This window comes from Bacteroides finegoldii DSM 17565, from assembly GCF_000156195.1.
GTDB lineage: Bacteria > Bacteroidota > Bacteroidia > Bacteroidales > Bacteroidaceae > Bacteroides > Bacteroides finegoldii.
The window spans coordinates 202498-260168 of sequence record NZ_GG688322.1 but is presented as its reverse complement, the minus strand read 5'-3'; the positions used below and the strand labels follow the sequence as shown (position 1 = coordinate 260168).

Here is a 57671-nt window from a genome sequence, read left to right as displayed (position 1 = left end):
TATTAGTTCTCTTCGCAACGTTAGCAAACTTCCCCCAAAAGAACTAAGTAGTTTCAAGCAGTTTATTGAACTCTTTAAAAACAAGAATTTACAAAGAGAGCCTTCGAAATGGTCAGACATTGATGTCGAACATTTGATAGAAGTCTTTAAGGAAAAAGTAAAAAATGAAACACCTTCCAAACTATCCGCATATATTACTCGATTGACGGATTTGTTTGAAAAAATAACAGTAGATAAAAAAGAATTAGCTTTCCATCCTTTAGGTTTCGCAATTAGACCTACTTATGAGGTTTATTCTGCTAATGAAAAATTCCGACTGGAAAACCAAGTATTAGATGCTGTTATTCAAAGCTATTATTACATAGCGAAATCAACCTATGTTAAACAAGGATGGCACATAAATTTCCTTATAAGAAATATCTATGTAGCCGCAAGGTATCATATATTCTCTTCTGACTCTGACGATGATTTTAATAGTAAAAAGAAAATTGCATCCTATAATTAATTTTACTATTCAAATTATTTTTTATGAACAAAGAAGGTATTTTAAAAGAAATAAAAAACAGTAACCTCACGGAAGAGTGTAAAACAGAAGTCATTCAGATTATTGAACAATATGACAAAAATAGAGCTGAAGAAATTTTGCCTCTATTGTTCAAACTAATCGAAATTGCACCTACGCTTATAAAGCTGTTCTGTGGCCATTTATAAACAACAAAGATTATGGATATAGGAAATGCCATAAAATTACTTAGAAAGAGAAAAGATATTTCCCAAAAAGAATTGTCTAATCTGTGCGGAATTTCAGCAAATGCATTGTGTAGCATAGAATCCGGAGGTACGTTTCCTTCTAAAAGCACCATTGCTAAAATATGCAACGCGCTGAAAATTCCAGAGTCTTATCTTTTATTATTCAGCATTTCAGAAGAGGATATTCCTGAAAATAAAAGGATTTTGTATAAAACACTATGCGAATCAATAAAGGAGGACCTTATCCAGAATCTTTGATATGATGATTCTCACAATTTTGGTGGTAGAAGAGAACATACATTTAATTTGTATGTACATTACCTCTCTACCACCAATTCGCGAGACCAAAGATAACCATAAGATGCGCCGGATAAAAAGAATAGAACCCATACTTTGCTGTATTACCATGTATGAATCCTCTTGTTCCATCATATAAGCAGAGTACCATACACGCAAGCAATGCCCCAGCTATCCCGTAGTGCATTATGAGCGGAAAAGCACAGAACAACTGCGTCATTCTACCAAAGGGAGAAGCATACTTGTAACTACATCCCAACAAGTAAAAGATGACTATCATCAATATGCCTCTCCATTCGTAATCCACACCTAACCATGCGGCCAGCCACGCTATCATTAGGATTACACAACAGCAAAATACGCGGTACTCATGTAGTTTCTCAAAAGCGGCTAAAGCTGTTATTCCCAAAGCCAAAGTGAACATCACGTTATGCGTACCGTCCGCTCCATCCAGCAGATACCACGGCACTTCACTGATTACGGCGAAAAGCAGGAGCTGCAAAAAATATCTTCTTCGGTTTCGGGTGTGCCGGAAGCCCTCCGCAATCAAGAAAGCGAACACCGGAAAAGCGATACGTCCGATGCAACGCATCGTTTCATAAAGCAATGTGCCATCTTCCAGCAGGTAATAAGCCGAGTGGTCAACCACCATTGAAAGAACAGCAATGACCTTCAATGCGCTGCCACTCAGTTTCGGCAGGGCAGAGAATCCATGTAATGTACCTGACACATCCATAAGCTATCATCCCATGCCCAACAGTTCCCTGACCATATCCTCGACCTCCTGGTTGACCCGTTTGAAATTGCGGTTCAGCATGATTTCTTTCTCCCGGTCATTCTTGAACTCGTAGATTTTAGGAAGCGGAACGTAGTGGTCTTCCTCCTCCTTTATCTTCTTCATGTCGAAGTGCGTCTTGCAGAAATACTTCGTGGTCTTGAACTCTTCCGACTGCTCTATGTCGAAACGGTTGAGCATCCTTTCGTCCGTGGCCGTGAAGTCGCGTGCCGCCTGGCCTGCCAGCCAGCCGGTAGCCATGTCCGCAATCTTCGCCGCCGGGACGAGGTAGTCCATCTTCTCCGATATGGTGGTGGAGACCTTCTGGTCGTTGATGGAGATGGAGCGTGAGGTCTGCTTCGCCTTGCCGAAAACGTCATTCTGCGCCCATTCCAAGGTCTCCTTGTTGCGTGCCGCACCCATGAAGATATTGCCGCAAGTGGTGATTATCTTCTGCATCCCCACCTTGCCATAGTCCGCCTCCAGCTGTGGAAGTTCCTGAAAGCCCAGCGTCACGGCCACCTTGTTGGAGCGTGCCGTACCGATAAGACGGTCTATCTTGTGGAAGTACAGGGTGGGCAGCTCGTCCACGATGATGCTCACCGGGATGTTTCCTTTGGAGTTGACCCGTGTTATCAGGCGGTTGAGCACGAGGGCGTTCAGCGAACCGATGACCTGCTCCTTTTCCGGGTCGTTGGCAATCACGAGGTAGCTCGGATGCTCCCTGTCTGAAATCTTCAAGTCAAAATCATCCCCGGTAAACACCCAGTAGGCTTCCGGTGACACCAGCCGGGCGGCATTCACGCGGAGCGTGCCCACCATGCCTTCCAGCTGGTCGTTCGCTTTATTCTCGTAGGCACTCTTGAACGGCGCCATCAGAGAAGCTATCTTGTCATCCTGCATCAGAATGTTGAAAACCTGGTCGTAGGGTCTGCCAAGGAACGACAGCACATGTGGCATGTCCGAATACTCGCCCGTAACGGTGTCAGGCTCCACCTCGTTGCCCTCCTCGTCCTCATACCAGCAGCGGTCAATGACAATCCGTTTCCCTGTCCGGTCTTTATAGGAAAAACCGTTCAGCTCCACAAACATACGGTCTTCATCGGTAGAAACATCATTCCCGTTTTCATCCACGAAGTCCAGCACCACGTTCCCTTCCTCGTTGACGGCATTGAAATCATCCCAGTTCCGTATCACCAGTTCCAGTTTCTTTCCCTCCAGTGAGACAAACCGTTTCAGCCGCTTCCCGTTCCTGAACCCGACCGGGTGGAAGTTCACGAAGAAATAGATGATGGCCGCCAGAAAGTTCTCCGCTGAGTTGGTGAAGAACGCTTCCGATCCGCCTTTCTTCTCGCCGCCGCCCTTATTCAGGGATGCCAGCAAAGTAGCGGCCGTTTCCGAAGCCGCCGCCAAGTCGGGAATGTACTTCCGCTGTATCGGGTTGATGCGGTTGGAATACTCCACATCAGTAAAGTTGACGATACGGAATCCGCAATTATCAGGCAGTTTCCCTGCCTTGCGGTTCTTGCAGAACTGGTAGAACAGCGTCTTGGCCAGTGTCGGGAACTTGAAATCGTAGCACATCATGGCAAAACCCTTGGCGGCGTGCTGCCGGATGAACGGGTCGATGATGCCGAAGGACTTACCCGAACCCGGCGTCCCCAATACAATCGTCCCACGGAAGGGATTGATGATATTGATCCAGCCCCTGTGCATCTTCCGCTTCCAGTAGTATATCATCGGAATGTTCACCGAATAGTCGTTGCTGACCAAAGCCTCCGACTGTTGGAAGGATTCGTTCTCGAAGTTGAAGCGGTCTTCACCCACCTTGTAGTTGTAATACTTGGCGATGCCGTCCAGCCCCTGATGCACCAGCATTGTCCCCACCACCGAACAGACGGCATAGAGGATGCGGTTCGCAGGGAAACCCATCCAACTGATGCCGAAATCCATCCCGTGGAAGACGAAGCACAACCCTACAAAAGTCAGTCCTGCCAGTACGGGATAGACGACCATCGTCCTCACGTTGAACTTCAAGGCCTTCTTAGCCTTCGTGCCGATGCAGACCACACAGATGCAGACCAGCTCCGTCACCTTACAGCCCGATACCGAGTTGAAAATCTTGAAACGTCCCAGCAGGTCGAGGAGGAACTGCGTGATGCGGTTGTCCGCCGTCACCGGCAGGTTCATGACAATCTCTATGATGAGAAAGATGTAAATGCAGCTGCGGAAGTAGTTGTACATCTGCTGCTGTTCCCGTGTTTCCTCAAATGCCATATCCGTGTTCCTTTCTGTTGATGGTTAAAACGGTATCTTGAATCCGAGCAGCATACCGTTTCGGAACGTGTCTCCGTGTATGAAGTTCACATTGTTCTTTTGGGTAAGGGAGAACTCCCATCCGTTACGGAACACATAACTGTATTCAAAGCCTCCCTCCAGTCCGAGGAAGAACTTCCTTTCCACCGCCCCGAACTGCGGCCCGAAGCGAAAGCGCAACATTCCGTTCTTGTAACGGGCAAGGCGGTGCTTGTACACGATGCCGCCGTCCCAATAGTAACCTTTCCAAAAATCTGGCTTCCGCCAGTGGTTGCCGACCTCACCGAATACCTCCAAGGCATTGCCGTAGGCCAACGGATGCTCATAACCGACAGTCGCGTTGAGCGTGGAGGGGAACAGGAAGCCGGCATTGACCGTCAGTTTGCCGTCCTGTGCGGACGCACCAATCGTTACCACCGCACACAATAAAGCGAATATCAATTTTTTCATGGCTGTGAGGGATAAGTGATGTAATAATAGGGATAGTAGGCCGCGTTTTTCAGGATGTCCGAATCAAAGCCGTCGGCATGTAGGATGTCCTCGTATTCGATGGTCAGCGTGATGACACGTCCGCTGATCTGGTTCTCAGAAATCTCCAGCCGCAAGACCTTCTCGTCCGGGAACGTCAGCTTGGGTAGCACCAGCACGTTGCGGTAGCTCTTCTTGAACTTTCTGACATGGTTCAGGGAGAATACGGGAGACAGCTCGATGGTCTGCGAGTTGGTCGCCTTGGTCTCCTTCTTGTCGGTCAGCTTCACCCTCAGTTCCTCAATATCGTATGCGATCTTCGTTTTGTTCTGCAGGGAGTAGTCGATGAAGAAGTAGTCCCCAACGGCGTAAATGTTGTTGACGACGGCCTTCATGCCGTGCGCTCTTGACACAATCTGGTTGTATTTCCGTCCGCTGCCATAGACCGCCCACGCATACCGCGCCATTTCCGCCATCGGCATGGTGACCTCCGGGTTGATGTAGGACTGCGTATGGCTGTAAGGCACCTCGAAGATGGAAGCGGCCATTTGGGGCGACTGCGTATAGAGGATGTCGTACTGTGCGATGTGCCGCTCACCGATAAGCGTCAGCGTGCCCAGTAGCTCGTTGTCCCTGTAGCCTGCCTCCGGTATGGAGTCGCTTCCACAGGACGGTTTTATACGGACAATGTTGTCGGTACACTGGTTGCCGGCAATCTTCGTGGTGGAAATATCCACCATCTTGATGTTCTCCGGCATGACGATGTGCGTGGTCACTTCCCGGTTGACATAAATCCTTTCGTTGGCCGATGCGCCGGCAGCCGCCATAAAGAGGGAAAGGAAGCATAAAAGCATTTTTGATTTCATAGTGCGTATATTTATTATTTTACGGATTATGTTGCCTATCTCGCGTCATCCGAGTTGATTAGATAGACGATGGTGTTGTATTTGATTTTCGCCTTGTTCTTCCGGATATTGGAAGAGATGGCGGACGTGGCGGAGTTGTACATATTTTGTAGGGCTTGCAGGGCGATGGCCTCGCCTGAAATGCCCGAGCCGTAGCCGTCCTCCGACTCCAAGTTGATATTCTGCTGCACGGTGCTGGCACCAGCGTCCTTCACGAAATCCCTGAAAGCCGATTCGGGGACGTAGAAGCCTTCCATGCCGTCGTTGTCAAAGACCGAGAGTTTCACTTTGATGAACTTGCCACCCACAAGGATGCTGGTGACCGCCGCGCGGACACGCTGCCCTCCGAAGCCTGTCACCGTCCCGTACAGATAGGTGCCCTTCCGCAGTTTCGTGCCGCTGACCGTCACGTCATCCAGCAGCTTGAAGCGTAGCCGGGTGCCCTCGCGCGCCTTGGTGGTCTGGTCAATCATCGCCCGTATCAGGTTGGCTTCCGCCGCTTCATCGGGTGCCGATACCGTATGGAACTTTCCGGCACCGGCATCGGATGATTTGACGACAAGGTTCGGCCGGTTGCGTTCTTTTTCCTCCATGCGTACCTTGGCGATGGAATCCGCCCGTTGTTTTCGGGCCGCTTCTTCCGCTTCGGGATTGCCGAAACCCAATCCGCTCTCGATGGCTTTCTGCCGTTGGTAACTTCGCCGCTGGATTTCTTCAAGGTCACGGGCGAAATCGTCCTGTGAGACATTGCCCGAAGAACTGCTACCGTAGGCGTATGAATTGATGTGCTTCCTTGATTCGGCAAGGGAACGCTCCAGTTCCTCCATTTCCTGCTGCTGGCGGATACGCTCCGCTTCGGCGGCGTCGAGCCTGTTCAGCTCCTCCTCGCTGTAGCCGTGTTCCAGCTCCTCCTTGTCCTTTTCCTCCTCGCCGATGGCACCGACGGCGGTAAAAGCGTCCTCGTCACCGAAACGCCGGGACATCTCGGTCATCTTGTCGCCGGCTTCCTCCGCATTGGCCTCCGGCAGTTCCATGTTGATGCGGTCGGTGGCCACTGTCTGCCGCGTGTCACCGCCTCCCCCAAAAGTCTGCATCACGAAGTACACTAACGCGCAAAGCGGCACGAAGACCACCAGCGGAAAGATGTACTTGGGTTGTTTGAAGTTGATTTTCATCATGGGTTATCGTTGTTTTTGAGTGATTTGACAATGCTTTCCAGTTTCCCGTACTGCCGGACGATGCGGACGGAATCCGCACGGCTCTTGTGGGGCAGGGCTATCATGGAGTCCAGTTCCTCGCGGAGTGCCTGCCCTTCGGCGGCCAGTTCCAGCAACGTCTGCCGCTGTACGCCCTTGTTCGCCTGTATGGTACGGAAACCGCTGAAAAGCGGTTCCATGCTGGCGATGGCACTGATGTCTGGTTCCTGCCCATCGTTCGGACGCATACCGTCCAACGTGACGGTGACTGCCAACAGGAAGGACAAAGTGCCCACCACACAGGCACAGGTGCGCTTGGGATGTTTCCTTGCCCAAGCGTTTGCCAGCCTGATTCTTGCGGCCAGCCGGTATTTCGTGCCAATGCTGCCCAGCTTGGGCTGCAACCATGCCTTTATCTGGTCATGCGTCTTCAAGCGGTGGGCACGCCCTATTTTTCTGAGTGATTTCATATTTTCTTTGATAAGGTGTTACACGTCAATAATCCAAATCCTTGTTCTCTATCGTCCTCCAGTTCGTGATCATCAGCCCGTGCGGATTGTTCCTTGTCCTCGGCACGTTCTCGATGTAGCCGGTCGTGACCATCGAACGCTTCAAGTCCTTGGTGCGCCGCTTGATAAGCTGCGTGCCGTAATAGGTGAACTTCCGTTCATGCTCGTCCAGCAGGATGGAGTCGCACATGATGGTGCAGACCGCCGACGAGGATATGATGTCCGAATAGAAGCCGTTCTCGTCCAACGCCTGTTTCTGTTTGAGTGCCGTACCGTCCGCCATGTACATCGCCTTGCCGAGCGTCCACTTGATATAGTCGTTGTCGGGCGGCAGGTTGAAGAAGTACTGATGGAAGAGCTGGATGTGTGCTTTTGCCTCCATGGTGAAGTTGGCCTCTAACTGGGCGCGTTCCGCAAGGAACGGGATGTCGCCGTCAAGGACGTATATCTGCTGCCTCTCCTTGTTGACCAGCGAGATGCAGCACCAGACGGTGAAGCCGCAGATGACGGCGCAACCGGCGATGGTTGCCACTACCGTCATCATGGCGAGCCTTGTTTTCTGTGCCAATGATTCTATGAGCATATTCTTTCTTGTTTGATGTTGTTACTACCTATGATTTGAGGGACTTGCCCACAGAACCTGCGCCGCCCACCGCCGCGCCTACGGCACCTCCCGCCGCCGATCCTGCCGTGCTCGTGATGCCCATTGCCGCCGAACCTGCCACAGAACCTGCTCCGGAGCTTACGCCGCCGGGAATCAGCCATGAGGCCACTTCGGGAACAAAACGGATGATGTACGCCCCCACGAGCATACCCATGGCGTACATGCAGTTGGATCCGATGCCCTGCAAGCCGAGTGCGCCGATTTGCGACCATGAGTTGACGGAGCCGTGCAGGAGGTGGTTGTAGGCCACCAAGTCCTGCTGCAGGTTGTATAGGAGGATAAAGTCGATATAATAGAGGCACATGTAGGTCACGAAACCCCAAAGCGAGAGGGAGAGGTATTTCGACATCCACTGGCTCCATGCCGAGTTCCACGGCGGGGCGAGGGAGAGGGCGAACATGATGGGGCAGAATATCACCATGATGGCCATGAAGATGCGCTGCGCCACGAGGATGCCGTAATAGGACATCTGGAAGATCAGCTCGCCCACGAAGCGTATGACGTCGTTTATCCACTCGCTCATTTTCGTCTCTGCCGCCACCGCCGCACGCTGGGCGTAGTTGTTGATGGTGGTGCCGAGGTTCTGCACGTTGTAGATGAGCTTGTCCCACCATGCCGCGTCCTGGCCGATGGCGGCCACCTGCTGGGCGGTGGCGATGGAATCCTGCACCGTCCTGAGCCGGTCAAGGTACTCGCCCTGCTTCTGCGCCACTTTCAGCTCGAAAGCGGCCACTTCCTTGTTCTTTGCCTGCGCCATCGCTTTAGTAGCGGATTCCAGTCCCTTGCCGGGCACCTGCAGGGCCGAGCATATCCACGAAGAGGAGGAGATGCAGATGGAGATTCCCACGATACGGAACAGCTTCATCACGTCCATGCCGCGCCGTCCGAGCATCATCATCCAGCACTCGTAAGAGCCGACACAGAGCGCGAGGCACAGCCCGATCACCCGTGCCATCCCGACCGCATCGCCCAGCACCGCCACGTTGGGAAATGTTTCCATGGCGACCAGCAGCTTATCAAGGCTCTCGTCGATGGCCGGCAGGCCTATAGTCAGAAGTGTACATAATAGATTCATATTCTGTCTTTGTTTGTAAGTGTCCTAATAATGCGTAGCTGCCACCGCGCACAGACGGGCGGTACGGTCCACCAGTTCCTCCATCTTCGCCTTGACTTCCTCGTATGCCTGCTGCCGCTTGGCGTTCTCCAGCCCGTAGCCGACTCCCGTCTTGTGGATATAGGCGATGTCCGCACAAAGGATCTCGTTCTGACGGCTCAGCTCGTCCACCTGATGTTTGAGTTTGCCGTCGCTTTTCTTCATGCAATAGAGCAGTCCGTCCGTGATGCAGCCCTGCATACGGTTGAACTCGTCCTTGTAAGAGGCGTAGGTCAGATCCACGTTGCGGTCCGCCTCCCTCAGCAACTCTTCCTTGTAAAGTTCCTCTATGTGCGTCCGTTCCTCTTCCACCTTTTTCACTTTCTGGCGTTGGGTCTCTTCCGAGGTCACACGTACCGGCATGATGCGCTTTACACTGGACTTCGGTTCTTTGAAACGTACCCGGAAGCCCGACTTGAAACCGGCCCACTTCCAGTACATTTCCGCACCGGAATATTTATTATGGAGGAAGTAATAGTACCAGTCAGGTGCAAAGTCCCAAGGGCCGTTCTCCATTGACTGCCATTGTTTCGCCTTCTCGTTGTCACGGGACGGCCTTTGGGCATAGCCTGCAAGAGGAAGTCCTATAAGCATTATTCCGATAATGATTTGTCTAACTTGCATATCCTTGTTTCCATTTGTTGATGACTTTGTCCGCTATCTCGTCCTTGACGCTGGAGTTCAGGATTTCCCAGATGTAGTCCGGCTTCCAGCCGCAATCGGTTATGAGAAAACAGTACAGGTTCGCGTTGTCGATGATGTACCTCGCCTTGTCGATGGTGGTTTTGAGCGTCATCACCAGATTCAGCTTCTCGTCCATGGAGGCTTTCATCAGGTTGATGCCGGAGGCGGCCACGGAAGCATATAGTTTGTAGCAGTGTTTGACTTCACGGGAAATGGCTACGTTGGCATCCGCATAGTACCATGCCACGAATGGTTTCTTGGATACGTGGCTGAACGTATTGGATGTAAAGTCCTTGTAGTCCCTGACCAGTTGGTACAGCGAGTTGGCAGTGGAGGATATGGCACCGGCCAGCACCAGATAGGAATGGGCGTTACTCAGCTTGGTGTCGAGCGTGGTGCGGACATCGTTGAACTTGACTGCCCCTTTGGTGAGCAGCGACTGTTCGCCAAAACTGGTTGCCACACGCTGCAAGGCCTGGTCTTCGTCCTTCTTCACGGCTTTGTGCAGGGCAATCAATGCCTCGATGGTCGGCAAGTCCTTCGGCAGGACATAGGCGGAGACCTTCACCGGCTGCAAAAAAGCCAAAGCCAGCACAAGGGTAAAGAGTACCATTCTTATCTTCCAATGTTTCATAGCTGTATCATCAAAGGGTTAATAATTTGCCGCTACCAGTCCGTTCCAGTCCTGAATCAGGCCGCCGACTTGGTTTTTCATGGTCACTACGTTGGCCCAGCCTTCCGGGTCTATGGCGAAGAATAGGTCGTTAGCTGTCGCGAACTGCGCCATCAGCATCATGCCCTCCACCTTGTAGCGTATTTCCATCAGGTCGGTATAGATTCGGTTGGCCAGTGACAGCCGTTCATAACGGTCAAGCAGGTTGTAGCCGTCGCTCTTCTTTTCCGCCGTGCCTTGTCCTTTGAGGGGATTTTGCACCTTGGCGTTGTTCACGATGTTCACGAAGTTACCTACCAGTTGCTGTGTCTCCATCACGAGGCCGCCCAGCTCCGTCAGGCAGGCGAGCTTGTTCTTGAACTTGGCCTTATTCACCGTGTTTATCAGTTCCGGCACGTCTTTGAGTATGTCAAAGGCGCACGTGCCGATTTCCTTGTAGTACAGGCTCTCCGTCCCGAAACCCGAAATGTTCTCCATCGTGAGCTTGTAGAGTTCCTTGATGGTGGCCATGCTCACCGAATAGAGTTCCACCTTCTGCTTCTTGGAGGCGATGGAATCCAGACGCTGGTTATGCTGGTCTTCTATCAGTTTCTGTGAGGCGGTATTGGCAGCCACCACCTTGATGCAGTTCTTGTCAATGACAACCTTCCATCCGGCAAACACCGGGGTTGATGCGGTTGCCATTAAAACCATTACCAGTATGTATCGTAACTTTACCATTGTGACATTACCTTTTGATGTTCATTTACTTTCCTTGCAAATTCCAGATATTTCGGACTTCCTGCACGTTTGCGGTCGGCTTCGATACGGGTTATCGCCTCCTGCATCGTGCCGTAATGGGCGAGGTATACCTTCAGGGCTTCCTTTTCGCTCCGTTCGGTCGTGTATGCCCAGTAACATTCCGGGGCTTCCTCCACACCATACACGTCCGAGTTTTGCCCACGGCATATCCACACCTCTTTGAAGTAGCTGCGCCCCTCGCGGTTGTTCAGGGCGTTGATGGTGAATATCTGCTGCCGCTGGATGGGCGTGAGACCCAAGATGGCGGCTATCTGCTCATACCTGTCCTTGAACTTTGTCTGGTCCAGCAGTATCTTCACGTCGGAGTTGTTGATGATGGCCTCCTTGACGATGGGCGAGTCAATCACGTCGTTCAGTTCCTGTGTGACCACCCCGGCGATGCCGTGGAATTTCCTGACCGTTTTGTACAAATATTTTATGTATTCCGCCATGGTGGGTGAGGCGATGGCTTTCCATGCCTCTTCGATTATCAGGGCTTTGCGCCCTTTCTTGATGCGCATCTTTTGCAGGAACACGTCCATGATGATCAGCACCACGATGGGGAAAAGCACGGGGTCATCTTTTATCTTGTCAATTTCAAAGACAATGAAACGCTCGTCGAAGAGGTTCACGTCAAGGTCGGAGTTCAGCGTCACTTCCAGCTCGCCGCCCCGGTAGAACTGTTTCAGGATGGCGGCGAAGTCCCGGATGTTGAACTGGATCTTCTCCTGCGAAACGATTTGCGGAATGCGCTCCAGTGCGAACTCATAGTAGGAGTTGAAGGACAATTCCGTTACTTTCAGCCTGCGCTTCTGCTCCTCGATATGGTCAATCTGCTTGTCTATCTTGATAAGTATGGAGTTGTTGTACAGTTCCTTCTTGTAATTCTCGATAATCAGCAGGGCGCGTTCCTTTTCCCCTTTGCTGGCCGCCTCGTCCCGGGCAAGTGCCAAGAGGGAACGGCACTGTCGGAGCAGTTTGAGCCGCCGGGCTTCTGTCGGAAGCATCAGTGCCTTGCTTTCCGATTGCTTGTCGGTTTCCGCATCCTGAATTTGGGCGTCAATGTCCTCCATGCTGTGGGAAAACTTGTCATAGTCCTCTTCCATCTTGGAGGCGACCAGCAGTTTCTGCCTCAGTCCTTCGCGCTCTTTCTCTGTGAACTTGGTAAAGGGATGGAAGTAGGCTTCGTAGTATTCCACGATGGTCTGGTTAATGAGCATGTCCTCAATCTTGGTCGGAAACTCATTGCCCTTGTATATCAGGAATATCAACGATTTGAGGAAGTTTTTCTTCTCCCCGAAATTTTGGTCATACTCTTCCTTTGTCACCTTGAACGGGTTCATGGAGATGGGCTTCTCTTTGGAGTAAGAGATGTATGTGCCCTTGTAGTAGCCGCAGATACCCTCGTAGGAATCTCCCGTATCGACCATGACCACATCGGTCTGCTGCTCCAGCAGCTGGCGGACGACACTGTTCATGTGGAAGCTCTTGCCGCTTCCGCTCGGCCCGATGCAGAAGAAGTTGGCGTTGTCGGTCATCTTGACCTTGCCTTCCTTGCCGGTGATGTCGATGCAGACCGGTAGTCCCTGACGGTCGGTGTAATAGGTGGTCAGCGGTGTCTCCTCCGATCCTTTCAGGTGTTCTTTGAAGAAGAAGCACAGAGCAGCGTCAGAGAGTGTGAGAAACAGGTCATAGTCCGGATTGAAGGCGTAGGCGTTGCCGGGGAAGCTGTCCGTGAACAGCTCCAGCTGGTTGTAGGCAGTCCGTGAGGGCATGATGCCGCACTCGTACAGCTTGGTTTCCAGATAGGAGGTGACGGGTGTCACCTTGTCAGCCGGGCAGCTCACCAGTATGTTGAAGTTGCAATAGACCAGCTGCGTGCTGTCTATTGCCAGCCGGTTCAGCACCTCCTCGATGTCCGCCTTGGCAATCTTGTTGCTCGGGTCAGGCATGGAGCCGTGGCGTTTCGCCTTGGCCTGCAGCTTCCGTAGTAGTTTCCGTTGTTCGGGAATCTGCACCACTTGGTTGAACACCACACAGTCCGAAAAAGGAATTTGGGTCAAAAAGGACAGCAGGTCGGTGGCGATGCCGTAGCCGTTGATGCTCATTTGCGTATAGGGCTTGATGACGGACGGCAGGTTAATCTCGTCTATATCCACTAACGGGTAAGAACGGATGACCCGGCCACCGGTTTTCAGGTACTCGTCCGATGCCTTGAAATTGGTCATGGAGAAAGGGCCGTGACGGAAACGGAACGCCATGAAGCGGTGGCAGTACTCATTGACCTCCGCCTTGCTGAGTTTGCGGTGCTTTATGCCCTTCTCCTTCAGGATGTCATCCACTTTGGCCACTTTGGAATGGAAGTCCAGCCACCTCTTCGGGTCGTACTGCACGAACTGGCCGCGCCGTGCCTCCTGCGTTATGATAAGGAAGGTGCGTATCTCGGTGAATTCCCTTCCCTCGAAGTACCTGAAATAGCTTTTCGTAAGGAACTCCGCATTTTCGGGCACCTCGTGGCGGTAGCTTTGCTTGCAGAGGATGTCCTGCTTCTGCAAGGCATAGCCCTCCCCAAGCGTCTGCACCACGCCCGAAAGCACGTCCTGAAAACGCAGGTACTGCTCCGCGTCCGTACACAGCTGCTGCACGGGGTTGGTCATCTCGAATATGACCGACGGCTCGCCCTTGGCCGAGAAGAGGACGACATTGCCGTCCGTCTCCTCCAGCTGCGCATAAAGTCCGTCAAACGCTCTTTTCCGTTTTTGTGCCATGCTTTTTGTTTTTATGGGTTACGCATCAGGTGCCTGTAGATGAATATGCCTTTGGAACGCCGCTTGTTGTGCAGGCCGCCACGCTGCTTGACATAAATGACAACCAATCCAGCTACAGCCATCACCAGCATGGCGATGAACCCGGCGAGTTTTCCCAAAATAATGGAGAACACGATAAAGCCGACGAACGACACGCCGACCGCCGCTGCCGCCAGTGTGAGGAAGCGGCCACGGATGCCCATGAACTCCAGCGGCTTTTGCAAGCCCTTGAAAACGGGATAACCCTCCTGATTCATCGTCATGCAAGTGTTTGCGGTTATTACTTGAAGAACAAGGGCAGGGCTTCTGACAGCGCGATGAACGCGATACATCCGCCGATGGTCAGCATGATGGTCTTCTTCACGTCCTGGTCACCGTTCTGCATCTTGAAATAGACGTTGAACGCGCCGACAAGCACGATGACCGCGGCAATGGCCTTCATGAGGTTGGATACGGGTGTCTGGTAGGAGCTGACCTCCTGCGTGGCCTTGGTAAAGCCTGCCGCACCCTTGCTGGCGGCCATGGCCTCGCCGACCGATACCGTGAGGCAGACGAGTGCCAGCACGCCTTTCTGTGCGAACTTCGATGCCATGAAACGGTCTGCCGCACGTTGCAATTTCTTCTTTAACTGTTGCATTTTTCAGAAAATGTTTATGGGTTCTATCGCCAAAGGAACAGGTGTCGCCAAAGGAACGGTGGCTTCTTAAAGCCATATAGCTATTACATTGCGTTCTCGCAGTTGAAGATGACCGTGCCGAGGTCACTGGTGCCGGTCTCCGCCAGCCGGTTTATCTCGTGGATGATGTCCTCGACAAGGATGCCGTCAGTCATGATGGCTTCCCGGTAGCCGGGGCGGTGGAACGGTTTTTCGGTATCAAGTGGCTCTTGTGCATCGGGTTCTTCCGCTTCGTCTTTTCTTGACGCTTCTTCTTTTTCGGAAGCCTCTTGCTTCTTGACTGGTTCATCCCGGCTAATCTTCACGGGCTTGAAGGTCTGCGCTTCATCCGATATGTCTATCTCCTCCTCGGTCTGGCCGTCCTGCTCCGCCGCCTGTGCCGCCTTGGTCTTCTGTATGTCAAGGACTATCAGCACTGCATAATAGAGCAGGAGAACAATGAAAAGGAGGAATACGATTTGTCCGTACTGCATGGGGGTGTTCAAATTATGGCTGTGAATAATGTTGTCGTGTCTTGGGGAAAGGGCAGGAATCGGAGTCCCAACTTGGTGCCACGGTGTTCCAGATGTTCCTTGCGCACCAGACTGACGGTATAGTAGAGGATGTTACGCTCTTCGCTTACGATATAGCCGATGCCTTTCAGCCGTGAGCGCAGGCGTACCCTCGCCCTGTTCGACACCACCTTGATCCGTGTCACCGGGTCAAGCCCGAATATCACGCGCCGCCGCTCGCGCCGTATCATTTCGCATCGGATTCGGGAAGACACTTTGTAAACCTGTTCCTTGGTGCGTCTCAGCCCTAATTTGGCGGCTATGCGGCTGACGCTCATCTTGCTTATGCCCAGTTCCCTGCCCATTTCGGAGAATGACTTTTCATGAAAGTGGCTTTTGATATGCTCGGCACGTTCCAGCCAGCCGGACTTGGCCACTTTGACAATGCCCATCTTGCGAGCCTTGTTCTTGACTGCCGTCTCGCTCATGCCGACCACTCCGGCAGTATAGGCCGTGGTCTCCACCGGGTAGGTCTCGGCGAGCAGGGCAGTCTTCCGTTCGTCCCATCTGTTCTTTCCCATGGTCATGCTTCCTTGTAATTCGTGAAAAGTGATTTCTTCTCCCGGCGGTACCGGGCAAGCTGTGGCAGGAACGCCCCGAAGAAGGCACGGACGATGGCGTTCACGAGGTCGGAACGGCAGCGGCCCTGAATGTCGCAGTCGTCCAGCGAATCGGCAAGGTCGCGGTCCAGTTTGCAGACCAGACGCTCGTTCTTGTCATCCCTTTGGTCGGCGGTGTCAAGATAGGACAGGAAGTCCTGCCAGCAATTTTCGATATTGCCCGAAAGGGAAACGGATAGCTCGGACTGTTCCTTGGCCGCTTCCAGACTATCCTGTGCATCGGATGTTTCCTGATGGCTGTTGGAAAGCATGATGTCGGGGTCGTTGATGCCTTTGGTCAGGTCATCTATTTCCGGAATGTCTTTTGTCATTGCGCTATGGTTGTTGATGTTACTGTTCATTTTCATTCTCTGTTGTCGGTCTCGCTTCGGATTTCTCCTTGTCATTCTTCTCCGTCTGCTGTATGCTGGGTAGGACAACTTCACGGATGGGCATGGCCGTATCGAAGATGTCGGTATAGATTCGCTCAAAGACCGGCGCGACGATGCCGCCCTGCATGTCGAGGGCGGCCATGGTGCTGAAACGCTCCATGTCGGCACGCTTGGGTATCCTTGCGGTCACGTGCCCGTAGTTGGAGAACGTCTCCCTCGCGTTGTCCCAGATGACCAGCTCGGAGCGTTTGCCGACCCTGCCGTCATGCAGGTTGGGGACGATGAAGAGCCTCGCCTTCATCCGTCCGCCGACGGCTTTGCGCAGGCGGTCTATGAACATGAGGAAACTGGCTGTGGAGGGCACTGTCACCAGATCGTAATGGAACGGTACGATGATGATGTCCGAATTGACGAACATGGGGATCAGACCGTTCGCTTTCAAGCTTCCGGGGGAATCCATGAGCACCACGTCTATGCTGGGGTCGTTGTGCAGCTTTTCCATCAGGTCGGTCATGGCCTTCTTGTCGTTGGCCTCGTATGACAGCACATCGTAGGGCGTATGCTCCTCGCCGTATTTGCGGATGTCCGCCTTGCGGCACTTGACGATGGAGTGCTGGAAGTCGCAGTCGATGACGGCCACACGCACGCCCTTCGTCACCAGATAATTGGCGAAGGTTACGCAGAGCGTCGTCTTGCCGACGCCGCCTTTTTGGTTGGCAAATGTCACTATGACCGGTGTCTGTATCATGTCCGTGCGATAATTGATTACGGCTCAAAATTACCGTCCGAAGCACCGGAAAAACGAAATGTGCAACACTTATGTGCTTTGAGTCAGCCAAACCTGAATATATGACAAATGGGATACTTGGCTATCAGGGTTGACTGAAACCGAAAAGGTTACGGCAGAAAGTCCGCAGGGGAACTTTAATGCCGTAACCTTTCTGTCCTGTGTGCCGTGATTATGTGAAGTCACCTTTTCAGTGATCGTCCATCATCAATCTCATCGTAGTTACCCTTGTGTCCGACTTCCCACTCACGCTTCTCGCTTTGACTGCCGCCTCCTGCATCACGCAACTTGACATGATGTGAATGCGGCCGAGCGGCATTCCGGACTGGAACTTTGTTCGTCTGTTTTTTGGAAGATTTTCGTTTCAGACGGTCGAGGTCGAAGCCTTCCTCCGTCAGGTTGATAAGGATGTGACGTTTGAAATTGATGGCGTAGGTTGATCCGCCATTCTCCCGAATGATGAAACCCTCCGCATAGAGACGGCTCCTGACGGACGTGTCCGCCTCCTCATTGAAGATTTCCTGCAAACGTAGGACGGCATCCATACGGGATGTCGGCTTCTCCGATGAGAGGGCAACCAAATCCGGACGGTTGACCTTGAAGATTTGACAGAGCAGATCTCTTTCCGCTTCGGAGACGGGGCTGAACTTCTCCACCCATGCGATGCGGTTGTTCCGGTCGATGGCTTCCGCCATGAACGGTTTCAACGGACGTGTCTGACCGTCAAAATAGATGACACCTTTCTTTATATAGGCACGCTGTTTACGAATTTTATCGTAAATCTCGCCTTGGGTAATCTTGGGGTTGAGTGTGAGCAGGCGGTCTATGAAGTCCTCGATGCGGTCAAGACGCTCTTCGGGGGTGGCGAAGTCCAGCAGCTCGTCCATGGCCAGCACCCTTGCGCCGTTGATTACCGTCTTGTTCGCATGGTCAACCAGCATGTAGCCATAAGGCTTGTCCTTCTTGCCGAAAAATACGAGGTCGATACCGAACTTGGCTTTCAGTTCCTTTTGCAGCTCTTCCTTGTTCGTGCTCACGTCCCGGTACTTTTTGAGGATGTTCCTTAACTGGCGGCAGCGTGCCCTGTCACGGTAGCCGTTCCTGTACAAGGCTTCTATCTCTGAGAGCGGAAGTTTCTGCTGCACTTTTCCTCCATGCTTGATGAATACAATACCGTCCTTTTGATAGGTTTCATATCCCATGGAGGTCATGACGGACTTGAACTGGGCGAATGAAGAAAAGGTGTACTGTTTGGCATCATTTATGTCCTTTCCGGTTTTCTGTTTCCGGTTCGTTCCAAGGATACGGTCAATGACTTCCTGCGAACGCCTGCGCTCATGATCATGGGCAATCTTCTTTCCGTCCGGCGCAATTCGCGAGGTGACGATATGCAGGTGGGTGTTGTCCGTGTCATGGTGTGAATAGACCAGCAGCGGTTGCCCGGCTTCGCCATATCCCATTTCCTTAAGATATTGGTGTGCGAACTCAAGCAACTCGGATTCCGACTGCTCATGGCCTTTGCAGGATATGGCCACATGGAACTGCGCTTTCTGAATCCGGCTGTTCCGGGAGCTGTATTCTTGAAGGTATCTGACCAGTTCTTCTGAGGTAGGCTTACCGAACGTGCCGAGTGCTCCGAAATTCTGGATTTCGAGCAGCCGGGCGACACCTTTCGACACTTTCCGTTCGTTGTAACCGACTGCATGGAAGTTCGTACTTCCGGGTAATATGGTGGCTATCATCTTGCGTGCTGTTTATCGGGTGATTGAAATAACGGGGTAAATGATTTCCTGAAACTGAGGTATGATTGTATCTGGGTTTAAGGCTTTCAGAGTTTGACGGCCTTTTGAGTGACGGCATCCAGTTCCCTTTTTATCCCGTTCAAAGTGCGCTGTGTTTCGAGGATGGTAGGAAGCAGGACTTCACGGACATAGCTTGGTGGCAGCAGTCCTGCCACCGAAAGCTCGTTGGCACGCTTGACCGACTGGTTCAGGTTGCCGCCTGCCCAGGACAATTCGTTTTGGAACTTTCGGTAGAACGCACCGAGTTCCTTAATGAGTTCGAGCCTTTGCTTCACATGGACGTTGGAATACTCCACCACGGCACAGCGTATATAGTGGCTTATGGAGCCGTATGGTTCTGATTTCTCTTTGAACAGGGCGGCTTCCTCCGGGGTGAGCCGCAACTGGAATACTTTGGTTCTCTGTCTCGTCATACTTTGATAAACTTGTTTATGGGTTTTCCCGAAAACATTTCGCAAGGCGAAACAGCGATGCAATCGCCCCGATGCGGCAGCAGTCGGCAAGTCACCTTTGGCAGGACGAAACGGAGTTTTGTAATGACAAAGGTACAACTTGCTTGACAAAACCTGCAACGCAGTCCGATATGCTCCCGGACACTTTTTGCACCAAAATTATCGTAGGGAAACGTATTGCAAAGAAATGGGCAACACAATTCTTTGATAAGGCGGTTTGTACCAACCGAAGTCCCGAAAGTCCGATGTGCTTAGGATACTTAGTCGGTTGGTTTACAGGTCAGATGTAACACGCTACTGTATTTCTATATGCCTTTTGGAGCACGGACGTAGGAACGTTGGTTTGCTCAGTTGTCCCTACCATAATTTGCAAATTTGCATTGTTTTGGATTCTTGATAATCCGAAATCTCGTGATTGCAGTCTGACGGTGCAGGAATGCGGTTGTATCAAAATCCATGTTTCCATGGCATCAAAGTACAACGGTAAACGGTACATTACCATACAAGAACCTGAAATCAGACTTTTGGAAGTCTGCGTTCTCTTGGACTGGCGGTTATAACAACCCGAATGTTCCAGTATTCAAGATGCACAAATACTGATATTCAATGTATGGGGAATAAGAGGGAAAAGAAGTTTTGGGATATAGAAAGCCGGGAATGTCGGTAACACATTCCGAGAATTTGCTGGGTGAAAATGTTACGTGAAAAATGTTGAGAAACCGCTTAAAATAGTGATGATTTTATTTCTCTAATTCACAGATTATTAGTATATTTACATAAGGAATGCCTATATAAGGTTACGCCTTCTGACAATAAAATTGCATACCATGTTCGAGTTATTGCTTCTTATATATCTGCTGCCGCTCATCGCAATCGTTGCGCTGCTTTTGAAGCTGGCCATTGGGCTGGTCAGGGCGGTGTTTCGACTGGCTCTATGGCTGGTCAGGAAGTCATTTGTTCTTTTAGGAAAGGGGCTGCTGCTGGCTTTCGTTTTCATTGTGGGAAGTAGGAGGACATCTGCCGGGAATTATACTGACGGGCAGCAACGATAAAAGCCGTACCAACACAATGACTGATACGGCCTCTATGGAGCATGGACTAAGTTTTTCCCTCTACGTTGAAAGGTTATTTTTGTTCCGATTAAAAGCCTTTACCTTTGCTTCTCTCATATACCACCTCTCTTCCCGAATCGCAATTTGTAATACGGAACTGGACGGTACAACCGATAGGGATGTCTTTGGGCAGTTGCTTGACAAGTCTTGATATTACTTCTTCTACGTTGCTGAAACCTATGTCGGTAAATTCTCCAACAACCTTACCCTTGAAATACGCCCGTCCGTAAATCATCTTCTTTTTTGTAATGCGGAACAGTTTGTCCGCCGGTGCCTCAAAATCAAGTGCCTTTCCCTGCTTGCTCTGCGCATCGCTGAAAAAGATGAAATCTATGACCTTGGCGTTAAGGTTCCATGCAGGAGTGAAGTCGAGCTTTACATAGCCTCTTGTCACGTTCAGCCCATGGCTGTGGTTCATGCCGAATGCCACTTCAAAAAGATTGGCGTCGCAGTCATTTTGGGCGATGGTAGCCCACGTATGCCGGAATGTATAGAAACAATAGCAGTCTTCTTTTTCCATGCCCATATCCCTGCAAATTTTGCGGATACCGTGGTTCACGTTCGCATTGAAACTGTCGAAATCACAGTATCGCTTATGGAAGTTAAACAGGTATTCGTCTTCTTCGTCCGAAAGATACTTGTCAAAGGTTGATTGGATAAACGGTTCTATCCGCATCTCCATATAGGCTTCATCCCTTCTGCTGTGCCTGGTCTTCGCCCTCTTGTAACCTATTACGCCGTTATTGTAGTCTTTCTTTTTCAGACTATACAGGTCTACCGTATTGATGCCACCGATACAGAGTGAGAGAAGTGCAACATCCCTGCCAAGTTCGGGTAAGGAGGAAATCATCTTGGTTTGAGGCAAAGGACGGTTGAAGAACTCCCGGCAGGCTTCTGCGCTTATGGCACGTTTCAACGTGGTGTCAGACTTCGGAATTTGAATCTTTAACCAAGGATTGAATTTGATGCGTATGACACCACGTTCCTCGTCATTCAACTCGATGATAGCCTTCTTGAAGATTTGACGGATACAAGTGGGGTACATTTCCTTTGCACGATTCGTTTGAGATAGATGCTCTATCCATTTTCTCAATACAGATGATGTAAGATGGTTAAACATAATTTTGTTCGTTCCCAGATAGCGTTCCAAATGATTAACCGAGAGTTGATAGTTCTTTGCTGTACGCTGACGACCTTGGGACTCCATTTTCCCAATAAATGATTTCGCATATTCGCTAAAACAAACTTCCTCGTCTGCCTTTAACAAATACTCTAAAACTTCTTTTATACCCCAAAGAGACACGTCTGTTCGGTTTAACCGATCCGTGTATTGTCTAATTAGCATAGCACAATACTCATTGACGACCGGATCTGTCAGTTCGCCATTACTTGTGATATGTTCCGCATCAACGATTTTATTCGTTTTGATGTACCCCGGTTTTCGATTGTGCACAATTCTGATGTACACAGAGTAGAAGCCATCTGTTCTCGGCTTTCTTACCATTGCTTTTAGTGTTGTCATATCCTATCAGTTTATTACAGTGAAATTATTGGTGTAAGCAGGTGTAAGCAGGGGCTATTTTAGTGTAAGCAGAGAGTAATCAAATACGTTCATTTCGCTCATTTTTTGCGGTCAAGTGAACGAACCGTCCAAACGCAACTCAGGCTGTAATTACCGCTAATGCAGTGAATTACAGCCTGATATTAATATTTATATGTATCGGACTTTAGTCCTCTATTGCAGCCTGCGCCGCTGCCAATCTTGCAATAGGCACTCGGAACGGCGAACAACTTACGTAGTTCAATCCTACTCTGTGGCAGAACTTCACAGAAGAAGGTTCACCACCATGTTCACCACAAATACCGCATTTCAAATCCGGACGGATGGCACGGCCTTTTTCCGTTGCCATACGAACCAACTGTCCTACCCCATTCTGGTCGAGAACCTGGAACGGGTCTACTTTCAAAATCTTCTTTTCCAAATATACAGGGAGGAAAGAAGCAATATCATCACGAGAGTAACCGAAAGTCATCTGCGTCAAGTCATTTGTACCGAATGAGAAGAATTCCGCAGAAGAAGCAATACGGTCGGCAGTCAAGGCTGCACGAGGTATTTCGATCATAGTACCAACTTTGAAATCAATGCTGTCTCCCATTTCCTCAAACAATTTCTTAGCTTCGGCACGGATCACCTTTTCCTGTTCTTTGAATTCATACAGAATACCGGTCAACGGAACCATAATTTCCGGATGAGTCTCCACTCCTTCTTTCTTCAATTCCAAAGCAGCACCCAAGATAGCGCGTGTCTGCATCTGTGTAATCTCCGGATATGTATTTCCCAAACGACAGCCACGGTGTCCCAACATCGGATTGTGTTCACACAATGATTCCACACGCTGTTGGATATATTGCAGGCTCACTCCCATAGTATCTGCCATTTCCCGCTGTCCTTTCAGATCGTGAGGAACGAACTCATGCAAAGGAGGATCGAGCAGACGTACAGTCACAGGACAACCCGCCATTGCCTTAAAGATACCTTTAAAGTCGGCTTGTTGATATGGAAGAATCTTAGCCAATGCTTTACGACGGCCTTCTGCATTTTCAGCCAGAATCATTTCACGCATAGCCTTAATCTTCTCACCCTCAAAGAACATATGTTCCGTACGGCAAAGACCAATACCTACCGCACCGAAATTACGGGCTACCGTCGCATCATGAGGCGTATCCGCATTGGTACGTACCTGAAGACGAGTATATTTATCGGCAAGCGCCATCAGTTCGGCGAAGTCACCGGAGAGTTCGGCAGCCTTCGTTTCCACCTTACCATTATATACTATACCTGTACTTCCGTTCAATGAGATATAATCTCCTTCTTTCAATACCACACCGTCAATTTCTACAGTACGAGCTTTATAATCGATATTCAAAGCACCTGCACCCGACACACAGCATTTGCCCATACCACGTGCAACCACAGCAGCATGAGAAGTCATACCACCGCGAGCTGTAAGAATACCTTCGGCAACTGCCATACCGGCCAGGTCCTCAGGAGAAGTCTCGATACGAACCATCACTACACGCTTACCGGCAGCACGCCATTCGGCTGCATCATCAGCAAAGAATACAATCTGACCGGCAGCAGCACCCGGAGAAGCAGGAAGACCGCGAGTCAGAATTTTAGCTTTCTTCAAAGCGTCCTTATCGAATACAGGGTGAAGCAACTCATCCAACTTATTCGGTTCCACACGCATCAAGGCAGTCTTTTCGTCAATCATGCCTTGACGGAGCAAATCCATAGCAATCTTCACCATAGCAGCACCCGTACGCTTTCCGTTACGTGTCTGGAGGAACCAAAGTTTACCTTCTTGTACGGTGAACTCCATATCCTGCATATCCTTATAGTGATTTTCCAGTTTGGTTTGAAGCGCATCCAGTTCTTTATAGATTTCGGGCATGGCTTCTTCCATAGAAGGATATTTGGCAGCGCGTTCCTCTTCACTGACTCCTGCCAGTTGAGCCCAACGCTGAGAACCTATCTTAGTAATCTGTTGCGGAGTACGGATACCGGCTACCACATCCTCGCCCTGCGCGTTAATCAGGTACTCACCATTGAAAAGGTCTTCGCCTGTGGCAGCGTCACGGGAGAAACAAACACCTGTTGCCGAAGTTTCACCCATATTACCGAATACCATAGCCTGTACACTGACTGCCGTTCCCCATTCGTCAGGAATTCCTTCCATCTTACGATAAAGAATAGCACGTTCATTCATCCATGAGTTGAATACGGCACAGATAGCTCCCCAAAGCTGTTCGTAAGCTGATTTCGGGAAATCCTGTCCGGTCTGTCCTTTTACGGCGGCCTTGAATCGTTTTACCAATTCCTTCAAGTCTTCCACTTCCAGCTCATTATCCAGTTTCACACCTTTCTGATGTTTCACTTCTTCGATGATTTCTTCAAACGGGTCCACATCTTCCTTATTCACCGGCTTCATGCCCAATACCACGTCACCGTACATCTGTACAAAACGACGGTAAGAATCCCATGCAAAACGCGCATTTCCTGTTTTGCGGATCAATCCTTCCACTACTTCGTCATTCAGTCCCAGATTCAGAATCGTATCCATCATGCCCGGCATGGAAGCACGCGCACCGGAACGAACAGAAACCAACAACGGATTCTCAACGTCACCGAATTTTGATTTCATCAAAGTTTCTATATTGGCGATTGCTCTTTCTACTTCACTTTTCAAAAGAGATACGACTTTATCTTTTCCTAATTCGTAATATTCTGTACAAACATCTGTGGTGATTGTAAATCCCGGAGGAACAGGGACACCGATAAGATTCATTTCGGCAAGGTTGGCGCCTTTACCACCTAACAAGTTTCTCATGTCAGCCTTCCCTTCTGCCTGACCATTTCCAAAGGTATAAACTCTTTTTTTATCCATAATATTGTGTTTAAAGTTACATTATGACTTTTTTCTGTTCGCAAATCTAAGGATATTTCGCAAACCAGAAAACTTTTTGCGAAAAAACTTTCTATCAAAATGCAATTTCGACATTACAATCTGGAATATTTCCGTAGACACAGAAGATTTCCAAAAAAAATACCTACTTTTGCAAAGTAATTATTAGATTGGTGTAAAAGTGGCAAGAAAGAAAAAAGAGCTTCCCCTATTGGAGAAGGTAACAATCATGGATGTGGCTGCCGAAGGGAAAGCCATCGCAAAAGTAAATGACCTGGTAATTTTTGTACCATACGTAGTACCGGGCGATGTAGTAGACCTTCAGATCAAGCGTAAAAAGAACAAATATGCCGAAGCAGAAGCGGTGAAGTTTCATGAACTGTCGCCCAACCGCGCTGTTCCTTTCTGCCAACATTACGGTGTATGCGGCGGTTGCAAATGGCAAGTGCTCCCCTATTCGGAACAAATCAGATATAAACAGAAACAAGTAGAAGATAACCTGAAACGTATCGGAAAGATCGAGCTTCCCGAGATTTCTCCTATTCTTGGTTCGGCAAAGACCGAATTCTATCGGAATAAATTGGAATTTACATTCTCAAACAAACGCTGGCTGACTAGTGAGGAAGTCCGTCAAGACGTGAAGTATGACCAGATGAATGCAGTAGGTTTCCACATTCCGGGAGCATTCGATAAAGTGCTGGCCATTGAGAAATGCTGGTTGCAAGATGATATTTCCAACCGCATCCGTAATGCGATACGCGACTATGCATACGAACATGATTATTCCTTTATCAATCTGCGCACACAGGAAGGTATGTTGCGTAACATGATTGTCCGCACGTCTTCAACCGGTGAGCTGATGGTAATTGTGATTTGTAAAATTACGGAAGAGCATGAGATGGAGTTGTTCAAGCAGTTATTGCAGTTTGTCGCCGACTCATTCCCGGAGATCACCTCCTTGCTATACATTATTAATAATAAATGCAACGACACTATCAATGATCTGGATGTACACGTATTCAAAGGCAAGGACCACATCTTTGAAGAAATGGAAGGATTGCGCTTCAAAGTAGGTCCGAAATCTTTCTATCAGACAAATTCGGAACAAGCGTACAACCTATATAAGGTGGCCCGTGAATTTGCCGGTCTGACCGGAAATGAGCTGGTATATGACCTTTATACGGGAACAGGAACAATTGCGAATTTCGTATCACGCCAGGCACGTCAAGTAATAGGTATCGAATATGTGCCGGAAGCCATCGAGGATGCAAAAGTCAATGCAGAAATCAATGATATCAAGAACGCATTATTCTATGCAGGTGATATGAAAGACATGCTGACTCAGGACTTCATCAATCAGCACGGACGTCCGGATGTGATTATTACAGATCCTCCCCGTGCCGGTATGCATCAGGATGTGATCGACGTTATCCTGTTTGCCGAACCCAAACGGATTGTTTACGTAAGTTGTAATCCTGCTACTCAAGCACGCGATTTGCAACTGCTCGATAAGAAATATAAGGTGAAAGCCGTTCAACCGGTAGATATGTTCCCTCATACTCATCATGTGGAAAATGTAGTGTTATTGGAACTCCGATAAAGAATTCGGTTCACCACAGATTACACGGATTAACACAGATTTTTTATTGTTGGATTTTATAATCCGTGTTAATCCGTGTAATCTGTGGTGAGTATTAAATCAAAAGAAAAAAGATATGGAAAAAAGACCGAGAAGAACTCCCGCTGAAAAGGCACGTGCTCAATATACCAACTATGCAGTCAAGGAACCGATGGAACTTATGGAGTTTCTAGCTGCCAAAATGCCGGATGCAAGTCGTACCAAACTGAAATCATTACTCAGTAAAAGGGTCGTATTCGTTGATAATGTAATCACTACGCAGTTCAACTTCCCGTTACAGCCGGGTATGAAGGTGCAGATCAGCAAAGAAAAAGGAAAGAAAGAGTTTAATAACAGACTGCTGAAAATTGTATATGAGGACGCTTACATTATTGTGGTCGAGAAGATGCAAGGACTTCTATCCGTCAATACAGAACGTCAGAAAGAACGTACCGCATATACAATACTGAATGAGTATGTACAACGTTCCGGACGCCAGTTCCGCGTGTATATCGTTCATCGTCTGGATAGGGATACTTCCGGCTTAATGATGTTCGCTAAAGATGAAAAGACGCAACGTACACTACGCGACAATTGGCATGATATAGTGACCGATCGCCGATATGTAGCTGTAGTAGAGGGAAGTATGGAAAAGGATTATGGAACTGTAGAATCGTTTCTTACAGACAGAACTCTCTATGTCAGTTCAAGTCAACAAGATGATGGCGGTGCGTTATCCATCACTCACTATCGCACTATCAAGCGTGCCAATGGGTATTCTTTGATAGAATTGGACTTAGAGACAGGCCGTAAGAATCAAATCCGTGTACATATGCAGGATCTGGGGCATCCGATTATCGGAGACGGAAGATATGGTGGTGAAAATACTCCTAACCCTATCGGTCGAATGGCACTTCACGCTTTCAAGCTGTGCTTCTATCATCCCATAACAGGAGATTTGATGGAGTTTGAGACTCCTTATCCGGCAGACTTCAAGAAGTTGTTTCTGAAAAAGTAAGAAAGTTTTCACCACAGATTACACAGATTCGCACAGATTATTGCTATTAAAAATACACCATTTAATTTTTAATCTGTGTCAATCCATATAATCTGTGGTGAGTATAACTGCTTTATTTTAGGTATTTAATTTATATCTCATTGCATTTCCAGCGCAAATGGAAATCCCTCCGAGTCTCCAGTCAAATAAAAGATTCCGGTCATCACCCCCCGATAGATATCCACATTGTCCATATAAGAGGTTCCATTTCTACCATAATCCAGTACTAAGTTATTGCTATAGCGATCTTCCCAATACCACTGAAAGCGGAAATGGTCGTATAACTCTCCATTACGAAAAAATTGATACTCTTCACCAAAACCGTCTGGATCAAAAGTAAACTCACGATATAAAATTCGACCGTTAACAGCATTCATACCAACGTCACCTACCCATACCCGGCCAAACATTCGCTCTTCCAAGTCTTCATCATCTTCACACGAAGTAAAGCCGACCAATAAAGTCAGCATAAGTAGAAGCCCCGCATATTTCTTAATCTGTTTCATATCTTTTCTAGTTTATTTCGTTTACAAATACAAAATTAGCATTTTTATTTTACTATACACCACAAGCCATAAGTTTTTCGTACCTTTGCCAAATAATTTAAAATTCTCACATGAAACTTCTTTGGCTTGATTTAAATAGTTCATACGCCCATTCATCTTTGGCATTGCCTGCCTTGCACGCGCAAATAGCAGATGACACCACAGTCGAATGGTGTATGGTCTCCGCAACAATTAATGAAAACACCGGTAACATCGTCAAACAGATCTATCAACACCAACCGGATATTATTGCAGCTACCAATTGGCTATTTAATCATGAGCAACTGTTACACATTGTCTCACGCTCCAAAGCACTGCTTCCACAATGCTGTATCATACTCGGGGGTCCCGAATTTTTAGGAGACAACAAAGACTTTCTATTCAAGAACAAATTTGTCAACGGAGTGTTTCGGGGAGAGGGAGAAGAAGTATTTCCATTATGGTTAAAGGTGTGGAATCGATCAAGAAAAGAATGGAAATCAATCACAGGACTCTGTTATCTTGACGAATCGGAAGAATATCAAGACAATGGTATTGCCCGCGTCATGAACTTTTCCGCATTGGTTTCTCCGGAGAGAAGCCGTTTCTTTAATTGGAGCAAACCCTTTGTCCAACTGGAAACGACACGAGGTTGCTTCAATACCTGCGCATTCTGTGTCAGTGGTGGCGAAAAGCCTGTCCGTACCATCCCATTGGAAGCCATTCGCGAACGTTTGGATAATATTCATCAGCATGGTATTAAAAATGTGCGTGTACTCGACCGTACGTTTAATTATAACAACAAAAGAGCCAAAGACCTCTTGAATCTTTTCCGCGAATATCCGGATATCCGTTTCCACCTGGAAATTCACCCGGCACTCCTTTCCGAAGAGTTAAAGAATGAACTGGCTGCTTTACCCGATGGTTTATTGCATTTGGAAGCCGGCATTCAAAGTTTGCGGGAACCTGTTTTGGAACAAAGCCACCGTATCGGAAAACTATCCGATGCCCTCGAAGGATTGAAATACCTCTGTTCATTAAAGAACATGGAAACCCATGCCGATCTGATAGCAGGTCTCCCCCTCTATCATCTGACAGAAATATTTGAAGATGTCCGTACACTTGCAGAATATGGTGCAGGGGAAATACAACTGGAATCATTAAAGTTACTTCCGGGCACAGAAATGCGAAGAAGAGCAGAAGAATTGGGTATTCAATATTCTCCGCTTCCCCCATACGAAGTATTGCAAACCCGTGAAATCTCAGTAGAAGAATTACAAACAGCCCACTATCTGTCCCGTCTTTTGGATGGATTCTATAATACTCCCACCTGGCGGACGATCACACGGACATTAATTCTGGAGAATCCTCATTTCCTACATGAGCTACTTGATCATTTGGTTCGGACAGACGTCATAGACACCCCTCTAAGTTTGGAAAGAAGAGGATTAATCTTATATGATTTCTGTAAAAAGCATTATCCCGGTTATCTGACGCAAGTCAGTATCGCATGGATAGAGGCCGGTATGTCATTAAAGAAAGCTCCGGCGGAAAAAGTAAGGACCAAACGCCAAGTCCCACCCGAGAAATGGGAAATAGTATACGGAACTTATCGTGAGAATTTACGGCTATATTTCCTCCCCACTGATGAAGCAGAACATGGCTATTGGTTTGGATTCGAATCGGAGATTCAGAAGATACAACCCGTATTTAAGGCAAAAAATTAATAACAACGGGCAACCGGATAATCGGCTCTGTAAACTCGATCGAAGAAAGGAATCCATTCATTCTCAGCAATGCCAAGCTGCAAGCCATAAAAATGTGTATCCGCCTTTCTATATTCCAATATCCGGTCAGTCAACTTCGGTGAGGGAAGCGGTATTTTAAAATCAGTAATCCATAAAACATCCGCATTCATATACTCTTTCTTCGATTGAAGTAAGTCGAAAGTAGCTTTCAGCATCCGGGTGGCATCCGTGTCCCCGCAAGAGGTGGTAGAAAAGAAATCAAGCAAACGGGCCCGTTCCTTGCGGACATCAATCGGACATATCGAAACAGAAAAAGCGATCAGGAAACAAGGACGGCGTTGCCTGTCGGCTATTTCCAATAGTTTCACCAACAAAGAATAAGCTATTTTCTCCGGAATGCCTACCATGCTTCCGGAAGTATCCAGACAAACAATCATCGGCCCTTTATGAACAGCCGGTTTGGTTTCCAACGAACGGGCAGGCTGCATAATCTCGGACTTATAGCGGAACGTCTGGAGCTTTCGGGTGACATATTTATAAATAAACAAACTCTCCAAATCATCATCAGCACAATGCACCATCTCCGTAGGCAATAAAGCATTCAAGTCATTACCGACAGTAACTCCTTGAATATCATTTTTAGAGGAATGTTCCAACCGATACACATCCTCTTGTCCCACGTGCAGTCGTTCCCTTCCCTCATCATCGGCAGTACGCCCCATCAAGTTTGCTATTTTAATGATCTCCGGATATTCCTTCTGCATACGCACCACTTTACGGATCCGCTCAAAGTCAACCGTATTCCACATCCCGCTCATCAGTCCCCATGCCTGAAAGAATTCATCTTTTTCCACCTCATGCCGTCTAAGATATTCAGGAATATTCTTGAGATTGGCGTGCAACCTATTTTCCAGACTCTCTTTCCTCCGGTCTATCTCCTTCTTTTTCTGTTCCTGCAGATTACGTTTGAAAGCCTCCTCCCAATCTTCCACCATCCGTTCCCAAAGTTCATCATCGCCATACTTTTCCTCCTCATTCCCGAACTGGCTTTTATAAAAGGAACTACCAAAACCCATTGTCTCGTATTTATCCGATACTTGCTGAAGCAAAGCCTGCCATCCGTCTTTCCGCCTGGCTATCGACCATTCCAGCGTTTGCTTCATTCCATTCTGCTCCGATTGGCTTTTTTGCAGGTTATACTTTTCCTTTTCCAGATTCAAATGAATGAACTGGCTCATCATGTCATAAAAAATACGGGCACACACTTCATCAGTCAGCACTTGTATCTTTATCATCGGATCATTCATGATAGACAACAAATACGCATACAAAGGTTCATCATCCGTATCACTGCACTCACCGGTTGCCACATATTGATCCAGCACCCGGATATAAAAGGAAGCGTCATATTTAGGATTCATCGCCGTACCGCAATTTACGTACATCCACACGTGCCCAAGCTATCTCCTTACGCACCAGAGCCACATACTTCCCCACCTCTGTTTTATCCTCTTCGGATATAAACATATTTCCCTGCAATTCTCTAAACAGTTTTTCGACGGCAGCATTCACCGTTTCCAACTCCTGCTCATAATCACGGTCGGTAAGTGTTACATTCCCCAGCCAGAGTTGCTGTTGCTCTCCTCTTTGCAGCCGACGCATCGGGAAACGTACCCCGTTAATATACAGATTCCTGTCATCCCGATACAGCGTCACCCTTTCAGCTCCTTGCTCTCCCAGCTTGGCAGTACCCGAAAAGACACGTATAATCGTCTGCTTCGGATTCTGAGGATCGGCATACATCATCCCTGTCGCCGGTGCATTTTTCGGATTATATTCCTTCAGATTCCGATAATCCACAATGAAGATATAAGTATTTCCCGTACCATGATTTTCAACCTGGTAATAGAAATGATCGACAATCAACAGGTCATCATCCCTGCGGTCGCCTTGTTTTCGTGCCTTCTCCAACGCTTCACGCACACGACTCACTTTCAAATCCGATTTTAAAGCCCGGCTAATCGATGAAATTTCCTTAACATAAGAGGCAAACAAACTACGGATTACTATCTGACGTATGTCCGTACGCTCATCCGGCTCACTCCACAAGCAATGATAAACAGGCAACAAATCCGACAAAGTGACTTCCGTACGCCCATGTACAAAAGCCGAAGCCTTCAGAAGCCGTACTATATTCTTCCAACGGCGGTCGCTCACATAGACATTACGATGAACTTCCGAACCTTGTACTTCCACTTTTCCCAATCCCTGACGAATCTCCGTTATACACGCCAGAATTGTCATAGGTACTGTCACCCGGACTATTTCTTCCTGCCACAAGCGATATTCTTCATCCGTTATCTGCCATTTCCCGACTTCATCGTCTTCTTCCACTTCTTCATCCAGCAACATCTGATAAAATGTCTCTTCCCGCTTCACACAAGTACTGATGACGCGAATCAGAAAACGATCCCACAAAGCATCGAGCCCTTCTCCCTGAGCAGGAAGCTCATTACTGGCGGCAACGAGCAGTTTCAACGGCAACTTGATTTCCGTATTTCCATTTCTAAAAAGTTTCTCATTAATAACCGTTAGCAGTGTATTCTGTATCGCCGGTCCCGCTTTCCATATCTCATCCAGAAATACAACATCCGCTGTCGGCAGATAACCGTCAACCACGCGTTCGTACGTATCCGATTCTTTCAGACGGCTAATGCTTACCGGACCAAAGATCTCATCAGGAGTACTGAACCGTGACATCAGATATTCAAACGCCCGGGTATTTACAAAAGCTTTCTTCAACCGCCGAGCCACCATAGATTTGGCTACTCCGGGAGGGCCCAACAGTAAGATACTCTCTCCCGCCAAAGCGGCAAGCAAAGACAACCCTACTTCCACTTCCTTCTCATATACACCCCGATTCATCTCTTCCAGCAAAAGACTGATGCGTTCCTTTATTTCCATCCTTTTATCTTTCATTCCGATTCTATTTTCCAATCAAACTCCAAAAGTAGTACTTATTCGCCAAAGAAAAACAGATTGCAGATAAAATAAGTATACCCAACTAATGCCAAAGATCCAATCTCCATACCTTATCCAACAATTCTTCATATACATTAACCCCGTTTCCTATCTGTAATCCATAGAAACGAACCCCTCTTTCCTGTTCTTTACGAATCCTGCTTTCAGTAGGCTTACAACAGAAGTCAAACTCAAAATCACTTATTATCAGTACATCCGCCATCAAATAATTCTCCTGAGTCAACGTATGAAGAGCTGTTTTCAACATTTCTTCCCCATCCGTACCACCAGAGAAATGTGAAACCATGAATTCCCTTACCTTTTTCCAATTTCCCGAATGTGCCGTATCCAACGCTTGAGCCCGTACTGAGAAAGACAGCAAAAAGCATTTCCTGTGTTGTTTTTTCGCCATTTGAGTGATTTCCAGAAGCAAAGCTTTAGCAATACTTTCTGCCTTTCCACTCATCGAGCCGCTCGTGTCAATCGCTACAATCATCGGTCCTTTTATTTGGCGAGGCTCTCTCCGTTTTGTTTGACTTTCCTGCTTCTTCCGCACACTATCCGAACGATTGGAAAACAACTGCAATTGCCTCATAGCATATTTCATAAAAAACAAATCTTCTGTAGCAAACTCCGCCAACAGTGCGACTTCTGTCGGCATTAATGCCTGCAAGTCATTCCCTTCCTCCACCCCATGTATGTCCGAGTGTGCTACAGATGCAGAAAGAGTTTCCGGTATGTATTGCTTAATTAGCGTATCCAACTCCTCAGCCTGTTCTTTTTCCCTCCCCATGCAACTCACTATCTCTTTCAACTCCTTATATTTTACACTTATCGTACGATACCGACTCACCATACGATAATCTTTCATATTCGATCTCCCTACAGAATTTTCAAATTGTATCTTACTGCTATTCAAATATCTTTGTTTTTCTTCCAATATTTTCTCCCTATATGCCAAACTCCATTCATCACAAATCTTTTGAAACAAAATATCCTTGTCAAACTCATCTAATTTCAGCAAGCTGTTATATCCGTCTACATTCAATTCATACTGAGAATACTGTCCCTTCAGATAATCCGAAACCTTCCCCCATAACCCTTCCTTCCTCTCTATGTCCTGAGCATTCAATATTGCATACATATATTGCCGTTCTATTTCCCTTCTCTGTTCTATCTGCTGAAAACAAGAGAGAAGTATTGAGAAAAACTCCAATACTGAATTCTTTAATAAATCACGCAATATCTCATCACTCCACCACTGTGTTCCCAAACAATCCTCAAATACAGTAACCAAATACGCCATCAATACATCTTCTTCGTCATGCACAGGATATTTACCTGTATCCACGAATTCATCAAAAGCAGACGCGTATACCGACAGTTGCGATTCAATATCATTCTTCATAATATCTGCTGATTGCAAATAGTTATAAGCAGTGATTCTATTCGCTTCTCACATTGCACGGCATATTTTTTTATATATTGCCTATCATTAACAGAGATAAATAAATTTTCAGTCCATTGCGCATCTGCCATTTTTTCAGCCAGACGTACCTTGAGCTCCTCACATTCTCTCATCCACACATCCAACATCTGCTTCCTACCATTGGAGGGAGATTCTTCTCGCATTTCTTCCGGGTCATTCCTTTCTTCGGAACAACACAACGGATATTCCTTACCGTCAACAATCAGCGTACCTCTTCCTCTCCTGACTTTTATCCGACAGATATTATGCCTTTGCCCGGAAGAGGAAAAAGGTACATCCATGTCAATAAGACGAATAAAATGAGTACGCGATTGTGCATCCGAGTAACAGATTCCATCTCTGTCTTTCGTCCGGTCAAGATGCCGGTAATCTGTAGAAAACACGTAACAGGGAGTTGTTTTGTAACGTTCTACCTTATAATAGAAATAATTGAAAATTTTCGGTTTCATATTATCTTCCGGTATTTCTCCCCGTACAGATTCCTTCTGTATCCTTTCCAATTGCTTCTTTATCTCTTCTATCCTCTCTATATAATCAGTAAATAATGATGCCGATACCACATCCAATATCACAGGAATAGCCTCCGTTGTATTCCAAAGGCAATAAAACAAAAGTAATACATCCGACTCTACAATTTCCCTTCTTCCATTCAAAAATGCTGATGCCTGCATGAGATGCACAATCTTTTTCCAGCGACGATCGGATATATAAAACTTTTCTCCATCCGCCTCATCTGTATTCTGTACATATTTCCTCAGCCCCATCCGTACACGGGTTATCAGTTTCAATATCTCATCCGATATCTCAATTTGTTCCATCTCATCCTGCCATTGCTTGTAACACTCATCCGTAATAAGCATTACTTTAGGAATTGGTTGCCGTATCGTAGTTTTAGTTCCTTGCCGCAACATTTTATAAAAAGAACGTTCGTTAGAGATACAGTTGGAAACAACACGTACCAAAAAGCGATCCCATAAAGCCTCCAACCCTTCCCCTTCTACCGGTAATTCGTTGGATGCAGCAATCAACCCTTTCAAAGGTAAAGCGATCTCTTTACGTCCATTTTTGTAAATCTTTTCATTGAGTACAGTGAGTAACGAGTTCTGTATAGAAGGCCCCGCTTTCCATATTTCGTCAAGAAAAACAATTGTGGAAGTAGGCAGATAGTCATCTACAATTCGTTCATAAATGTCTTGTTCTTTCAATTTAGAAATAGAAACAGGACCGAATATTTCATCGGGCGTACTGAAACGTGACATTAAATACTCAAACGAACTACCCTGTCTGAATATCATTTTCAGTCGGCGAGCTATCATACTCTTTGCCGTTCCCGGCGGTCCCAACAAAAATATACTTTCACCCGCCAAAGTACTCAGTAAGGCCAAAGACATTATATGTTCTTTTTCAAAAAGTCCTTCACTTATATATTTTAATAAAGCCGATACTTGTAGCCGCACCGGTTTCATCACCTCCGATTTTTCCATTTTTCTCAATAACCCTTTTTCTTGTGATGCAAAGAAAAACAATATTTGTTTCAGACAATCTCAAATAAAATAAAAAGCTATCCCTAACTTCAATGAATAGAGTACAATTAGTATATTTATACTAGATTATTAATCTTCATCATTCTATCCAAACCACTAGCTAACCTACTTCGAATATACTTTTTCCGTGCAACAAAATTGTATCTATTTTAAGTTTTATACGGGGGGAAAAAATGTCACACCGCTTATAATCAACTAATTAACGAATAAAAATTCCCTGATTTTAAATAAGTTTACAAAAAACATACGGTCGTTTTTACTCTTTTCGGAAATAAAATTGCACTTTTCCGATAACACACTGTTCATCAGACCATTATCTCCATTTCAATCTATTTCTTTATGACTCATCTGCTACTGTCGAATAACTACGACAATGCACAAGTGTAATCGATTGATTGCTCTTGTGCATTACATGAGTTGTTCAACTGCAACTGATTAATTCTATTAGATAACTTCATTAATATCACTGTATAAAATGCTTAGCTTGTGTAGAAGAATCGCTTACTTCGTCTATATATTTTCGGCAAAGCATACGGACAGAAGATTCCAATATATTACAAATATAGACAACCGTTTCGGCTTCTTGGTTGAATACGGTAAATTTGATTCGGTATTGATCGTTCACCCTGATTGATGAAATACCCGCCTTGTCGCCTTCCAACACCTCGTAATGCAAAGAATGGATGGAAAACAATTCTTCAATATTCAAAGCCCCAACAGTTTCCTCATTATCTTGCTCGGCAGACTTACGATACCAATCTATTGCCAATTTTAAAGCTTTCTTTTTCATCCTCTCATCTTCACTCTTTTCTTCATCCTCAATCGTCATTGCATCAAAGCGTATCATCAGTTAATCCAAATCCAATTAAAAAGACGCTAACGAAAACTGAGTTAAAAGGAAGCTCCTACACCTCTCACTTTCGAGCTTTCAATTAGCATCTCATAAGTTTCTATTTCCGTACACAGCACGTTCTTCAGATATACCTAATTATTCATCTATTTTTTCAAAGCCTCAACAGCTTCCTCAAAATTTTGTTCGGCAGACTTACGATACCAATCTATTGCCAATTCTAGATTCCGCTCCACTCCAAGACCTTTTTCACACATAGATCCCAAATTAAATTGAGCTTCCGGATCACCTTGTTCAGCAGATAACTGATACCATTTGAAAGCAGCGGAATAATCCTGCTCCACACCATCACCTAAACGATAGCAATCACCCAAACAACATTGAGCTTCTTCATGACCTTATTCGGCAGACTTACGATACCAATCTGCTGCCAATTCTAGATTTTGCTCTACTCCGAGACCTTCTGCATACAAAACTCCTAGACGGAGCTGAGCGTCCGAATAATCCTGCTCGGCAGATAACCGATACCATTTGAAGGCTACGGAATAATCCTGCTCCACACCTTGACCTAAACGATAGCAATCACCCAAACAACATTGAGCTCCGGCATTACCCTGATCAGCAGACCTACGATACCAATCGACTGCTAATTCTAAATTTTGCTCTACTCCGACACCTTCATCATATAAAACTCCTAAATAAAGTTGAGCGACCGAGTTCCCTTGTCTGGCTGATAACTGATACCATTTGAAAGATTCAGAATAATTCTGCTCCACACCTTGACCTAAACGATAGCAATCACCCAAGCAACATTGAGCGTCTGCATTACCCTGATCAGCAGATTTACGATACCAATCGACTGCCAATTCTAAATTTTGCTCTACTCCGACACCCTCTCTATACAAAAAACCTAAACAATATTGAGCGATAGAATTTCCCTGTTCGGCTGATAACTGATACCATTTGATAGATTCAGAATAATCCTGCTCCACACCTTGGCCTAAACGATAATAATCCCCCAAAGCGCATTGAGCATCTGCATTACCTTGTTCGGCAGACTTACGACACCAATCGACTGCTAATTCTAAATTCTGCTCTACTCCAGCACCTTCTCCATATAAAAGCCCTAAATAATATTGAGCGTCCAGATCTCCCTGTTCAGCTGATAACTGATACCATTTGAAGGCTGCGGAATAATCCTGATCCACACCATCACCTAAACGATAGTAATCACCCAAACAACATTGAGCGACAGAATTTCCCTGTTCGGCAGATAACTGATACCATCTGAAAGCCATAAAATCATCTTGCTCCACTCCATCACCTAGACCATAACAAGCTCCTAAAAGACATTGAGCATCTGCATTTCCTTGTTCAGCAGACTTACGATACCAATCGACAGCCAATTCTGAGTTTCGCTCTACTCCAGCACCTTCTCCATATAAAAGTCCTAAACAATATTGAGCGTCCGAATATCCCTGCTCAGCAGATAACTGATACCATTTAAAGGCTGCGGAATAATCCTGATCCACGCCTTGACCTGAGCGATAACAATCACCTAAACTACACTGAGCTTCTGCATTACCTTGTTCGGCAGACTTACGACACCAATCGACTGCTAATTCTAAATTCTGCTCTACTCCAGCACCTTCTCCATATAAAAGTCCTAAATAATATTGAGCGTCCAGATCTCCCTGTTCAGCTGATAACTGATACCATTTGAAGGCTGCGGAATAATTCTGCTCCACGCCTAGACCTACACGATAGCAATCACCCAAGAGATATTGAGCTTCTGCATTACCTTGCTCGGCAGACTTACGATACCAATCGACAGCTAATTCTAAATTTTGCTCTACGTCGAGACCTTCTTCATATAAAGTTCCCAAACAAAATTGAGCGTCCGAATATCCTTGTTCGGCAGATAACTGATACCATTTGAAGGCTGCGGAATAATCCTGCTCCACGCCCAGACCTAAACGATAGCAATCACCCAAACTACACTGAGCTTCCGCATCACCTTGCTCAGCCTTTTTTTTATATTCATCTATTTCTTTACTCATAATTCTTACACTTATAGTTCATATTTAAATACAATAGCCAATGAAGCTGAATTAGAAGAAAGCAATAACTATTTATTTCCTTTCTCACAATCGGGATTCCACTCCATGTACTGATCCAACTCTTTAGATGTAACATTTAAAGCCCAAATAATTATTGCCGTATCATCCACAAACCCCATTGGTAGAAAATCAGGAATTAAATCTATAGGAGAAAGTAAATAAAGGGTGGCTGCTATGATATAAATCAAACAACCAACATCATAATCCTTATATTTTCCCGTTGCAATATCTCGCAAATAACAATACATCAGCCTAATCTGCTTTCGAAGATTAGCTAAACCTTTTCTCGACAAAAATAATCCTAACTGAAAGACTAACGCTTTCAATCTCCTCGGATTATAAGCATACTTTGTTGCTTTGACTGTCCAATCTGATTGTAAAAAGCTAGAGACGAAAGACATAAACTAAAATTTTTTAACTTCAAAATAGTTAGTACCTAATATATTCTCATGCCCTTTTATATTGAAATTTCTAAGTTCCAATTGTTTAATTACAGCTTCTTTACTATTAATAGAATCAAATGGCAAACGTCCAAAAGGAAGATTTACAAAAAAAGTTTGTCCTTTATCAATCTTCATTCCTCCACTAAGTTGTATATTCACTTTTGCCATTAATTGAAATTGTGACATATTATCTTTATTATTTAATTCCACGATTAATACTTCTCATAGCTCTTTCAGGCTCCTTGATTAACCAATCTATCGTCAACAAAGCAGCTGGATAAGTCATATCAAATTTTTGTTTCAGCTCCGACAACTTAAAACCTTCGACAGTATAATCCATTTCTTCTTCATTGCCCAACCAACATTGAAGCCCTTGTTGCAAGCTATCATCCATTTTAAGTAATTCAGGAATAACAGCAAGAGCCTGCTTCTCCGTATATCCTCTTGAAATCAATATATTCTTTATTTGGTCCATATCATTATGCTTTTTTATCCATATAACTTTTAAATACATCTTCTGAAAAAGCCCGTGCATCCGCTTCTACAGGTTGCATCTCGTAAATTTTAAATCCGAAATGTTTCACGTCTTGATACCCATATTCAATTTCGTTCATACGCCAATTAGAGATCTCTCCTTGACGCGGATGCACCTCTCTCTCATATAAATTATAACATTGATACGCATGACGTCCTTCATGGACTAATGTTTCTAAAACGTTATTGTATGCCTTTTCGGAATTAGAACTAATGAAGTCACTATTTATTACAATCTTATTAGAATCTTGCGAATAATAACCCATATGACCATCACCAAGTTTTTTAGCACAAACTTCGCAAGACGGACGATGAGCAATCTCAGCAATATTATTTTCTAATTCCTGTAATACCTCCATCCGCTTATCAAAAGATATTTCTTTCCATTCATTATAATTCAGTTCTTTCATGCAGCTCATTGTTTCTGATATTTCTTCTATCTGAACAGCGTCTTGCGGTGCCTCCAAATACAAAGGATTGATATCGTGCTGTATTGATTCTAATAACTTTGCCACCCCTTCATCCGAATCAATTGCCTTGGGAGGAAAACCTTCCATATCATTTAATTCATCAATTCTGTCAATCAACAAATCTGCATCTTTTAATGGCAATATTTCGCTAATATACTCCAACTGAGAAGAAGATAAGTTACTACGAATCTGTTCCGTATCATGACATTCAAATCCTTTAAAGTAATTTTTCTCATTCATTAGCCAACTGCCTCCTAAATGATTGACAGCCTTATGCAAATCCGTAGGTACATATTGCATTTCCGCATTGCCTGAATGATGAGGGGTTAAACCGAGTATTGTTTCAGCCACTTTACCATTGGCTATTTCCCGCAAAGCCAATTCTTGCTGTTCGGTAAATGTCCCCGGAAAATGTTTGCCCTCGATAAAATTTTGAGCCAATATCCGTGTAGCTTCTTTTTTATGAGAAGAAGCGTCTCTTATCACAGCATCCTCTTTTATCGAAATAGTGGCAACCGCATATTTTTTAAAATCCGGAGTACCATAAGTACGCACTAACATACCATGATATTGTCTTTCTTCCTTGACTATGGGAATTTCGTATTTTGTCCCATTCACTTCAACCACCTTTATACTTCCTGTCAAACTGCTGTTAGGACCGTACACGTTATAAGTATCTTTAATTTCATACCCAGGCAAACGAAATTCTCCTCTTTGCACATTCGTGTAATAGTTTTCCGTACGACGATAATAATGCTCCCCTATCAGTACTTCTCCTGTTTTTTGAACAGAATCCAGACTTACTACTACAACCTTGTCTTCATTTATCAAATCAAGAGAACCGCTATTTACCTTTATATCCAAATTATGGTCCAACGAAAAATCCTTAATCTTTTGGTAATCTTCCCGCTCTAAACTTACTTGTTTACATAATTCTTCATACTCCTGAGAAAAATATTGTTCTCTCTCCAGGGAATCCAACAAACTAAGTATTTGCTTCTCATTTACACAAGACAATTCTTTTATTTCATTCAAACGATTCTGATACGTCTCAAAATCATTCATGACATCCACTTCTCTCAAATAATCTATCTCATTGGGAGATAGTACAGACTGCTTCAAGTTTTCACTTGAAACAGTCAAAACGTCCATGTTTTGCTTGCAGAACAACATCATTACTATTTTACCTTATTTACTTGAACCCAATATGTATCTGTAGATAATGAATTAGAAACCACGCATTGTCCTGTCAGCAATTTTGCTATTATCTTACGTTGCTCATCATTCAGCCCCATTGATTCACCGATTGCTTTACAATCATCTTCAGCGACCAGACGATGCGTTATTTTCAGGTTCGTGTTCTTAATTGCGTCCGGAATCAGACGTGTCGGCACTTGGTCTACCAAGAGCATACCTTCGCCATACGCCCGAATTTCCGACAACATATTACTGAACATCATTGCCGATTTATATTGGGGAAGTTCTTGATTCTCACATCTCGGCATCACTCGATGTGCTTCTTCAATAACCGTTAAATGCCGACACGTATTGTCATTGAAATCAATTTCCCCCACTTCGGCTTGCGCCGTGCGATACTCATATAAGAATTGAAGAATCAAAGCCATGAAGAACGACTTGTCAATATCATCTCCCACATACGAAAGATTGATGACACACCGTTTGCCAAATAAATCTAACCAAGGAGTAGAATGCAAAGTATTCAGCATTTCTCCTTTCCATCCCCTTTTCAAGCTATCAATACGAGTATTCAGACACGCTTTCATATTGCGTTCTATCCGTTCCTCATACTGACGGTTGGAAATAACCTTATCCACACAAACGCTCATACTGTTTAGTGTAGGAGGTAGAGTAGCCCCAAATACAGGTTCTTTTCCTAACCAGTCTGTAGACTTATTCTGATAAACCGTATAAATCAAATCTTCCATCAGAACAGGAAGAATATCATACATAGGAAACGCGGCTGCAAAAGTCGACTTCAAGCGGTCGATATGCGTCAGCACATTCGGTTCTAATTCTTCTTTCAACCAAACCAACTCAAAAGGATTCAACTTCAGTGTTTTAGGTTCATAACCTGTCTTGTACTTCTTACAGCCGGGAATATAAATATCAATAGGATGCTCTGGATGCAATTCATTATAATGCAATGCCCAATCTATGTATTCCGTCTTTGCCGGTTCAATTACCAAAAACGGGCAATCCATATCCAAACCGTTCAATATTGCTTGAACCGTATTCGTCTTACCGCTACCATTGATTCCGGAAAGCAAAGTGTGGCGAGATAATACATCTATAGGAATATGGTAATTGAGCTTTGTCTCAGTTCCGCCATATAATAATTTTCCAAATGCAATATCCTTTTCTTTCTCTTCGTCCTGCTGGTTCAGACTAAATTCAGGTGAACTGTCTATTACGCTAATTCCCGGAACAGCACGTAACGGAAAATTAATCAGATAAGAAAGCTCCTTGGTAGTAAGAAGAGTTTTCAATTCCTTGAACTGCTCACCTAACGGATGCTCGAAATATTCACCAGAAGGTGTTTTAATACGTATCGTCGGTGGTGCCATTAATGCCAACGTATTGTTCTTATCTCGGTCAACCAATGAAGATATATCATGGATACGTATCGGTTCAAATATAGATTCCTGGCCACTTAATATTGACCTTAATTGCAACGAACCACTTTGAATATCCGCTTCCTTTTCTGCCATTAGATAAACACCTACGTTCCAACAGCCGATAGCCTTTCCCGTCTCAAACCGTTTAGAATGATAAAACAAATGTTCTGAAACAGATTCGATATGCTTATTAACCAAATTCTGACTAATAGTTTTACTTTGACTTTGGCTAAATCCTGTAGTTTCCGATTCTGTCGTTCCTTCTGAATACCCCTTTGTTTTTCGAGGAGAAAAAGCCGTCAACAAATTTACCCCTGCTATATTTTGGGATGCTCTCAAGAAAGAAGTACCTAAAGCCAAAGCTGTTGTAACAGCTCCTGCAGGTGGAAAAAATGCAGAAGCTAACATTAATCCGACACCTGCTAATTGCCATCCTTTATTTGTACTTTCTTGAGAAATTGATTTTGACATACTTTTTCCATAAGAATAAGAACTACTGCTTCCTTTAGAATCACTTTCCGAAAAATTAAACGACTTCAAAGACTCTGCCTGTCCATTAAAATCCCTGCATTTATACAATATTTCATCAATCTCTTGTTCGAGAACTGGATCTGCAACGACTAAATATGAAAAGTTCTTCTTCCTCATTCCCGCAATCAATTTATCTATCGTTGCCGGATAAATTGACTTATACTGGCTCTCCATAGAAGGAATACCGGTTATGGAATAAATATAATCGTATCCTTTTTCTTCGTCTTTAATCTTGTCAGATATAAAATTTAAACGATTTCTACCCTTAACGACCACACATTTCACTCCCGGCCAGATGCCTTCTATGAAATCAGCTAAACTATCCACGAAAGATGATTTCACCTCTTTACCTGCAACTGGGCGGATACCTATATAAAGATGGCAAACACCATCTTCACTATGTACAAGAAAAAGCAATTGGATTTTCTTTGGTAAAGAACACGTGGAAAGAATCTTTTGTATAGCAGAAAAACAATTTTCCACATTATTATCAAGCGGCTTTCCGATACGTTCTATCTCTATCCAATATGGAGCCAATGGAGAATCAAACCGATGAACAGATTCCAATCTAAATCCATCATAAATCTGACCTTCTTTATTTATCTCATTCAAGTATTTCCGTTCCATCGTAAAAGACAAAGACTTGGCAACGGCATTAGCCGCCAATATCTTAGCTATTGGTTCGAAACGATCTTCACTTTTTCCCTCATTTTGAGGCATTATTTCATTACCTTTTTCCATCTCGATCTGTTTTTTATTCAATTGCAATTTTTACTCTGTCTATATTACTTTGAATCAACTTTGAAAGATAAGTCTCCAACTCTTTCGACACGACATTGACAAACGAAGCATCTTGCGAAAACTGTTTAACTAGTTCCGTTTTAATACCAGCTTTTATCTTCGACTCATTCTTTTCAAGTTCATGACAGATATCTTTGCGCCTACTCTCCTCCGACTTAAATCTATATATCAAATATTTGATTGTCTGGTATATAATCGAAAAGATTCCAAACAAGAATATGCCAAGAGCCGCCCACAACATTTTACTGATAATGCCCGATGTGTGTTTCATACATATATCGGAGATGTTTTGTGTATCCAAACTTATATTCGAAACCGCATTATGCACATTCTTTATTTCTTGTCCAGGGGCATACTTACAAATAATTTTATTCAACTCTTTCCTGACATTTTCACCCTCACGTTGAAAAAACTGATTAAAGACTCCGGAAATAACAGACAACACCCCGCTCTCAGAAAACTTCTCCAATTTCGAACGGATATCACCTTCCAAGTCTTTTACGCCTAATTTCTTATCCAAGTCTTTTCTTTTAAAATCCAAACAAGCTTCATGTACCACACTCCACGAAGTCTCCGAAATAACACCTGCCATATTTTCAATCAGTATATCCATGCTCTCGCGCAGTCTTTGAGGTTCGACCAACTTCATCTTTTCTTTTTCCAAATCTTTCCTCAATACATCAACTATCGCATCGACTGTTCCTAAAAGCGCAATTCCTCTTGATACTACCAACGAAGAGTCAGCTCCGCCGCTTTTCACTTGCTCATCCGAAAGCTGGAACATCTCTGCGACAAGCGGCTTTAAAAAGTTCATTCTTGTCGCTCCGCCGGCAAGATAAACTCCATAAACCTCTTTACCTCGGAGATGTTTAGTTTGAAAATTCTTTATAGCCTCTTTGATACGTGTCTTATAATGACATGTTTGTTCCAACCAATCATTGAAAGCATTTACGCTTGAAAACTTTAATTTCAATGCAACATCCTCATATTTAGCAGCGTCCTTTTCTTCCAAGTAACTTGATAATTGCTCCAAGTCTATTTTCACACGGACACTCGTATCCATATCTATTCTATTATAAACTGCTTCCTTCTCCTCTCTCACTTTAAAAAGAAGCGCATCTTTACATGCAGGATATTTTTTTTAGAAAATCCGAGAACCTATCATCCTTTAGCAACAATTGCTCAAAAATCGTCTGTTCAATCAGAGATGCCCCACAGGGTTCTCCATCATCTATTATGCTGGAAGGGTCATCCAAAGTCAAATAGGTGAAGTCTAATGTACTTGAACCTAAATCAAAAACAATCCCTCCTCTCGATATATTCTTGCGGAATTCATCTTTGTTCATTGCATAAAAAATGGCAGCACGTGATTCTGAAGTCAAACCTCCCAATGGTATGTCGGCTGCTATTGCCATCCTTTTATACAAATCTTTCACTTCGTCATCCTTCCATCCCGACGGTCGAGCAATATATACAATATGGTTACCTTTTTTCAACTTATCTGTTTTTTCAAGAATCTTTGCATATACCGCGCGCATATAGGCAATCATCAGCTGCTCCGGTTCACCCTTAATATCTTCAGGGCATTGTTTAAAACAGACTCTCGTTTTAGTATTGGAGGTCATTGAATCCAATCGGAAAGCGTCACTTCCGATATGTTCTCTTCCATCCAGAGTGATACTAATCGCCGATGGAAGCACTCTCAGACTACCTGCAAATTCTATGTCAGAAACGGCAGATTCTCTCTGTCCGGCATCCTTATCCCATTCCAATTTACAATAGGCTGCTGATGTCTCTCCGTGTCCAAAATCTATTCCGACTACGTATTCATGCCGACTTTTATCGGGCTTTACCAATGGTATTTTACTCATAATGTTACAATTTCTGTGATTTTTCCGTCTACAACGGACAAACCATAATTTTCCAATGTTTCAGAAAGATCGGCGATCTTTTTCTCTACTTTTTTCATTCTCTTATCCGGCTCACCGGTGTTCTGCTCTATAGCCACCAATGCTTGAATAGCTTGAAGCAACAAAGGATAATCTCTTTGCAAAGAGGGCTTTTCTCTTTGTTTGTACATATTTTTTACCCGAGTTACTTGCACACGATATGTTTCTATCAAACCATCAATCTTTTCACACACCGTTTTCACAATATTCACAAATACCTGAGTATCTATGGGACAAGATACGCTCTCTTTTTCCGTTGATTTCGTTTTATGCAAAGAAGTAACACCATATATCACAACGGCAGAACCTGCAATGGCACAGAAAACAGCCTTCCAAGTATCTAAGAAGATGCCGGACATTGTACCCACAACTGCTCCTGTAACAGTTCCCATCCACAGATAGGAGTTCTTCTCCTTTTGTCTACATTGATTATTGGCTTTGTTCAAAGAGACATAAGTTCCTCCTTCCATTCCTGCTACAATTTCGCGTACTATGTTTTGTTGCGCATTAAGTAGTTCTATAGCTGCAATCAGAATATAATCTTCTGATTGAGTTAAGCCTTGTCGATACTCACCATCATTCTCAAACATGGTATTCAATGCACCCATAACTATTCTTTGAACCTTACTTGCATCTTTGGGCAAAACCAAATCTTTAAGTTTATTCTCCAACTCCTTTTTGTTTGATTCAAACATAGAGGATAATGTATAATCTACTTCCATTTTTTTATTTATTATATGAATCAATTATTGATTTACCGATTTGTATGGTTTCTATTCATTCCCACACCCCACTATTTTACTTTTTGGAAATTTTAGAGAACAATAACCCTAAAAGTCCGAGCGATACTTTACCAACCGTAGTTATAGATTTCTTAATTAATGATATACTCATAATAACCTTTAGTTAAAAAATATGTATTCTTACACTCCTATTTTGCAAAATTATATCTTCTATTCTGCTTTTAAGTCATACTTCATTGTCAACGCTTTCATATAAGCGATACCTGACAACATGATTTGAACAAACGCAAGTAGCGAATCTCCCAATGGTATAAAACTCAAAACCATACTTGCAACAAATGCAAATGCAAAGTTGACAAGAATAGCAATCAAACATGTTGATACAAAATGTTCCCAAAATGGGATATTCACCAAATCACAAATTTTGCTATACATATGCCATAGCACACCAATGAAAAGAAATGAATCTAAGCCAAATGTAGGTAATATCATCACTAAGGAAGCACACCAAGCATGCCTTTTGACTGTACGAGCAATCTTGTCTGATAACACTTGATTGGCAGCAGATTTTAATGTTGCTTTTACAAACCGCCCCGCAACAAACTCTAATCCAAACATAATTTTATAATATTAGTTATTTCCATTTCCACATAGAAAATTCTATGTTCCTTCTGTTACTTCTTTTTCTTATCCATAAACATTTTCACTAATTTACCAGTTCCTTTCAATGCTCCACCTACTATAACTTGAGTAGTAGCTGTCGCAACTCCCAAACCAACAGATATAGGGTCCTTACCTAACAGTAATGCCCTACCACTATTCTCCAAAAGGAAATCTCCTCCCTTTTCCAATAAATTTTTATCTTCCATAATTTCAGTATATTAAATTAATATTCTATCTCCACAAAACCTCTTCCTCCCACATCCTTTACAATACTTCCCCATCCAGACTTCATCAAATTGTTTCACCGCATTTGTCACCACTTCCGGTATCTCCGTGAAGATACCGGCTTCAAAATTCCGATTTCTTTCACCTTTCATACCGAAAGCCGCACCTGTCATGTTGGCTGAGCCAATATAAACAGAGCACATATCAAAAATAAGAAGTTTAAAATGTACACGAGGACAAAGGACACGCTCCATCCCCGCCCAAAGAAGAGGATATTTATCAAAATCAGCACGGAAATTCGTACCGGGTTCTTTCGCATGAATCAGACGTATCGCCACTTTCTGCTTCACTTTCGTTTCCAAAAGTTGAAGTAATGGAACAACTGTTGAAGAGGGCTTCACATAAAGATCCTTCAAATCAGCGGTGCCGATCCAAAGAGTATGCTTTACTTTGTCGATTTGCTCCATCAGTAAAGCGTAGTGTTCTTCGTTATTTATATATTTTACCAATCCACAATACATTATACTGTTTTATTCCAAATCAACAATCTCATATTTTTATTCCATCTCTTTCTATTGCATTTCTTCCGCCTTGACACCCAACTACAAAAAAGAGTCACCACACAGATATTCAAAATTATAAAGGAAACAAGATCCCAACCTGTGAAAAAAGATAATAGCAATAATAGGTCTACAGCCAAAAAGGAAATTATCAGTTCCCAAGATATAGGTTCTATGAATGTGTCTAGCCTCTGAACCGTAAACGGATGTTTCTGTTTTGCAGCTTGCTGATACCATTTTCGTGCCTTTTTCATATCCTTACTGATTCCTAAGCCACCTTCATATAACCAAGCTGTTAGGAACTGAGCATCTGCATCACCATCTTCTGCCGCATCTTGGAGATAATTCAACGCCTTGTCATATTGATGAGTTATATGTTCACCAAAAGCATATAAATAACCAACATAAAATTTGGCTGCCTTTTCTCCTTGATTAGCAGCACGCCGAAACCAGACCTGCGCAGAATGTTCGTCCCCCAATTTTAACAAAGAGAGTCCTACTAGAAATGTGCCACCTTGTCTTTGTTTTTAGCTAATGGCATAAGCTGATGTACAGCCTGATTATATCGCTTTTCATTATAATACCCCCATCCAATTTCATAAACGTCACAATATTCTTCCAACGGTTTACTTTGATTTTCACCATCATCTGTCAAAATATCTACACTGGAAATCTTAGTATCTGTTGGAAAAATCGTATTTCCATACGCAAGTTCTTCTACATATTTTCGGATTGACTGCGCTTTAGAAACCGCCACATCCCGATATGCCTCTATATATTCTATCTGTTCATCTAAAGATTGAGAATCCGATTCATTCGTATTACCACAGATACCTTCAAGAAGAGTAATTATATCCTCACCCACTTTTTCTAGAATTTCTCCAAAGGGAAGTGAATCCAAATCGCGCCCTTCCAAGAACCTCTCTCCTATACTAAGCCGTAATATAATGGGAAAGGTTCTCATTTTCTTTATAACCGAAAGTGATTCAGTAATCCGCTCCTTCCCTTCAAAAGCAAAAGGAAGCGTAGCAACTAAAATAACCTTCTTCTTTTGAAAACTAAAGAAATGAGCTAGTCTGATTGTCAACTCGGCATTAACAGGTCTTCCAAGACAAGAAAGAAGAATGATTTCTTCAAACCTATCCATGTAACTCAATAAACGTTTTTCGATGTCCGGAAAATCGCCAAAAGTTGTGAATACTAAACTATCAAAAGTAAAATCATTATGAGAAAGAAATGAAACTGAACCTTCCTGCTTTTCAATGGCAAGATAAGTAAACCGGTCCTTAAAATGAGGATAGATGGTCATTGACATCAGATTAGTAGCCCCACTGGTTATGGCAACTAAGAGTGTTTTTCGTATGTGTTGTTTTTCATTTTCCATAATATGTTACTTTTCCCTTTACTTTTCCCGATTCATCCGATACTATGCAATCTAATCTTAAATGGAAAAGAAAAAGCACGGTACCATCATTTTATCGTCCTAAAGGCACCGCCAAGTAACCTACCCCGAATAAAACAACAGTCCGTGCCCATATATGGAACACGGACGTCTGTCGTTCTTTGTTCGGGGTTTCGTATAAAAATTGGCGGTATTTATAGGACCCTAAAGAAAACAAACGTCTTTTTACAATCTAATATGTCATTCGCACCGTAAACAATGCACGGCAAATATATAGATTATAATTGATAATCCTAATATAGGACGAACTGTTTTTTACATTTATTTTTCTCCTTTGACAGCAAAGAAAGCTAATATTTGCTTGCAACGCTTTCAATAAAAGTATATTTTTGTCTCCCAAATGGGAAATAAGGGTATAATTAGTATATACATACTAAATATTAGCAGATATGAGAAATGAAGATAAAGAAAATATACAACTGCGCAACCGCCTAAATGATCTCTGCTTACTGAGATTATTTCGGAACACCAAAAAAGAGTTTGGTGAATACATTGAATATAATCTGACTACCAACAACAGCATACTCAAAATAAAACCTTTCACAGCACGATGCTTATACAGAGAATTGAGTAGCCAAATATTCAGTGATACTTATTCAACCTTTGAAATAGATAAAGAATTGGAAGAATACCAAAAGGCTTCCGATATCTATCTAAATAAAATCAAGAAAAAAAGAATAGACTTACAGGAACCCAAATTATTATATTCATTCCTCCGCTATTATTACACTGATGGCCTGCAGGAACCGGATTGCAAGAACAAAGACCTTGATAAACTGATTCATATCGTCAATAAGAATAACGAAGTAGATGTCCCATTCTTATTGTTACTTATATTAAAGATACTTCCACCCTATAATTCCAAACAAGGAGACGTAAAGGATATTAATGCAGACTTCGCACGAGTTTATCATTTCTTTGAAGGATTCGTAAAAGATTCACCAAATTTGACGGAGCTTCCCGTACTGGAAATCATGAAGCATACATTCAATCAGTGTACACACAAAAACCGGATATTTTTAATAGATATGACCAAACGGATTCTTGGATGTTTTTGTGCGCTTACAAATCCCGGAGATGCATACGATTCAAATGCAGTTTCGGACAAAAAAGTACCAAACATCGATGAATGTTATTGGTATGACACGGATACTTCCTCTGACACTACTACCTTTTGGCAATTCGAGCAGATGGCGACATTCGATTATTTCCTCTATCGCTACAAAATTAAAATAGACCGGAAGGAAGTGGAATACAATAAATTTGAAGTTTCATTCTTCAATAATCTGAATTATCTAACTTTATATGCAGCCAAAAGTTCCTCGATTTTGGAGTTTATCATAGAAAAGAAGATAATACAAATGGACAAACAAGCATGGTATAAATGCAAGCTAGATAACGAAACCTTTCCTAACAAAATTGAATTGTGCGAAATACTTGCCGGAGAACCATTTCTGGGATTCAAGACTCTTTCGAGACTGACAGACAGTAAAAAAGAGGAACAAATAACCAATCGGATAAAAGAGTATAAATCAATCAATGCCAAAGATAATCCAGAAGAGAATGAATATACTTTTCTTTCTGCCCCAATCGCCATCACTGAAAAATTCATCTATATACAAATGGACAATTCTGAAGAAGAAGAGAATGAGAATAACAACCAACATTACTATCGCATCTCTAAAGAGAACAACGAAGGGTTAAAGAAAATCATGCTCAATGACTTTGTTGGAATATTGACGATACAGAACCGAAAATATATAGGCTTCTCTCCTCTCTCTTTATTCTTGGAAGTAACTGATGAAAAGGCATTGATAGAAAATAAAGTTGAAGTTGTAGACAGAATTATATTGTAATAGCAAAATGATATCACATTTCAGACTTTTATTTCCTTTTTCACCGTTGCCCAACAGTGAATTCATCGTTGTCCAATGCAAAATTCGCCGTTAGGCAACGATGAAAATACAAAAAGCAACCAATATTTTAAGTAATTTTTGGAATAAAATGTCAATCAAGTGGCAGGAAAAGAATATCACTTTCTTTTAATCTTTGAAATATCTGGCGATAACCATCACCGGCTTCTTCCAAAATCTCATCAATTGTTTGTCTCAATATATCTATTGTACATACACCGCCAACTGAAGTATTTATAAAAGCTTCATGAAAAGTCTTCTGCATATAATAAGGTTCCCGCCAAACAGTCCGTATATCCTCAATACATCCTTCTCATGGATATCCCGTTCATACGCCCTGAACCATTTGCAGACAAAAGGTATATATTCTTCTGTCGAAATAGGATGTAACTCCATTATCGACGTACTATTATAAAAAGGTCTGGCTGAAGAAAGAAACATCTCCGTAACAAGATGGCGTTCGCTACCGGCAAAGATAAAAGGGTTTTCCATTATTCATGTATTTAATGAACACAAATATAATTATTACATTCGTATAATACAAATTCAATAAAATCGACTCTCACCACCGAGCCTGAAAAGTTTTAAAAGCCCAAAAGCTACATCTTCCATTAAATCTCGTACCTTTGCTGTCGATTTTAAATATCATATAATAATGAAGAACTTTATCAAGGGATTCCGGTTTACTCCCTCCAATTATCCGGCTGCAGTAGAAGAGAAAATACAGAAATACAGAAAACAAGGATACAAACTTCCGCCACGTAAGGTACTCCGTACCCCCGAGCAACTGGAAGGGATTCGTGAAAGCGCAAAAATCAATACAGCGTTGCTGGACTATATTTCGGAGAATATCCGTGAAGGGATGTCCACAGAAGAGATCGATGTGATGGTGTATGATTTCACAACCGCCCACGGAGCTATTCCCGCACCGCTCAACTATGAAGGATTTCCCAAAAGCGTCTGCACAAGTATCAATGATGTAGTGTGTCATGGGATACCCAACAAGCACGAGATTCTCAGAAGCGGTGATATTATCAACGTAGACGTTTCTACCATTTACAAAGGATATTTCTCCGATGCATCCCGGATGTTTATGATTGGAGAGGTCAGCCCTGAAATGCGCAAATTGGTTCAAGTGACCAAAGAATGTATGGAAATAGGTATTGCAGCCGCACAACCCTGGAAGCAATTGGGAGATGTAGGCGCAGCTATCCAAGCGCATGCCGAGAAGAACGGATTCAGTGTGGTACGTGATCTTTGCGGACATGGCGTAGGGATGAAGTTCCATGAAGAGCCGGATGTAGAACATTTCGGACGGCGAAGCACTGGCATGATGATCGTGCCGGGAATGACTTTTACCATCGAACCGATGATCAACATGGGAACTTACGAAGTATTCGTAGACGAAGCCGACGGATGGACAGTCTGCACGGACGACGGACTGCCTTCCGCCCAATGGGAAAACATGATTCTGATTACTGAAACCGGAAACGAAATTCTTACATATTGATGGAACTGATTCTACTCATTGCGATTGCCATATTAGTGACAGTCCTGCTGGTATTGGCTCTGACGAAAGGCAACAATCAAACGCAAGCGGAACAATTACAAATAGCCCTGCGCCAACAAATGCAAGAGAACCGGGAGGAACTGAACCGCAGTATCCGGGAACTCCGCATGGAAATGACGCAGACGCTCAACCAGAATATGCAGCAACTTCAAGACGTTCTGCACAAAAACATGATGACTACCGGAGAACTGCAACGGCAAAAGTTCGACATGATGGCCCGCCAGCAGGAAACGTTAATAAAATCCACCGAGAAACGTTTGGATGATATGCGTCTGATGGTGGAGGAGAAACTGCAAAAAACACTGAACGAACGAATTGGGCAATCCTTCGAGATAGTCCGTTCGCAACTGGAAAATGTGCAGAAAGGGCTGGGAGAAATGAAATCTCTCGCCCAAGATGTCGGCGGACTGAAAAAGGTATTGAGTAATGTGAAAATGCGGGGCACATTCGGAGAAGTCCAACTGGGTGCTTTATTGGAACAGATGATGAGTCCGGAACAGTACGATGCCAATGTCAAAACAAAAAAGAGCGGAACAGAATTCGTCGAGTTTGCCATTAAACTTCCGGGAAAAGATGACGCCAACAGCACTGTTTACCTCCCGATTGACGCTAAATTCCCCAAAGATATTTACGAACAGTATTATGATGCATTCGAGGCCGGAGATACCGCACTGATGGAGTCATCCGGCAAGCAACTGGAAAATACGATCAAGAAGATGGCAAAAGATATTCATGACAAATATGTGGACCCACCTTTCACTACGGACTTTGCCATCATGTTTTTGCCATTCGAAAGTATCTACGCTGAAGTTATCCGCCGTACCAGCCTCGTAGAGACACTCCAAAAAGAATATAAAATTGTAGTGACCGGACCGACGACATTAGGCGCTATCCTCAACAGTCTGCAAATGGGCTTCCGCACCCTGGCGATCCAAAAGCGTACCGGAGAAGTGTGGACTGTATTGGGAGCTGTCAAGACAGAATTCGGCAAGTTCGGAGGACTGCTTGAAAAGGTACAAAAGAACCTCCAAAGTGCCGGCGACCAACTGGAAGAAGTGATGGGGAAACGGACACGTGCCATTGAACGCAAACTACGGCAAGTGGAACAGTTACCCCATGAAGAAAGCCGGAAAATTCTACCTATTGACGGAATAGAAGAAGAGGAAGAATAGTCTCACAGGCTATCAGAGTTGCATTACGGATATAATCATCAGAATATGTTTGTCAAGAACGAATCGTTGTGCCCTTTGTCGTAACGGAACGCAGCGCCAGTTTTTTCACCCAAAGCACAAAGATTCCTGTCAAAATAAGGTTCAAGACCAAAGTCAATACTGAAATCACCAATGCCGGACCTCCCAGATTATATCCTAATGCTATGAAAATAATCCCCGCTCCCACTTCGCCACGGGTAAACATACCGATCGAAAGAGCCAAGCGCTCACTCAACTTCCGGTCGCGATAGAAGAACATCGGACAAAGTTTTCCTAGATTTGACAGTAAAGAAACAATCACGACATGGAATAGAATCATTCCCCACGACATCATTTCCTGCGAACCGGTCACCGAATGTGTACCGGCATGAGTCTCCGCAAAGTTCACTCCGATAAAATGAGGCATACTCATCCCCACCAGGAACATAAACAGAAAGGAGATTCCCGTAGCAACCGACCGTTCAACCGGTGTATCATGCTCTTTATGCTTCATGATCATTCCCAGAACAAATGCCGGTAAAAGCACTTCGATATGAATGCTTCCCGCTTCTCCGTATAGTTCCTTGCTGCCAAGATAAAGTATCTGAGTAGCCAGAAATATAATAACAGAATAAAAGAGGATAGCCTTCCAATCCTGCCGCCAATCATATTTATTCAATCGCTGCCAGCCGATAGACAGCAATAGAAACACAATCACCACTACAATAATCAACTGCCAGCGCAAACCGATCATCATAATCTGAAGAGGAATCATCAGGATAATCGTGTCCAGATCATCGAAGATAGCCAACACCTGTATTTTCTTATAAATCCAACTGGATTTCAATCCGATAGCAGCCAGCATTGTAAATAAGATACCCGCAGAGGTAGGGGCGGCAAAACGGCTTAGCAACAGATTCTCTCTTTCCATGCCTCCCAGCTATTCCAGTAATCGGGCGGAAGTAATATGAACACATAATAAATAGCAATCATAAACCAAGGGAGAGCAGCCGTTGCCATCGCTATAAAATAATCTTCGGCATAACTTTTCCAGCGGGACTTGTCAAGAACAAATTCCCGGCCCACGTTAATCATTATAAAACTAAGACATACATAAAGCAATACGTTAGAAATGGACTTGACAACTCCATACCCCTCTCCTGCTATCATTGGCAGGAATTGTGAAATGACGAGCCCCAACATCAGGAAGCCCGAAAAAGACAGTACTTTTCTCATATTTATAGTTGTTGCTGGTATATTAAAAACTAACCGCAAGTCAATTTGTTCAGCGCATATCTCTGAAAAATTGCTTGCGGCAATGTTTTAATCCAATTTCAGTACGGCAAGGAAGGCTTTCTGAGGAACCTCCACGTTGCCAATCTGCTTCATCCGTTTCTTACCCCTCTTCTGCTTTTCAAGCAGTTTTCGTTTACGGCTTACGTCGCCACCGTAACATTTGGCTGTTACGTCTTTACGGACTGCCTTGATGGTTTCACGCGCTATAATCTTAGCTCCAATAGCCGCCTGGATAGCAATCTCAAACTGTTGGCGGGGAATCAGTTCTTTCAATTTCTCACACATCCGACGTCCCATATCATAGGCATTGTCGAAATGGATCAGCGTAGACAGAGCGTCCACCGGCTCGCCGTTCAGCATAATATCCAGTTTCACCAGCTTGGAAGGTCTGAAACCGTTGGGATGATAGTCAAACGATGCATACCCTTTCGAAATACTCTTCAAACGGTCATAGAAGTCGATCACAATTTCCCCCAAAGGCATATTATAAAAGATCTCCACACGATTGCCGGAAATATATTCCTGTTTAAGAAGTTCTCCGCGTTTCCCCAGACAAAGCGTCATAATGGGGCCGATATAATCGGTAGTGGTGATGATGGAAGCCTTGATATAGGGTTCCTCGATATGATCGATCAATGTCGGGTCGGGCATACCACCGGGATTATGCACCTCCTTCATCTCTCCCTGTTTGTCATATATATTATAAGATACGTTGGGCACGGTAGTGATCACATTCATGTCGAATTCGCGATCAAGCCGTTCCTGCACGATCTCCATGTGGAGCAATCCCAGAAAACCGCAACGGAAACCAAAACCCAATGCCAATGAAGACTCCGGCTGGAAAGTCAAAGAAGCGTCGTTCAACTGCAATTTTTCCAACGAAGCGCGCAAATCTTCAAAATCTTCCGCCTCAATCGGATAAACTCCCGCAAATACCATCGGCTTCACTTCCTCAAATCCGGCGATAGCCTGCGCGCACGGACGGCCCACATGAGTGATGGTATCTCCCACTTTCACCTCTTTTGAAGTTTTAATACCGGAAATAATATACCCAACATCTCCCGTACGAAGCTCATTGCGAGGAACCAGCTCCATCTTCAATACCCCGACCTCGTCAGCGTCATATTCTTTACCCGTATTGAAGAACTTCACCTTATCCCCTTTCCGAATCACTCCGTTCTCAATCTTGAAATAGGCGATAATACCACGGAAAGAGTTGAATACGGAATCGAAGATCAATGCTTGCAGCGGCGCTTCCTCATCTCCTACCGGATGGGGAATACGTTCGATTACGGCTGCGAGAATCTCTTCCACCCCCATACCCGTCTTACCGGAAGCACGTATTATTTCCTCACGCTTGCAGCCCAGCAGTTCGACAATTTCATCTTCCACCTCTTCCGGCATGGCGCTTGCCATATCGCATTTATTGATTACAGGAATAATTTCAAGATCATGCTCGATAGCCATATACAGATTGGAAATGGTCTGTGCCTGTACTCCTTGAGATGCATCGACAATCAGCAACGCACCTTCACAGGCTGCGATAGAACGGGACACCTCATAGGAAAAGTCCACGTGTCCCGGAGTATCAATCAAGTTCAGGATATACTTCTCACCCTTATAATTATACTCCATCTGGATGGCATGGCTCTTGATTGTGATACCTCTCTCCTTCTCCAAGTCCATGTCGTCAAGCATCTGCCCTGAAGTCACCTGAATAGTGTTGGTATACTCCAACAAACGGTCGGCCAGAGTTGACTTACCATGATCAATGTGGGCTATAATGCAGAAATTTCGAATATTCTTCATTCTGAATTCTTATTATTTTGTCTTTTTCGGTGTGCAAAGATACGTAAATGGCGGAATATAAAAAAATGCGTTGATAACATTATGATAATGT

Annotated in this window: 54 protein-coding genes and 2 pseudogenes (1 of these 56 running past the window's edge); 10 read left to right on the top strand and 46 right to left on the bottom strand. The window is 44.5% G+C overall.

Annotated features, from left to right (window positions below):
- The 3 genes in view from BACFIN_RS10900 to BACFIN_RS10910 are tightly spaced (at most 23 nt apart) and all read left to right on the top strand, a layout consistent with a single transcriptional unit that may run on beyond the window.
- Positions 1–505 carry the 3' portion of a hypothetical protein gene (locus tag BACFIN_RS10900; protein ID WP_004295657.1) on the top strand. Its footprint begins 239 nt before the window's first position, so the window shows 505 of its 744 coding nt (coding positions 240–744); its start codon lies beyond the left edge, outside the window; its stop codon occupies positions 503–505.
- A gap of 23 nt (positions 506–528) precedes the next feature.
- Positions 529–711, top strand: a complete 183-nt coding sequence (locus BACFIN_RS10905; RefSeq protein WP_004295656.1) for a hypothetical protein — start codon at positions 529–531, stop codon at positions 709–711.
- Positions 712–723: 12 nt separating this feature from the next.
- Positions 724–1008, top strand: coding sequence for a helix-turn-helix domain-containing protein (locus BACFIN_RS10910; protein WP_004295655.1), 285 nt, complete (start codon positions 724–726; stop codon positions 1006–1008).
- A gap of 67 nt (positions 1009–1075) precedes the next feature.
- On the opposite strand, the gene BACFIN_RS10915 is transcribed toward BACFIN_RS10910, so the two are convergent.
- The 20 genes from BACFIN_RS10915 to BACFIN_RS11010 all read right to left on the bottom strand — a co-directional run bounded on the left by BACFIN_RS10915 (position 1076) and on the right by BACFIN_RS11010 (position 19197).
- Positions 1076–1783, bottom strand: a complete 708-nt coding sequence (locus BACFIN_RS10915) for a TraX family protein (protein WP_004295654.1) — start codon at positions 1781–1783, stop codon at positions 1076–1078.
- Positions 1784–1789: 6 nt separating this feature from the next.
- Complete coding sequence (locus BACFIN_RS10920; RefSeq protein ID WP_004295653.1) at positions 1790–4099, bottom strand: type IV secretory system conjugative DNA transfer family protein; 2310 nt, start codon at positions 4097–4099, stop codon at positions 1790–1792.
- Positions 4100–4123: 24 nt separating this feature from the next.
- Positions 4124–4588: a hypothetical protein gene (locus BACFIN_RS10925; protein ID WP_004303552.1), complete on the bottom strand. Its 465-nt coding sequence runs from the start codon at positions 4586–4588 to the stop codon at positions 4124–4126.
- Positions 4585–5472 (bottom strand): conjugative transposon protein TraN, encoded by an 888-nt coding sequence (gene traN, locus BACFIN_RS10930; RefSeq protein ID WP_004303553.1) that lies wholly within the window; start codon positions 5470–5472, stop codon positions 4585–4587. Before traN ends, BACFIN_RS10925 begins: the two co-directional genes overlap by 4 nt.
- 35 nt (positions 5473–5507) lie before the next feature.
- Positions 5508–6689: a conjugative transposon protein TraM gene (traM, locus tag BACFIN_RS10935; RefSeq protein WP_004295649.1), complete on the bottom strand. Its 1182-nt coding sequence runs from the start codon at positions 6687–6689 to the stop codon at positions 5508–5510.
- Positions 6686–7177 (bottom strand): hypothetical protein, encoded by a 492-nt coding sequence (locus tag BACFIN_RS10940; RefSeq protein WP_004295648.1) that lies wholly within the window; start codon positions 7175–7177, stop codon positions 6686–6688. Before BACFIN_RS10940 ends, traM begins: the two co-directional genes overlap by 4 nt.
- A gap of 25 nt (positions 7178–7202) precedes the next feature.
- On the bottom strand, positions 7203–7799 hold the full coding sequence (gene traK, locus BACFIN_RS10945; protein WP_004295647.1) for a conjugative transposon protein TraK: 597 nt from the start codon (positions 7797–7799) through the stop codon (positions 7203–7205).
- 28 nt (positions 7800–7827) lie between these two features.
- Positions 7828–8955: a hypothetical protein gene (locus tag BACFIN_RS10950; RefSeq protein WP_004295646.1), complete on the bottom strand. Its 1128-nt coding sequence runs from the start codon at positions 8953–8955 to the stop codon at positions 7828–7830.
- Positions 8956–8979: 24 nt separating this feature from the next.
- The gene (locus BACFIN_RS10955) at positions 8980–9657 is read right to left on the bottom strand and encodes a DUF5045 domain-containing protein (RefSeq protein ID WP_007752696.1); all 678 of its coding nucleotides are present in this window, start codon (positions 9655–9657) and stop codon (positions 8980–8982) included.
- Positions 9647–10351, bottom strand: a complete 705-nt coding sequence (locus tag BACFIN_RS10960; RefSeq protein ID WP_004295644.1) for a hypothetical protein — start codon at positions 10349–10351, stop codon at positions 9647–9649. Before BACFIN_RS10960 ends, BACFIN_RS10955 begins: the two co-directional genes overlap by 11 nt.
- A gap of 18 nt (positions 10352–10369) precedes the next feature.
- The gene (locus BACFIN_RS10965; RefSeq protein WP_004295643.1) at positions 10370–11110 is read right to left on the bottom strand and encodes a hypothetical protein; all 741 of its coding nucleotides are present in this window, start codon (positions 11108–11110) and stop codon (positions 10370–10372) included.
- Positions 11104–13938, bottom strand: coding sequence for a TraG family conjugative transposon ATPase (locus tag BACFIN_RS10970; RefSeq protein WP_004303555.1), 2835 nt, complete (start codon positions 13936–13938; stop codon positions 11104–11106). Before BACFIN_RS10970 ends, BACFIN_RS10965 begins: the two co-directional genes overlap by 7 nt.
- Before the next feature lie 11 nt (positions 13939–13949).
- On the bottom strand, positions 13950–14240 hold the full coding sequence (locus BACFIN_RS10975) for a hypothetical protein (RefSeq protein ID WP_004295629.1): 291 nt from the start codon (positions 14238–14240) through the stop codon (positions 13950–13952).
- Positions 14241–14257: 17 nt separating this feature from the next.
- Positions 14258–14614 carry a DUF4134 domain-containing protein gene (locus BACFIN_RS10980; RefSeq protein WP_004295628.1) on the bottom strand — a complete coding sequence of 119 codons (357 nt, stop codon included), beginning with the start codon at positions 14612–14614 and terminating at the stop codon, positions 14258–14260.
- A gap of 83 nt (positions 14615–14697) precedes the next feature.
- Entirely contained in the window at positions 14698–15126 is a 429-nt protein-coding gene (locus BACFIN_RS10985) for a hypothetical protein (RefSeq protein WP_004295626.1), read from the bottom strand.
- An 8-nt stretch (positions 15127–15134) separates the two neighbouring features.
- Positions 15135–15731 (bottom strand): hypothetical protein, encoded by a 597-nt coding sequence (locus BACFIN_RS10990; protein ID WP_004295625.1) that lies wholly within the window; start codon positions 15729–15731, stop codon positions 15135–15137.
- Positions 15728–16135: a hypothetical protein gene (locus BACFIN_RS10995; RefSeq protein WP_004303556.1), complete on the bottom strand. Its 408-nt coding sequence runs from the start codon at positions 16133–16135 to the stop codon at positions 15728–15730. The genes BACFIN_RS10990 and BACFIN_RS10995 overlap by 4 nt, the downstream gene beginning before the upstream one ends.
- 19 nt (positions 16136–16154) lie before the next feature.
- The gene (locus BACFIN_RS11000; RefSeq protein WP_004295623.1) at positions 16155–16943 is read right to left on the bottom strand and encodes a ParA family protein; all 789 of its coding nucleotides are present in this window, start codon (positions 16941–16943) and stop codon (positions 16155–16157) included.
- A gap of 221 nt (positions 16944–17164) precedes the next feature.
- A complete protein-coding gene (locus tag BACFIN_RS11005; RefSeq protein WP_004295621.1) occupies positions 17165–18724 on the bottom strand; it encodes a relaxase/mobilization nuclease domain-containing protein in 1560 nt (519 codons plus the stop codon).
- 86 nt (positions 18725–18810) lie between these two features.
- The gene (locus BACFIN_RS11010) at positions 18811–19197 is read right to left on the bottom strand and encodes a plasmid mobilization protein (protein WP_004295620.1); all 387 of its coding nucleotides are present in this window, start codon (positions 19195–19197) and stop codon (positions 18811–18813) included.
- Positions 19198–20123: 926 nt separating this feature from the next.
- On the opposite strand from BACFIN_RS11010, the gene BACFIN_RS11020 reads away from it, so the two are divergent.
- Positions 20124–20288: a hypothetical protein gene (locus BACFIN_RS11020; RefSeq protein WP_232281650.1), complete on the top strand. Its 165-nt coding sequence runs from the start codon at positions 20124–20126 to the stop codon at positions 20286–20288.
- Between the two features lie 88 nt (positions 20289–20376).
- Here the strand turns inward: BACFIN_RS11020 and BACFIN_RS11025 are convergent, their stop codons facing one another.
- Both BACFIN_RS11025 and ppdK read right to left on the bottom strand, forming a co-directional pair.
- Positions 20377–21870: a site-specific integrase gene (locus BACFIN_RS11025; RefSeq protein WP_004295615.1), complete on the bottom strand. Its 1494-nt coding sequence runs from the start codon at positions 21868–21870 to the stop codon at positions 20377–20379.
- 205 nt (positions 21871–22075) lie between these two features.
- Positions 22076–24796 (bottom strand): pyruvate, phosphate dikinase, encoded by a 2721-nt coding sequence (ppdK, locus tag BACFIN_RS11030; protein WP_007752682.1) that lies wholly within the window; start codon positions 24794–24796, stop codon positions 22076–22078.
- A 247-nt stretch (positions 24797–25043) separates the two neighbouring features.
- Between ppdK and rlmD the strand changes: the two genes are divergently transcribed.
- The gene (gene rlmD / locus BACFIN_RS11035; protein WP_229101744.1) at positions 25044–26414 is read left to right on the top strand and encodes a 23S rRNA (uracil(1939)-C(5))-methyltransferase RlmD; all 1371 of its coding nucleotides are present in this window, start codon (positions 25044–25046) and stop codon (positions 26412–26414) included.
- A 115-nt stretch (positions 26415–26529) separates the two neighbouring features.
- Positions 26530–27450 carry an RluA family pseudouridine synthase gene (locus tag BACFIN_RS11040; protein ID WP_007752679.1) on the top strand — a complete coding sequence of 307 codons (921 nt, stop codon included), beginning with the start codon at positions 26530–26532 and terminating at the stop codon, positions 27448–27450.
- 137 nt (positions 27451–27587) lie between these two features.
- Here the strand turns inward: BACFIN_RS11040 and BACFIN_RS11045 are convergent, their stop codons facing one another.
- Positions 27588–27986 carry a hypothetical protein gene (locus BACFIN_RS11045; protein WP_032839554.1) on the bottom strand — a complete coding sequence of 133 codons (399 nt, stop codon included), beginning with the start codon at positions 27984–27986 and terminating at the stop codon, positions 27588–27590.
- Between the two features lie 119 nt (positions 27987–28105).
- On the opposite strand from BACFIN_RS11045, the gene BACFIN_RS11050 reads away from it, so the two are divergent.
- Positions 28106–29740 carry a B12-binding domain-containing radical SAM protein gene (locus BACFIN_RS11050; protein ID WP_007752668.1) on the top strand — a complete coding sequence of 545 codons (1635 nt, stop codon included), beginning with the start codon at positions 28106–28108 and terminating at the stop codon, positions 29738–29740.
- Here the strand turns inward: BACFIN_RS11050 and BACFIN_RS11055 are convergent.
- From BACFIN_RS11055 to BACFIN_RS11120, 20 genes and pseudogenes are all read right to left on the bottom strand, one after another.
- Positions 29737–31182 (bottom strand): vWA domain-containing protein, encoded by a 1446-nt coding sequence (locus BACFIN_RS11055; protein ID WP_007752666.1) that lies wholly within the window; start codon positions 31180–31182, stop codon positions 29737–29739. The genes BACFIN_RS11050 and BACFIN_RS11055 overlap by 4 nt on opposite strands.
- The gene (locus BACFIN_RS11060) at positions 31172–32725 is read right to left on the bottom strand and encodes an AAA family ATPase (RefSeq protein WP_032839552.1); all 1554 of its coding nucleotides are present in this window, start codon (positions 32723–32725) and stop codon (positions 31172–31174) included. Before BACFIN_RS11060 ends, BACFIN_RS11055 begins: the two co-directional genes overlap by 11 nt.
- A 100-nt stretch (positions 32726–32825) precedes the next feature.
- Positions 32826–34190: a VWA domain-containing protein gene (locus BACFIN_RS11065; RefSeq protein WP_007752648.1), complete on the bottom strand. Its 1365-nt coding sequence runs from the start codon at positions 34188–34190 to the stop codon at positions 32826–32828.
- A complete protein-coding gene (locus BACFIN_RS11070; protein WP_007752647.1) occupies positions 34187–35755 on the bottom strand; it encodes an AAA family ATPase in 1569 nt (522 codons plus the stop codon). Before BACFIN_RS11070 ends, BACFIN_RS11065 begins: the two co-directional genes overlap by 4 nt.
- A 523-nt stretch (positions 35756–36278) precedes the next feature.
- Positions 36279–36662, bottom strand: a complete 384-nt coding sequence (locus BACFIN_RS21700; protein ID WP_007752646.1) for a type II toxin-antitoxin system RelE/ParE family toxin — start codon at positions 36660–36662, stop codon at positions 36279–36281.
- A 149-nt stretch (positions 36663–36811) separates the two neighbouring features.
- Positions 36812–37042: pseudogene (locus BACFIN_RS23290) on the bottom strand (tetratricopeptide repeat protein); the annotation flags it as partial.
- Between the two features lie 21 nt (positions 37043–37063).
- A complete protein-coding gene (locus BACFIN_RS23285; RefSeq protein ID WP_007752644.1) occupies positions 37064–38725 on the bottom strand; it encodes an SEL1-like repeat protein in 1662 nt (553 codons plus the stop codon).
- Positions 38726–38793: 68 nt separating this feature from the next.
- The gene (locus BACFIN_RS11075; protein WP_007752641.1) at positions 38794–39186 is read right to left on the bottom strand and encodes a YkvA family protein; all 393 of its coding nucleotides are present in this window, start codon (positions 39184–39186) and stop codon (positions 38794–38796) included.
- 3 nt (positions 39187–39189) lie between these two features.
- A complete protein-coding gene (locus tag BACFIN_RS11080) occupies positions 39190–39414 on the bottom strand; it encodes a hypothetical protein (protein ID WP_032839550.1) in 225 nt (74 codons plus the stop codon).
- Positions 39415–39424: 10 nt separating this feature from the next.
- Positions 39425–39703, bottom strand: a complete 279-nt coding sequence (locus BACFIN_RS11085; RefSeq protein ID WP_230325656.1) for a hypothetical protein — start codon at positions 39701–39703, stop codon at positions 39425–39427.
- A gap of 4 nt (positions 39704–39707) precedes the next feature.
- Complete coding sequence (locus tag BACFIN_RS11090) at positions 39708–41384, bottom strand: HNH endonuclease family protein (protein ID WP_232281649.1); 1677 nt, start codon at positions 41382–41384, stop codon at positions 39708–39710.
- A gap of 26 nt (positions 41385–41410) precedes the next feature.
- A complete protein-coding gene (locus tag BACFIN_RS11095) occupies positions 41411–44140 on the bottom strand; it encodes an ATP-binding protein (RefSeq protein WP_032839549.1) in 2730 nt (909 codons plus the stop codon).
- Positions 44141–44153: 13 nt separating this feature from the next.
- Entirely contained in the window at positions 44154–45263 is a 1110-nt protein-coding gene (locus BACFIN_RS23280; protein WP_232281648.1) for a hypothetical protein, read from the bottom strand.
- Between the two features lie 58 nt (positions 45264–45321).
- Positions 45322–46071, bottom strand: a complete 750-nt coding sequence (locus tag BACFIN_RS23275; protein WP_007752608.1) for an Hsp70 family protein — start codon at positions 46069–46071, stop codon at positions 45322–45324.
- Complete coding sequence (locus BACFIN_RS11100) at positions 46068–46871, bottom strand: hypothetical protein (RefSeq protein ID WP_007752605.1); 804 nt, start codon at positions 46869–46871, stop codon at positions 46068–46070. The genes BACFIN_RS23275 and BACFIN_RS11100 overlap by 4 nt, the downstream gene beginning before the upstream one ends.
- Before the next feature lie 231 nt (positions 46872–47102).
- A complete protein-coding gene (locus tag BACFIN_RS11105) occupies positions 47103–47510 on the bottom strand; it encodes a hypothetical protein (RefSeq protein WP_007752604.1) in 408 nt (135 codons plus the stop codon).
- A gap of 56 nt (positions 47511–47566) precedes the next feature.
- Entirely contained in the window at positions 47567–47761 is a 195-nt protein-coding gene (locus BACFIN_RS11110) for a hypothetical protein (RefSeq protein ID WP_007752603.1), read from the bottom strand.
- A gap of 12 nt (positions 47762–47773) precedes the next feature.
- Complete coding sequence (locus BACFIN_RS11115; protein ID WP_032839547.1) at positions 47774–48289, bottom strand: phospholipase D-like domain-containing protein; 516 nt, start codon at positions 48287–48289, stop codon at positions 47774–47776.
- An 11-nt stretch (positions 48290–48300) separates the two neighbouring features.
- Positions 48301–48828, bottom strand: coding sequence for a tetratricopeptide repeat protein (locus BACFIN_RS21245; RefSeq protein WP_007752601.1), 528 nt, complete (start codon positions 48826–48828; stop codon positions 48301–48303).
- Positions 48829–48839: 11 nt separating this feature from the next.
- Positions 48840–49724: a hypothetical protein gene (locus BACFIN_RS11120; RefSeq protein WP_007752600.1), complete on the bottom strand. Its 885-nt coding sequence runs from the start codon at positions 49722–49724 to the stop codon at positions 48840–48842.
- Between the two features lie 467 nt (positions 49725–50191).
- Here BACFIN_RS11120 and BACFIN_RS11125 point away from each other — a divergent pair, with 467 nt between their 5' ends.
- A complete protein-coding gene (locus BACFIN_RS11125; protein WP_007752592.1) occupies positions 50192–51658 on the top strand; it encodes a hypothetical protein in 1467 nt (488 codons plus the stop codon).
- 151 nt (positions 51659–51809) lie between these two features.
- On the opposite strand, the gene BACFIN_RS23270 is transcribed toward BACFIN_RS11125, so the two are convergent.
- Positions 51810–51980: a hypothetical protein gene (locus BACFIN_RS23270; protein ID WP_007752590.1), complete on the bottom strand. Its 171-nt coding sequence runs from the start codon at positions 51978–51980 to the stop codon at positions 51810–51812.
- A 390-nt stretch (positions 51981–52370) separates the two neighbouring features.
- Between BACFIN_RS23270 and map the strand changes: the two genes are divergently transcribed.
- Complete coding sequence (gene map, locus BACFIN_RS11130) at positions 52371–53225, top strand: type I methionyl aminopeptidase (RefSeq protein ID WP_007752584.1); 855 nt, start codon at positions 52371–52373, stop codon at positions 53223–53225.
- Positions 53225–54457 carry a DNA recombination protein RmuC gene (locus BACFIN_RS11135; RefSeq protein ID WP_007752581.1) on the top strand — a complete coding sequence of 411 codons (1233 nt, stop codon included), beginning with the start codon at positions 53225–53227 and terminating at the stop codon, positions 54455–54457. Before map ends, BACFIN_RS11135 begins: the two co-directional genes overlap by 1 nt.
- Positions 54458–54509: 52 nt before the next feature.
- On the opposite strand, the pseudogene BACFIN_RS20725 reads toward BACFIN_RS11135, so the two are convergent.
- A pseudogene (locus tag BACFIN_RS20725) lies at positions 54510–55711 on the bottom strand (sodium:proton antiporter).
- A gap of 87 nt (positions 55712–55798) precedes the next feature.
- Positions 55799–57580 (bottom strand): translation elongation factor 4, encoded by a 1782-nt coding sequence (lepA, locus tag BACFIN_RS11140; protein WP_007752572.1) that lies wholly within the window; start codon positions 57578–57580, stop codon positions 55799–55801.
- Between the last annotated feature and the right edge of the window lie 91 nt (positions 57581–57671).

What these genes read in the sequence shown, in the direction of transcription:
- BACFIN_RS10905 (WP_004295656.1), top strand. Translation starts at nt 529, where the DNA reads ATGAACAAAGAAGGTATTTTAAAAGAAATAAAAAACAGTAACCTCACG.
- BACFIN_RS10910 (WP_004295655.1), top strand. Translation starts at nt 724, where the DNA reads ATGGATATAGGAAATGCCATAAAATTACTTAGAAAGAGAAAAGATATT.
- BACFIN_RS10915 (WP_004295654.1), bottom strand. Translation starts at nt 1,783, where the DNA reads ATGGATGTGTCAGGTACATTACATGGATTCTCTGCCCTGCCGAAACTG.
- BACFIN_RS10920 (WP_004295653.1), bottom strand. Translation starts at nt 4,099, where the DNA reads ATGGCATTTGAGGAAACACGGGAACAGCAGCAGATGTACAACTACTTC.
- BACFIN_RS10925 (WP_004303552.1), bottom strand. Translation starts at nt 4,588, where the DNA reads ATGAAAAAATTGATATTCGCTTTATTGTGTGCGGTGGTAACGATTGGT.
- traN (WP_004303553.1), bottom strand. Translation starts at nt 5,472, where the DNA reads ATGAAATCAAAAATGCTTTTATGCTTCCTTTCCCTCTTTATGGCGGCT.
- traM (WP_004295649.1), bottom strand. Translation starts at nt 6,689, where the DNA reads ATGATGAAAATCAACTTCAAACAACCCAAGTACATCTTTCCGCTGGTG.
- BACFIN_RS10940 (WP_004295648.1), bottom strand. Translation starts at nt 7,177, where the DNA reads ATGAAATCACTCAGAAAAATAGGGCGTGCCCACCGCTTGAAGACGCAT.
- traK (WP_004295647.1), bottom strand. Translation starts at nt 7,799, where the DNA reads ATGCTCATAGAATCATTGGCACAGAAAACAAGGCTCGCCATGATGACG.
- BACFIN_RS10950 (WP_004295646.1), bottom strand. Translation starts at nt 8,955, where the DNA reads ATGAATCTATTATGTACACTTCTGACTATAGGCCTGCCGGCCATCGAC.
- BACFIN_RS10955 (WP_007752696.1), bottom strand. Translation starts at nt 9,657, where the DNA reads ATGCAAGTTAGACAAATCATTATCGGAATAATGCTTATAGGACTTCCT.
- BACFIN_RS10960 (WP_004295644.1), bottom strand. Translation starts at nt 10,351, where the DNA reads ATGAAACATTGGAAGATAAGAATGGTACTCTTTACCCTTGTGCTGGCT.
- BACFIN_RS10965 (WP_004295643.1), bottom strand. Translation starts at nt 11,110, where the DNA reads ATGGTAAAGTTACGATACATACTGGTAATGGTTTTAATGGCAACCGCA.
- BACFIN_RS10970 (WP_004303555.1), bottom strand. Translation starts at nt 13,938, where the DNA reads ATGGCACAAAAACGGAAAAGAGCGTTTGACGGACTTTATGCGCAGCTG.
- BACFIN_RS10975 (WP_004295629.1), bottom strand. Translation starts at nt 14,240, where the DNA reads ATGACGATGAATCAGGAGGGTTATCCCGTTTTCAAGGGCTTGCAAAAG.
- BACFIN_RS10980 (WP_004295628.1), bottom strand. Translation starts at nt 14,614, where the DNA reads ATGCAACAGTTAAAGAAGAAATTGCAACGTGCGGCAGACCGTTTCATG.
- BACFIN_RS10985 (WP_004295626.1), bottom strand. Translation starts at nt 15,126, where the DNA reads ATGCAGTACGGACAAATCGTATTCCTCCTTTTCATTGTTCTCCTGCTC.
- BACFIN_RS10990 (WP_004295625.1), bottom strand. Translation starts at nt 15,731, where the DNA reads ATGACCATGGGAAAGAACAGATGGGACGAACGGAAGACTGCCCTGCTC.
- BACFIN_RS10995 (WP_004303556.1), bottom strand. Translation starts at nt 16,135, where the DNA reads ATGACAAAAGACATTCCGGAAATAGATGACCTGACCAAAGGCATCAAC.
- BACFIN_RS11000 (WP_004295623.1), bottom strand. Translation starts at nt 16,943, where the DNA reads ATGATACAGACACCGGTCATAGTGACATTTGCCAACCAAAAAGGCGGC.
- BACFIN_RS11005 (WP_004295621.1), bottom strand. Translation starts at nt 18,724, where the DNA reads ATGATAGCCACCATATTACCCGGAAGTACGAACTTCCATGCAGTCGGT.
- BACFIN_RS11010 (WP_004295620.1), bottom strand. Translation starts at nt 19,197, where the DNA reads ATGACGAGACAGAGAACCAAAGTATTCCAGTTGCGGCTCACCCCGGAG.
- BACFIN_RS11025 (WP_004295615.1), bottom strand. Translation starts at nt 21,870, where the DNA reads ATGACAACACTAAAAGCAATGGTAAGAAAGCCGAGAACAGATGGCTTC.
- ppdK (WP_007752682.1), bottom strand. Translation starts at nt 24,796, where the DNA reads ATGGATAAAAAAAGAGTTTATACCTTTGGAAATGGTCAGGCAGAAGGG.
- rlmD (WP_229101744.1), top strand. Translation starts at nt 25,044, where the DNA reads ATGGATGTGGCTGCCGAAGGGAAAGCCATCGCAAAAGTAAATGACCTG.
- BACFIN_RS11040 (WP_007752679.1), top strand. Translation starts at nt 26,530, where the DNA reads ATGGAAAAAAGACCGAGAAGAACTCCCGCTGAAAAGGCACGTGCTCAA.
- BACFIN_RS11050 (WP_007752668.1), top strand. Translation starts at nt 28,106, where the DNA reads ATGAAACTTCTTTGGCTTGATTTAAATAGTTCATACGCCCATTCATCT.
- BACFIN_RS11055 (WP_007752666.1), bottom strand. Translation starts at nt 31,182, where the DNA reads ATGAATCCTAAATATGACGCTTCCTTTTATATCCGGGTGCTGGATCAA.
- BACFIN_RS11060 (WP_032839552.1), bottom strand. Translation starts at nt 32,725, where the DNA reads ATGGAAATAAAGGAACGCATCAGTCTTTTGCTGGAAGAGATGAATCGG.
- BACFIN_RS11065 (WP_007752648.1), bottom strand. Translation starts at nt 34,190, where the DNA reads ATGAAGAATGATATTGAATCGCAACTGTCGGTATACGCGTCTGCTTTT.
- BACFIN_RS11070 (WP_007752647.1), bottom strand. Translation starts at nt 35,755, where the DNA reads ATGGAAAAATCGGAGGTGATGAAACCGGTGCGGCTACAAGTATCGGCT.
- BACFIN_RS21700 (WP_007752646.1), bottom strand. Translation starts at nt 36,662, where the DNA reads ATGATACGCTTTGATGCAATGACGATTGAGGATGAAGAAAAGAGTGAA.
- BACFIN_RS23285 (WP_007752644.1), bottom strand. Translation starts at nt 38,725, where the DNA reads ATGAGTAAAGAAATAGATGAATATAAAAAAAAGGCTGAGCAAGGTGAT.
- BACFIN_RS11075 (WP_007752641.1), bottom strand. Translation starts at nt 39,186, where the DNA reads ATGTCTTTCGTCTCTAGCTTTTTACAATCAGATTGGACAGTCAAAGCA.
- BACFIN_RS11080 (WP_032839550.1), bottom strand. Translation starts at nt 39,414, where the DNA reads ATGTCACAATTTCAATTAATGGCAAAAGTGAATATACAACTTAGTGGA.
- BACFIN_RS11085 (WP_230325656.1), bottom strand. Translation starts at nt 39,703, where the DNA reads ATGGACCAAATAAAGAATATATTGATTTCAAGAGGATATACGGAGAAG.
- BACFIN_RS11090 (WP_232281649.1), bottom strand. Translation starts at nt 41,384, where the DNA reads ATGGACGTTTTGACTGTTTCAAGTGAAAACTTGAAGCAGTCTGTACTA.
- BACFIN_RS11095 (WP_032839549.1), bottom strand. Translation starts at nt 44,140, where the DNA reads ATGGAAAAAGGTAATGAAATAATGCCTCAAAATGAGGGAAAAAGTGAA.
- BACFIN_RS23280 (WP_232281648.1), bottom strand. Translation starts at nt 45,263, where the DNA reads ATGGATACGAGTGTCCGTGTGAAAATAGACTTGGAGCAATTATCAAGT.
- BACFIN_RS23275 (WP_007752608.1), bottom strand. Translation starts at nt 46,071, where the DNA reads ATGAGTAAAATACCATTGGTAAAGCCCGATAAAAGTCGGCATGAATAC.
- BACFIN_RS11100 (WP_007752605.1), bottom strand. Translation starts at nt 46,871, where the DNA reads ATGGAAGTAGATTATACATTATCCTCTATGTTTGAATCAAACAAAAAG.
- BACFIN_RS11105 (WP_007752604.1), bottom strand. Translation starts at nt 47,510, where the DNA reads ATGTTTGGATTAGAGTTTGTTGCGGGGCGGTTTGTAAAAGCAACATTA.
- BACFIN_RS11110 (WP_007752603.1), bottom strand. Translation starts at nt 47,761, where the DNA reads ATGGAAGATAAAAATTTATTGGAAAAGGGAGGAGATTTCCTTTTGGAG.
- BACFIN_RS11120 (WP_007752600.1), bottom strand. Translation starts at nt 49,724, where the DNA reads ATGGAAAATGAAAAACAACACATACGAAAAACACTCTTAGTTGCCATA.
- BACFIN_RS11125 (WP_007752592.1), top strand. Translation starts at nt 50,192, where the DNA reads ATGAGAAATGAAGATAAAGAAAATATACAACTGCGCAACCGCCTAAAT.
- BACFIN_RS23270 (WP_007752590.1), bottom strand. Translation starts at nt 51,980, where the DNA reads ATGCAGAAGACTTTTCATGAAGCTTTTATAAATACTTCAGTTGGCGGT.
- map (WP_007752584.1), top strand. Translation starts at nt 52,371, where the DNA reads ATGAAGAACTTTATCAAGGGATTCCGGTTTACTCCCTCCAATTATCCG.
- BACFIN_RS11135 (WP_007752581.1), top strand. Translation starts at nt 53,225, where the DNA reads ATGGAACTGATTCTACTCATTGCGATTGCCATATTAGTGACAGTCCTG.
- lepA (WP_007752572.1), bottom strand. Translation starts at nt 57,580, where the DNA reads ATGAAGAATATTCGAAATTTCTGCATTATAGCCCACATTGATCATGGT.